This is a genomic window from Achromobacter sp. UBA4530, assembly GCF_002388205.1.
GTDB lineage: Bacteria > Pseudomonadota > Gammaproteobacteria > Burkholderiales > Burkholderiaceae_B > Achromobacter > Achromobacter animicus.
In genome coordinates, this window is sequence record NZ_DGMA01000048.1 from 1 (window position 1) to 54,649 (window position 54,649).

At 67.4% G+C, this 54,649-nt stretch carries 54 protein-coding genes (1 of these 54 cut by a window edge); 29 read left to right on the forward strand and 25 right to left on the reverse strand.

Annotated elements, in window-relative coordinates:
• Positions 1-66: 66 nt before the first annotated feature.
• The gene (locus B2W22_RS27320; RefSeq protein ID WP_175124062.1) at positions 67-525 is read right to left on the reverse strand and encodes a GatB/YqeY domain-containing protein; all 459 of its coding nucleotides are present in this window, start codon (positions 523-525) and stop codon (positions 67-69) included.
• A 148-nt stretch (positions 526-673) separates the two neighbouring features.
• On the opposite strand from B2W22_RS27320, the gene hmpA reads away from it, so the two are divergent.
• The 6 genes from hmpA (at position 674) to B2W22_RS27350 (ending at position 6,721) form a co-directional block, all read left to right on the forward strand.
• Positions 674-1,891 carry an NO-inducible flavohemoprotein gene (gene hmpA / locus B2W22_RS27325; RefSeq protein WP_218343390.1) on the forward strand — a complete coding sequence of 406 codons (1,218 nt, stop codon included), beginning with the start codon at positions 674-676 and terminating at the stop codon, positions 1,889-1,891.
• 59 nt (positions 1,892-1,950) lie between these two features.
• A complete protein-coding gene (locus B2W22_RS27330) occupies positions 1,951-2,388 on the forward strand; it encodes an Rrf2 family transcriptional regulator (protein WP_175185039.1) in 438 nt (145 codons plus the stop codon).
• Positions 2,389-2,495: 107 nt separating this feature from the next.
• Positions 2,496-3,743 carry a D-amino acid dehydrogenase gene (locus B2W22_RS27335; protein ID WP_286940312.1) on the forward strand — a complete coding sequence of 416 codons (1,248 nt, stop codon included), beginning with the start codon at positions 2,496-2,498 and terminating at the stop codon, positions 3,741-3,743.
• A 147-nt stretch (positions 3,744-3,890) separates the two neighbouring features.
• Entirely contained in the window at positions 3,891-4,799 is a 909-nt protein-coding gene (locus tag B2W22_RS27340) for a DMT family transporter (RefSeq protein ID WP_286940314.1), read from the forward strand.
• 120 nt (positions 4,800-4,919) lie between these two features.
• Positions 4,920-5,879, forward strand: coding sequence for a proline dehydrogenase family protein (locus tag B2W22_RS27345; RefSeq protein ID WP_286940316.1), 960 nt, complete (start codon positions 4,920-4,922; stop codon positions 5,877-5,879).
• 20 nt (positions 5,880-5,899) lie between these two features.
• Positions 5,900-6,721, forward strand: a complete 822-nt coding sequence (locus B2W22_RS27350; RefSeq protein WP_175138506.1) for a helix-turn-helix transcriptional regulator — start codon at positions 5,900-5,902, stop codon at positions 6,719-6,721.
• On the opposite strand, the gene B2W22_RS27355 is transcribed toward B2W22_RS27350, so the two are convergent.
• The gene (locus B2W22_RS27355) at positions 6,661-7,335 is read right to left on the reverse strand and encodes a flavodoxin family protein (RefSeq protein WP_175138505.1); all 675 of its coding nucleotides are present in this window, start codon (positions 7,333-7,335) and stop codon (positions 6,661-6,663) included. The two genes, B2W22_RS27350 and B2W22_RS27355, sit on opposite strands and share 61 nt — an antisense overlap.
• A 116-nt stretch (positions 7,336-7,451) precedes the next feature.
• On the opposite strand from B2W22_RS27355, the gene B2W22_RS27360 reads away from it, so the two are divergent.
• A complete protein-coding gene (locus B2W22_RS27360; protein ID WP_286940317.1) occupies positions 7,452-8,336 on the forward strand; it encodes a LysR substrate-binding domain-containing protein in 885 nt (294 codons plus the stop codon).
• Here B2W22_RS27360 and B2W22_RS27365 read toward each other — a convergent pair.
• Positions 8,293-9,633: an MFS transporter gene (locus B2W22_RS27365; protein WP_286940318.1), complete on the reverse strand. Its 1,341-nt coding sequence runs from the start codon at positions 9,631-9,633 to the stop codon at positions 8,293-8,295. The two genes, B2W22_RS27360 and B2W22_RS27365, sit on opposite strands and share 44 nt — an antisense overlap.
• A 104-nt stretch (positions 9,634-9,737) precedes the next feature.
• Between B2W22_RS27365 and B2W22_RS27370 the strand changes: the two genes are divergently transcribed.
• From B2W22_RS27370 to B2W22_RS27385, 4 genes are all read left to right on the forward strand, one after another.
• On the forward strand, positions 9,738-10,655 hold the full coding sequence (locus tag B2W22_RS27370) for a LysR substrate-binding domain-containing protein (RefSeq protein ID WP_286940319.1): 918 nt from the start codon (positions 9,738-9,740) through the stop codon (positions 10,653-10,655).
• The gene (locus tag B2W22_RS27375) at positions 10,652-11,557 is read left to right on the forward strand and encodes a LysR family transcriptional regulator (RefSeq protein WP_286940320.1); all 906 of its coding nucleotides are present in this window, start codon (positions 10,652-10,654) and stop codon (positions 11,555-11,557) included. Before B2W22_RS27370 ends, B2W22_RS27375 begins: the two co-directional genes overlap by 4 nt.
• A gap of 105 nt (positions 11,558-11,662) precedes the next feature.
• Positions 11,663-12,316 (forward strand): glutathione S-transferase family protein, encoded by a 654-nt coding sequence (locus B2W22_RS27380; protein WP_175138501.1) that lies wholly within the window; start codon positions 11,663-11,665, stop codon positions 12,314-12,316.
• Positions 12,317-12,345: 29 nt separating this feature from the next.
• On the forward strand, positions 12,346-13,296 hold the full coding sequence (locus B2W22_RS27385) for a pyridoxamine 5'-phosphate oxidase family protein (RefSeq protein ID WP_286940322.1): 951 nt from the start codon (positions 12,346-12,348) through the stop codon (positions 13,294-13,296).
• Between the two features lie 2 nt (positions 13,297-13,298).
• Here B2W22_RS27385 and B2W22_RS27390 read toward each other — a convergent pair whose 3' ends face one another.
• Positions 13,299-13,754 (reverse strand): winged helix-turn-helix transcriptional regulator, encoded by a 456-nt coding sequence (locus tag B2W22_RS27390; protein ID WP_175124074.1) that lies wholly within the window; start codon positions 13,752-13,754, stop codon positions 13,299-13,301.
• Between the two features lie 92 nt (positions 13,755-13,846).
• Here B2W22_RS27390 and B2W22_RS27395 point away from each other — a divergent pair, with 92 nt between their 5' ends.
• On the forward strand, positions 13,847-15,094 hold the full coding sequence (locus B2W22_RS27395) for an MFS transporter (RefSeq protein WP_286940325.1): 1,248 nt from the start codon (positions 13,847-13,849) through the stop codon (positions 15,092-15,094).
• A gap of 24 nt (positions 15,095-15,118) precedes the next feature.
• Here B2W22_RS27395 and B2W22_RS27400 read toward each other — a convergent pair whose 3' ends face one another.
• The 6 genes from B2W22_RS27400 to B2W22_RS27425 all read right to left on the reverse strand — a co-directional run bounded on the left by B2W22_RS27400 (position 15,119) and on the right by B2W22_RS27425 (position 20,670).
• Positions 15,119-16,129: a transketolase family protein gene (locus B2W22_RS27400; RefSeq protein ID WP_175124075.1), complete on the reverse strand. Its 1,011-nt coding sequence runs from the start codon at positions 16,127-16,129 to the stop codon at positions 15,119-15,121.
• The gene (locus tag B2W22_RS27405; protein WP_175185046.1) at positions 16,126-16,989 is read right to left on the reverse strand and encodes a transketolase; all 864 of its coding nucleotides are present in this window, start codon (positions 16,987-16,989) and stop codon (positions 16,126-16,128) included. Before B2W22_RS27405 ends, B2W22_RS27400 begins: the two co-directional genes overlap by 4 nt.
• Before the next feature lie 28 nt (positions 16,990-17,017).
• Complete coding sequence (locus tag B2W22_RS27410) at positions 17,018-18,277, reverse strand: TRAP transporter large permease (RefSeq protein WP_218343401.1); 1,260 nt, start codon at positions 18,275-18,277, stop codon at positions 17,018-17,020.
• A gap of 13 nt (positions 18,278-18,290) precedes the next feature.
• Positions 18,291-18,821: a TRAP transporter small permease gene (locus B2W22_RS27415; protein WP_175124078.1), complete on the reverse strand. Its 531-nt coding sequence runs from the start codon at positions 18,819-18,821 to the stop codon at positions 18,291-18,293.
• A gap of 75 nt (positions 18,822-18,896) precedes the next feature.
• Positions 18,897-19,886, reverse strand: coding sequence for a TRAP transporter substrate-binding protein (locus B2W22_RS27420; protein WP_175185047.1), 990 nt, complete (start codon positions 19,884-19,886; stop codon positions 18,897-18,899).
• A 34-nt stretch (positions 19,887-19,920) separates the two neighbouring features.
• Positions 19,921-20,670, reverse strand: coding sequence for an SDR family NAD(P)-dependent oxidoreductase (locus B2W22_RS27425; protein ID WP_175185048.1), 750 nt, complete (start codon positions 20,668-20,670; stop codon positions 19,921-19,923).
• A gap of 125 nt (positions 20,671-20,795) precedes the next feature.
• Between B2W22_RS27425 and B2W22_RS27430 the strand changes: the two genes are divergently transcribed.
• Positions 20,796-21,692 (forward strand): LysR substrate-binding domain-containing protein, encoded by an 897-nt coding sequence (locus B2W22_RS27430; protein ID WP_175138495.1) that lies wholly within the window; start codon positions 20,796-20,798, stop codon positions 21,690-21,692.
• A 33-nt stretch (positions 21,693-21,725) separates the two neighbouring features.
• Here B2W22_RS27430 and B2W22_RS27435 read toward each other — a convergent pair whose 3' ends face one another.
• Positions 21,726-23,495, reverse strand: coding sequence for an acyl-CoA dehydrogenase (locus B2W22_RS27435; protein ID WP_286940329.1), 1,770 nt, complete (start codon positions 23,493-23,495; stop codon positions 21,726-21,728).
• 35 nt (positions 23,496-23,530) lie between these two features.
• On the reverse strand, positions 23,531-25,186 hold the full coding sequence (locus B2W22_RS27440; RefSeq protein WP_286940330.1) for an acyl-CoA synthetase: 1,656 nt from the start codon (positions 25,184-25,186) through the stop codon (positions 23,531-23,533).
• 160 nt (positions 25,187-25,346) lie between these two features.
• Between B2W22_RS27440 and B2W22_RS27445 the strand changes: the two genes are divergently transcribed.
• Positions 25,347-26,057 (forward strand): Crp/Fnr family transcriptional regulator, encoded by a 711-nt coding sequence (locus tag B2W22_RS27445; protein WP_286940332.1) that lies wholly within the window; start codon positions 25,347-25,349, stop codon positions 26,055-26,057.
• A 34-nt stretch (positions 26,058-26,091) separates the two neighbouring features.
• Here the strand turns inward: B2W22_RS27445 and B2W22_RS27450 are convergent, their stop codons facing one another.
• Positions 26,092-26,799, reverse strand: coding sequence for an aspartate/glutamate racemase family protein (locus tag B2W22_RS27450; RefSeq protein WP_286940334.1), 708 nt, complete (start codon positions 26,797-26,799; stop codon positions 26,092-26,094).
• A gap of 256 nt (positions 26,800-27,055) precedes the next feature.
• Here B2W22_RS27450 and B2W22_RS27455 point away from each other — a divergent pair, with 256 nt between their 5' ends.
• Positions 27,056-29,341 (forward strand): nitric-oxide reductase large subunit, encoded by a 2,286-nt coding sequence (locus tag B2W22_RS27455; RefSeq protein ID WP_175124194.1) that lies wholly within the window; start codon positions 27,056-27,058, stop codon positions 29,339-29,341.
• Positions 29,342-29,452: 111 nt separating this feature from the next.
• Complete coding sequence (locus B2W22_RS27460) at positions 29,453-30,292, forward strand: SUMF1/EgtB/PvdO family nonheme iron enzyme (protein ID WP_286940336.1); 840 nt, start codon at positions 29,453-29,455, stop codon at positions 30,290-30,292.
• Positions 30,293-30,379: 87 nt separating this feature from the next.
• Here B2W22_RS27460 and B2W22_RS27465 read toward each other — a convergent pair whose 3' ends face one another.
• Positions 30,380-31,240, reverse strand: a complete 861-nt coding sequence (locus tag B2W22_RS27465) for a Crp/Fnr family transcriptional regulator (RefSeq protein ID WP_254594240.1) — start codon at positions 31,238-31,240, stop codon at positions 30,380-30,382.
• 191 nt (positions 31,241-31,431) lie between these two features.
• Here B2W22_RS27465 and nirK point away from each other — a divergent pair, with 191 nt between their 5' ends.
• Together nirK and B2W22_RS27475 are read left to right on the forward strand one after the other, a co-directional pair.
• A complete protein-coding gene (gene nirK / locus B2W22_RS27470; RefSeq protein ID WP_175124087.1) occupies positions 31,432-32,514 on the forward strand; it encodes a copper-containing nitrite reductase in 1,083 nt (360 codons plus the stop codon).
• 71 nt (positions 32,515-32,585) lie between these two features.
• Positions 32,586-32,912 carry a c-type cytochrome gene (locus B2W22_RS27475; protein ID WP_175124088.1) on the forward strand — a complete coding sequence of 109 codons (327 nt, stop codon included), beginning with the start codon at positions 32,586-32,588 and terminating at the stop codon, positions 32,910-32,912.
• A gap of 73 nt (positions 32,913-32,985) precedes the next feature.
• Here the strand turns inward: B2W22_RS27475 and B2W22_RS27480 are convergent, their stop codons facing one another.
• Complete coding sequence (locus B2W22_RS27480) at positions 32,986-33,609, reverse strand: LysE family translocator (RefSeq protein WP_175124089.1); 624 nt, start codon at positions 33,607-33,609, stop codon at positions 32,986-32,988.
• A gap of 126 nt (positions 33,610-33,735) precedes the next feature.
• On the opposite strand from B2W22_RS27480, the gene gorA reads away from it, so the two are divergent.
• Positions 33,736-35,094 carry a glutathione-disulfide reductase gene (gene gorA, locus B2W22_RS27485; protein ID WP_286940339.1) on the forward strand — a complete coding sequence of 453 codons (1,359 nt, stop codon included), beginning with the start codon at positions 33,736-33,738 and terminating at the stop codon, positions 35,092-35,094.
• A 57-nt stretch (positions 35,095-35,151) separates the two neighbouring features.
• On the opposite strand, the gene B2W22_RS27490 is transcribed toward gorA, so the two are convergent.
• Entirely contained in the window at positions 35,152-35,973 is an 822-nt protein-coding gene (locus tag B2W22_RS27490) for a DUF72 domain-containing protein (RefSeq protein WP_286940341.1), read from the reverse strand.
• Between the two features lie 152 nt (positions 35,974-36,125).
• Between B2W22_RS27490 and B2W22_RS27495 the strand changes: the two genes are divergently transcribed.
• Both B2W22_RS27495 and B2W22_RS27500 read left to right on the forward strand, forming a co-directional pair.
• Entirely contained in the window at positions 36,126-36,758 is a 633-nt protein-coding gene (locus tag B2W22_RS27495; RefSeq protein WP_175124092.1) for a LysE family translocator, read from the forward strand.
• Positions 36,758-37,054, forward strand: a complete 297-nt coding sequence (locus B2W22_RS27500; protein ID WP_175124093.1) for a hypothetical protein — start codon at positions 36,758-36,760, stop codon at positions 37,052-37,054. Before B2W22_RS27495 ends, B2W22_RS27500 begins: the two co-directional genes overlap by 1 nt.
• Before the next feature lie 6 nt (positions 37,055-37,060).
• On the opposite strand, the gene B2W22_RS27505 is transcribed toward B2W22_RS27500, so the two are convergent.
• Positions 37,061-38,554 carry a PLP-dependent aminotransferase family protein gene (locus B2W22_RS27505; protein ID WP_286940344.1) on the reverse strand — a complete coding sequence of 498 codons (1,494 nt, stop codon included), beginning with the start codon at positions 38,552-38,554 and terminating at the stop codon, positions 37,061-37,063.
• A gap of 126 nt (positions 38,555-38,680) precedes the next feature.
• Between B2W22_RS27505 and B2W22_RS27510 the strand changes: the two genes are divergently transcribed.
• Entirely contained in the window at positions 38,681-39,433 is a 753-nt protein-coding gene (locus tag B2W22_RS27510; protein ID WP_286940345.1) for a GNAT family N-acetyltransferase, read from the forward strand.
• Positions 39,424-40,308, forward strand: coding sequence for a DMT family transporter (locus B2W22_RS27515; protein WP_175138484.1), 885 nt, complete (start codon positions 39,424-39,426; stop codon positions 40,306-40,308). The genes B2W22_RS27510 and B2W22_RS27515 overlap by 10 nt, the downstream gene beginning before the upstream one ends.
• 68 nt (positions 40,309-40,376) lie before the next feature.
• Here the strand turns inward: B2W22_RS27515 and B2W22_RS27520 are convergent, their stop codons facing one another.
• The 5 genes from B2W22_RS27520 to B2W22_RS27540 all read right to left on the reverse strand — a co-directional run bounded on the left by B2W22_RS27520 (position 40,377) and on the right by B2W22_RS27540 (position 45,277).
• On the reverse strand, positions 40,377-41,729 hold the full coding sequence (locus B2W22_RS27520; RefSeq protein WP_286940346.1) for a carotenoid oxygenase family protein: 1,353 nt from the start codon (positions 41,727-41,729) through the stop codon (positions 40,377-40,379).
• A gap of 102 nt (positions 41,730-41,831) precedes the next feature.
• On the reverse strand, positions 41,832-42,797 hold the full coding sequence (locus tag B2W22_RS27525) for a DMT family transporter (RefSeq protein WP_286940393.1): 966 nt from the start codon (positions 42,795-42,797) through the stop codon (positions 41,832-41,834).
• Positions 42,798-42,799: 2 nt separating this feature from the next.
• Entirely contained in the window at positions 42,800-43,135 is a 336-nt protein-coding gene (locus B2W22_RS27530) for a thioredoxin family protein (protein ID WP_175124098.1), read from the reverse strand.
• 8 nt (positions 43,136-43,143) lie between these two features.
• Positions 43,144-44,421 carry a Zn-dependent hydrolase gene (locus B2W22_RS27535; RefSeq protein ID WP_175138482.1) on the reverse strand — a complete coding sequence of 426 codons (1,278 nt, stop codon included), beginning with the start codon at positions 44,419-44,421 and terminating at the stop codon, positions 43,144-43,146.
• Positions 44,422-44,482: 61 nt separating this feature from the next.
• Positions 44,483-45,277 carry an enoyl-CoA hydratase/isomerase family protein gene (locus B2W22_RS27540; RefSeq protein ID WP_286940348.1) on the reverse strand — a complete coding sequence of 265 codons (795 nt, stop codon included), beginning with the start codon at positions 45,275-45,277 and terminating at the stop codon, positions 44,483-44,485.
• Between the two features lie 140 nt (positions 45,278-45,417).
• Here B2W22_RS27540 and B2W22_RS27545 point away from each other — a divergent pair, with 140 nt between their 5' ends.
• Entirely contained in the window at positions 45,418-46,329 is a 912-nt protein-coding gene (locus tag B2W22_RS27545; RefSeq protein WP_175138480.1) for an SDR family oxidoreductase, read from the forward strand.
• On the opposite strand, the gene B2W22_RS27550 is transcribed toward B2W22_RS27545, so the two are convergent.
• Positions 46,293-47,024 (reverse strand): TetR/AcrR family transcriptional regulator, encoded by a 732-nt coding sequence (locus tag B2W22_RS27550; protein WP_175124102.1) that lies wholly within the window; start codon positions 47,022-47,024, stop codon positions 46,293-46,295. The two genes, B2W22_RS27545 and B2W22_RS27550, sit on opposite strands and share 37 nt — an antisense overlap.
• Before the next feature lie 154 nt (positions 47,025-47,178).
• Here B2W22_RS27550 and B2W22_RS27555 point away from each other — a divergent pair, with 154 nt between their 5' ends.
• Together B2W22_RS27555 and B2W22_RS27560 are read left to right on the forward strand one after the other, a co-directional pair.
• The gene (locus B2W22_RS27555) at positions 47,179-48,816 is read left to right on the forward strand and encodes an acyl-CoA synthetase (RefSeq protein ID WP_175124103.1); all 1,638 of its coding nucleotides are present in this window, start codon (positions 47,179-47,181) and stop codon (positions 48,814-48,816) included.
• Between the two features lie 141 nt (positions 48,817-48,957).
• Positions 48,958-50,814: a phosphoenolpyruvate carboxykinase (GTP) gene (locus B2W22_RS27560; protein ID WP_286940351.1), complete on the forward strand. Its 1,857-nt coding sequence runs from the start codon at positions 48,958-48,960 to the stop codon at positions 50,812-50,814.
• 116 nt (positions 50,815-50,930) lie between these two features.
• Here the strand turns inward: B2W22_RS27560 and B2W22_RS27565 are convergent, their stop codons facing one another.
• On the reverse strand, positions 50,931-51,809 hold the full coding sequence (locus B2W22_RS27565) for an aldo/keto reductase family oxidoreductase (RefSeq protein WP_286940353.1): 879 nt from the start codon (positions 51,807-51,809) through the stop codon (positions 50,931-50,933).
• Between the two features lie 109 nt (positions 51,810-51,918).
• Between B2W22_RS27565 and B2W22_RS27570 the strand changes: the two genes are divergently transcribed.
• Positions 51,919-52,824 carry a LysR family transcriptional regulator gene (locus B2W22_RS27570; protein ID WP_286940356.1) on the forward strand — a complete coding sequence of 302 codons (906 nt, stop codon included), beginning with the start codon at positions 51,919-51,921 and terminating at the stop codon, positions 52,822-52,824.
• Positions 52,825-52,874: 50 nt separating this feature from the next.
• On the forward strand, positions 52,875-53,504 hold the full coding sequence (locus B2W22_RS27575) for a class I SAM-dependent DNA methyltransferase (protein ID WP_286940394.1): 630 nt from the start codon (positions 52,875-52,877) through the stop codon (positions 53,502-53,504).
• A 90-nt stretch (positions 53,505-53,594) separates the two neighbouring features.
• Here the strand turns inward: B2W22_RS27575 and B2W22_RS27580 are convergent, their stop codons facing one another.
• Positions 53,595-54,113 carry an O-acetyl-ADP-ribose deacetylase gene (locus B2W22_RS27580; protein ID WP_286940359.1) on the reverse strand — a complete coding sequence of 173 codons (519 nt, stop codon included), beginning with the start codon at positions 54,111-54,113 and terminating at the stop codon, positions 53,595-53,597.
• Between the two features lie 424 nt (positions 54,114-54,537).
• On the opposite strand from B2W22_RS27580, the gene B2W22_RS27585 reads away from it, so the two are divergent.
• Positions 54,538-54,649: the start of a GGDEF domain-containing protein gene (locus tag B2W22_RS27585; RefSeq protein WP_349679478.1), read on the forward strand. 977 nt of this gene lie beyond the right edge of the window; 112 of the gene's 1,089 nt are visible here — the first part of the coding sequence; it begins with the start codon at positions 54,538-54,540; the stop codon falls past the right edge of the window.

Here is a 54,649-nt window from a genome sequence, read left to right on the forward strand (position 1 = left end):
CGAGACAGCCCCCTCGGGGGGGCAGCTAGCGCGCGAAGCGTGCGCGGCGTGGGGGCGTCAACCTTTTTACAGGCGGGCCTTCACTTGCTGCGACAGCGCCGTCATGTCGGCGCGGCCGGCCAGCTTCTGCTTCAGGATAGCCATCACCTTGCCCATCGCGGGCGCGCCCGTCACGCCTTGCGCGGCGACTTCAGCCAGCGCGGCGTCGATGGCGGCGGCCACTTCCTCGGGGGTGGCTGCCTGGGGCAGGAATTCCTGCAGCACGGCCAGTTCGCCCTTTTCCTGCTCGGCGGTTTCCGTGCGGCCGGCCTGCTCGAACGCGGCGATCGACTCGCGGCGCTGCTTGACCTGCTTTTCGATGATGGCGGTGATTTCGGCGTCGGTCAGGTCGCGGCGTTCGTCGACTTCCTTCTGCTTGACGGCGGCCAGCAGGAAACGCAGCGTGGTCAGTCGCTCGCTGGCCTTGGCGCGCATCGCGTCCTTGACGGCGTCGGACAGGCGGGTCTTGAGCGTAGCAGTGCTCATCGGTAAACCTTTGTGGTGTTGCGGTAATCGGGAAGTGTAAACCGGGCCGGGGCACGACGTCGCCAAGCCGATTTCGCCGTTCGGATTTAAAGATGTATTATAAATATATGTTTAAAGGCGAGCCCGTTCGCCATTCAAGGAGCAGTTGATGTTGAGCCCCCAAATCCGCGAGCTGGTCAAGGCCACGGCCCCTGTCCTGAAGGTTCATGGCGTCGCCCTGACCAAGCATTTCTACGCGCGCATGTTCCAGCACAATCCGGAACTCAAGCACGTGTTCAACCAGGCCCACCAGGCGGGCGGCGCGCAGCAGCATGCGCTGGCCGGCGCGGTGACCGCGTATGCCGAGCACATCGACGATCCCTCGGTGCTGATGCCGGTGGTGACGCGCATCGTGCACAAGCACGTCAGCCTGGGCATCCGGCCCGAACACTACGCCATCGTGGGCAAGCATCTGCTGGCTTCCATCCGTGAAGTGCTGGGCGATGCCGCCACCGACGAACTCGTCGATGCCTGGGGCGCGGCCTATGGGCAGCTGGCGGACCTGCTGATCGCCGAAGAGGCGCGCCTGTATGCGGAATCGGCCAACAAGCCGGGCGGCTGGACGGGCTGGCGCGCGTTCCGTGTCGTGGGCAAGCAGCCCGAAAGCGCCGAAATCACTTCTTTCTACCTGGCCCCTGCAGACGGCGGCACCGTGCCGGCGTACCGGCCAGGTCAATACGTGTCCGTGCGCGTATTTGTACCGGAACTGGGCTTGATGCAACCGCGCCAATACAGCCTTTCGGACGCGCCGGGCCACGATCGCCTGCGCATCTCGGTCAAGCGCGAGCCGGCCGGCGATCAGACGCCGGCGGGCCGCGTGTCCAACGCGCTGCACGACCGACTGGAAGAGGGCGGCGTGCTGGACGTGGCGCCGCCGCAAGGTGATTTCCACCTGCGCGAAGACGGCGATGCCCCCGTCGTGCTGCTGAGCGGTGGCGTGGGCCTGACGCCCATGGTGTCGATCCTGAATCACCTGGTGCGCGCCAACGACGAACGCCAGATCCGCTTCGTGCACGGCTGCCGCAACCGCTCGGTCCACGCCATGCGCGAGCACGTGAACGACATTACGGCGTCCCGCGCCAACGTGCGCAAGGCGGTGTTCTACGAAGAGGTGGGCCACGGCGACCAGGCCGGCCGCGACTACGACCACACGGGGCGCGTCGACCTGCACGCCATTCGCGATGAAGCCATCGTCCCCGGCGCCGATTACTACCTGTGTGGACCGGCGGCGTTCATGCGTGCCCAGCGTGAAGCGTTGCTGGGGCTGGGCGTGGCCGAAGACCGCATCCACGCCGAGGCGTTCGGCACCGGCGGCCCTGGCGCCTGAGCGGTGTATCCTGGCGGCCTGATGTTTCCGGGCCGCCCGGTCCACGCTCCCCACCCACCATGCAACTGAACCGATTCACCGACTTCGGCCTGCGCGTCCTGATGTATCTGACGCAATGCCGCGACCGGCCCGTCGCCGTCACGATTCCCGAGATCGCGGATCGCTTCGGCCTGTCCCGCAATCATCTGGTGAAGGTGGTGCACTTCATGTCGCAGCGCGGCTGGGTCAGCACCACGCGCGGCAAGGGCGGCGGACTCAGCCTCGCCCGTCCCGCCACGGAGTACCGGGTGGGCGATTTGGTGCGGGAACTTGAACAGCAGGGCCCCCTGATCGATTGCCGCGAACCGCCCTGTGCCCTGGACGGCGTGTGCCGGCTGTCCGGCGTGCTGGCAAAGACGCTGCAGGCGTTCTACGACACGCTCAATGGCTACACGCTGGCCGATCTGGTCCGCGAACCCACCGCCGCCGCCATCATCAAGCTGCATCGGGTGGCCTGAAGCCCCGGGCATGATGTTTGGTTATGGCTCCTGCGGCGTTTGGCATTTGCCGGCGCGGGGCCGGCCGTTACAGAATGGGCCCGTTCGCGGTCTTCTTGGATAACGGTATGCGCGTTTGTGTGATCGGCGCCGGCGTGGTCGGTGTGACGTCGGCCTATTTCCTGGCGCGCCAGGGTCATGACGTGGTGCTGGTCGACAGCCAGCCCCGCCCGGCGGAAGTCTCCAGCTATGCCAACGGCGGCCAGCTCAGCTACAGCTACGTGGCGCCGCTTGCCGGACCCGGCGTGCTGCCCAGCGTGCCGGGATGGCTGCTGCGCCACGACTCGCCGCTGCGATTCCGGCCCCGGCTGGACCCGCATCAATGGCGCTGGTGCCTGCAGTTTGCGCTGGCCTGCCGCGCATCGGTGGCCAAGGCGTCCACCGCGCAGATGCTGACGCTGTCCTACCTCAGCCGCGATGTCATGCACTCGCTGCTGGAACAGGAAGACCTGGCGTTCGGCCACCTGAAGAACGGCAAGCTCATTGCGTACCGCAGCCCCGATCTGCTGGAAAAGGCGCGCGCGCTGGTGGCCTACCAGGCGGCGCACGGCGCAGACCAGCAGGTGCTGGACGCCGCCCAGGCCGTGGCGCGCGAGCCCGCGCTGGCCGGCATGGGCACCAGCCTGGCGGGCGCCATCTACACCCCCAGCGAAGAAGCCGGCGATTGCCGGCAGTTCACCGAAGCGCTGTTCGACCGCCTGCAAACGATGGGTAACGTGCAGTGCGCCATGTCCAACCCCGTGTCCGGCCTGCAGCGCGAAGGCCGCCGCATCGTGGCGGTCAACACGCGCGACGGCGACATCGGCGCGGATGCCGTGGTGCTGGCCACCGGCATCGGCACGCGGGCGTTGCTCGGTCCGCTGGGCCACGACGTGCCCCTCTATCCCTTGAAGGGCTACAGCCTGACCGTGCCGCTGGCGCCGGACGACACCGTGGCGCCCCGCATCAGCGTCACCGATTACGAACGGCGCATCGTCTACGCCCGCGTGGGCGGCGTGCTGCGGATCGCGGCCATGGTGGACATCGGCAGCAACAACGCTGACATCGACCCCGCGCGCATCAGTCTGCTCAAACAGCAGGTGCTCGAAGCCTTTCCGCAGCTTGACCTGCGGCAGGCGATTCCGTGGGCGGGTCTGCGCCCGGCCACGCCTACCGGCAAGCCGCTGATCGGCCGCAGCCCCGCGGCGGACAATCTTTGGTTGAACGTGGGTCAGGGGGCGTTGGGCTTCACCTTGTCCTGCGGCAGCGCGGCGTTGCTGACCGCGCAGATGGGGGGGATGGAGTTGCCGCTGGATCCGGCGCCGTTCAGGCCCTGACCGCTGAGCAATGTCCATTTCGCAATAGCCGATGCCATTTCATCGGCAGACGGGCTGATGCCGGCTCAATAGGATAGCGATCATCCTTTGCTCGCCGCCGCAATCGGCGGCAGCGAAGGAGCCGATCCATCCTTCGAGTTCATCGCCATGTCCTTTCTCTTTCCGTTGTTCGCCATCCTGTTCTGGGCGGGCAACGTCATCGTCTCCAAGATGGCCGCCAGCGCCATCTCGCCCACCGCCATCACCTTCTACCGCCTGCTGCTGGCGCTGTTCCTGATGGGGCTGTTCACCGCCCGTCCGGCGTGGCGCAACCGCCGGGTCATCCTGCGGCACTGGCCCAAGCTGGCGCTGTACGGCGCGCTGTCGGCGGCCGTGTTCCAGGCGCTGTCCTACCGGGCGGCAGAGACCACCACCGCCACCAACATGGCCATCCTGACCGCGCTGATCCCGCTGCTCAGCATGCTGCTCAGCGTGGTGATCCTGCGCGATCCGCTGACGCTCGGCATGGCCGCGGGCGGCGCGCTGTCGTTCCTGGGCCTCCTGTACCTGGTGGGGCAGGGCGACATGCTCAGCGTGTTCCAGCACGGTGTGCACGTGGGAGACGGCCTGATGCTGCTGGCCGCCTTGTCGTACGCGCTGTATGGCGTGCTGCTGCGCTACTGGAAAGTGCCGGTGCCCGCCTGGCAGTCCACCTTCGTGCAGTCCATCTTCGCGCTGATCTACATGTTCCCGCTCTACCTGCGCGTGCCGCCAGCGCAAGCGGCGCTGGACGTCAATACGGTGCCGCTCATTCTGTATGCGGGCATCTTCTCTTCGGTGTTGCTGTCGTATCTGTGGATCGAAGGCGTGCAGCGCTTGGGGCCCAACCGCTGCAGCATTTTCATCAACCTGCTTCCGCTCTTTACGGCGCTGGCCGCCTTCGTGATGCTGCGCGAACGCCTGCACAGCTATCACCTGCTGGGTGGCGCGGTCACCCTGGCGGGCGTGCTGCTGGCGCAGACCGTGCAGCGGCCGCTGTTCGGCGCCGGACGCGCGCTGGCGGCAGGCAAGGCCTAGCCGGCAATCACGGTCGTTCGAGCTTGTCGCACTTGTGACTGCAAACTCACCGCGCATTCACGGGCGTTCAAGACAGGCGCCCGCAGCCGCCGCATAGTGGCCGCTTTGCGCGGTGAGGCAATGAGCATTTTCCAGAAAACCACGATTGCGCTGGCCCGCAGCCCGGCGGTCGGCCACATGATGCGGGCGATGGCCGCCCGGACGTCGCTGGCGCGCCGTTTCGTCGGCGGCGCCGATGTGGACGAGGCCGTGCGGACCGCCGAGAAGCTGCGCGAGGCGCACGGCATCCGCGCCTCGCTCTTCTATCTGGGCGAATACGTGGCGGACCGCGCTGCAATCGACCATAACGTCAATCAGGCCGTCGACGCATGCCGGGCGCTGGCCGCGGCCGGCCTGGACGTGCACGTCTCCGTCGATCCGACTGCCATCGGCTACATGCGCGATGACACGCTGGGCGAGGAAAACGCGCGGCGCATCGGCACGGCGGTGCAGCGCTTTGGCGGCCAAGGCTGCGACTGGCTGGTGCTGGACATGGAAGATTCCAGCATCCGCGACCGCACCTGCACGCTGCATCGCACGCTGTTGGAGGCGAGCATCCCTGCCGGCCTCACGCTGCAGGCGCGGCGCCGCCGCACGCCGGAGGACCTGGCGTGGGCGATCCGGCAGCGCACCTCGCTGCGGCTGGTAAAGGGTGCGTTCCCCGAGCGTGAGCTTGACCACGCCGGGCGCGCGCGCATCGACCAGGCCTATCTGGACGCGGCGTCCATCATGCTGTCGCGCGAGGCGCGGGAATCGGGCTTTTACCCGGTTTTCGGCACGCACGACGACCGGCTGGCCGGCGCCATCATCGACCTGGCGCGGGAGCGCGGCTGGCCTGCCGGCAGTTTCGAATTTGAGATGCTTTACGGCGTGCGGCCGGACTGGCAGATCGCGCTGCGCCGGTTGGGCTATAACGTCAGGGTCTATCTCCCGTTTGGCGCGGACTGGTGGCCGTATGCCATCCGCCGGGTGGGGGAAAATCCTCGCAACGCGTGGCTCCTGGCCCGTTCGCTGAAAGCGGACGGGCATTACTTCGGGTAGCCGCGAATGGCTGGCAATTCATGGCGGTTTCTCAACATATCTGGCATTGCGGCGCGGGACTGCCCGGCGACGTACTGATCGCGGATCTGCGCGCGTATCGCTACGCGCCGCATTTCCACGACGCCTGGTCCATCGGCGCCATTGAACACGGCCGCTGCGACTTCACCGTGCAGGGCGTGGCCCATGCCGCCAGCGCGGGCGAGCTGGTGGTCATCGCGCCCGGGCAGGTGCATACCGGCGGCACAGCGGCGGGGGCGCTCGCCTATCGGATGGTCTACATCGATCCCGCGTGGTTCCGGGATCATGAACGGACGTTGCACGCGCACGGTGCGCGGCTGGCGGGGCCGGTGATCGCGGATGCCGCGCTTTGCGCGCAATGGCTGGACGCGCTGGCGCCCGGCGAGATCGCGCCGGCTGAGCGCAGCGCACGCATTTCGGCGGCCCTGTTCGGGACGCTGGCCGCGCATGGAGAGGCGGTGGAGGGCGGTGCTGCGCCGGCCGCCGGCCTCGCCGATGTATGCGCCTTGCTGCGCGAGCGCATGGCGGCGGATCCCGCCTGCGCACCCGACCTGGACGCCTTGGCGCAAGCGCAAAACCGCCATCGCACGACGCTGGTCAAGCAGTTTGCCCGGCGCTATGGATTGCCGCCCCAGGCGTGGCTTCGCAACTGGCGGGTGGCGCGCGCACGGGTGCTGTTGCGCGGCGGCCTCCCGTTGGCCGATGCGGCGCAGGCCGTCGGGTTTGCCGACCAGGCGCATCTGACGCGGGTGTTCAAGCAGGTCTACGGCAGCCCGCCGGGCGTGCTGCTCAAGGCCGGCGCGGCCGGTTCCCACACGTTGTGACTGCGGGGCGTCTCAAGCCGGTAGTCTGAGTATTTACGCGTGAAGAATTCCGCGCCCAGCGCCTGCGCCGCGGCAAGCGGCCGTCGGGGATCGAGCGCCACCTCGCCGCGCCGGTTGCCGGCGCCATGCACGTAGCCCACGAAATCCGAATGCGTATACCGCGCATATTCCTGCACCTGATGCACGATGCCCAGCGCCGCGCCGGGATAGGTTTCTTCCGAGGCCACCGCCAACCCCAGCCGCTTGCCGGCCATGCCGGCCTTGACGCGTTCCGGCTCTGGCCCGGATCCCGCGTAATGGCTGAATGACCGGTCGAAGAACGCCTTGGTCTGCGCGGACATGCCATACCAGTAGATGGGCGTGCAGAACAGCACGCCATCGGCGGGCAGGAAGTGTTCAAGGAACAGTTCGGCGTAACGGTCGGCGGGCGGCTTGGCGTGGCGCAAGTCCGGCAGCAGGCCCTGGATGTAGTCGTCCAGGAAATGCACCGACGCCAACGTGCCGGCCGTTTCCGCGCCCTGGCGGGCGGATGCGGCCAGGGCGGCGCTATTGCCATCGCGGCGCGGACTGCCGACCAAGATCAACAAGCGTTTGACTCGATGAGTTGAATTCATGCTTGGCTCCTATCCAAGACAACGATCTGAAGCCGCATGGTCGCGCCGGCAGGCTTGAGGCGACAACTGATCATTCCTTAACTAAGATGAATGCAATTCATCCCAAGGTTCCCGCCATGTTTGCCACGCTTCCCGTCACTGCGCTGCGCACGTTCGAGGCCGCAGCCCGGCTGCGCAGTTTCAAGCTGGCCGCAGCCGAGCTGTCGGTCACGCCCACCGCGGTGTCGCATCAGGTCAAGGCACTGGAGCGGCATGTGGGCTGCGCGCTGTTCGAGCGTGTGCCGCGCGGCGTGCGGCTGACCGACAAGGGGGCGCGTCTGTTTGCCGGCGTGCATGGCGCGTTGCTGGACGTGGCGCAGACGCTGGACGCCTTGCGGCCCGCGCCCGAGTCCGGCGCGCTGACCGTGTCCACGACGCATTCCTTTGCCGCTTTGTGGCTGGTGCCGCGGCTGGGGCGCTTTCACGAGGTCTATCCGCAGTACCAGTTGCGCCTGGACACGTCGCCCGACCCCGTGGACCTGTTGCAGGACGCCAGCGTGGATGTCGCCATCCGCTACAGCCGCCGGCGCTATCCCGGCTTGCACGCGGCCTGCACGCTGCCCGAGTGGTTCGGGGTGTATGGGGCGCCCGCGCAGATCGCGCACGCCGGCCGCCGTGCGCCCGCGCTGGTGACGGTGCGCTGGCGCGATTCGGAACTGTATGACGAAGGCTGGCAGGCATGGTGCGCGGCCGCCGGCCTGCCAGCCTGGCGGCGGCCTGCGGCCGAACTTGCCTACACCGAGGAACACTACGCGCTGCAGGCCGCCATCGCGGGCCAAGGCCTGGTGCTGGCCAGTTCGGTCATGGTGTCGGACAGCGTCGCCGCGGGAACGCTGGTTCCCTACCGGCCGGAGATACGCGTCGCGGGGTCGGCCTACACGGCGCTGTGCGCGCCGGGGCGCGAACGCCACCCGCCGGTCAAGGCTTTCCTGTCGTGGCTGCGCAAGGAATTCCGCGCGTAGTGGCATCCGTGGCCGGACGCGCGGCGGCGCGCGGCAGCAGCGGAAGCGCGGCCAGCATGCAGGATCCCGCGATCAGCCAGGCGACGGGCCACGAGCTCGCGGCGACGATATGCGCGATAGCCAGCGGCGTGGCAAACAGCACCAGATAGACGCAGCTATTGGCCATGCCGAGCGCCGTGCCCGCGCGCGAGGCGCCCGCCAGCGTGGCAAGTTCGGTGTAGGCGACGCCATGCCAGGCCGACGCGCAAATGCCGGCGGCGGCCAGCAGCACGGCCAGGGCGAATACGTGCCATCCGGTGGGACTGGCGCCCGCCGCCCATGCCGCGCCTGCCAGCGCCGCGTACAGCGCAAAGCTCAGCAGCGCGCAGCCCCGCAGGTACGCGCGGCGGTTGCCGCGGCGATCGGTCCATCGTCCGCTCGCGATGCGCGCGGCCATGGCGCCCAGTTGAACGGCCACCATCACCGCGGTGAGCACGCCGATACCCGCATGCAGGGCATCGTGCAGAAAGACGGCGGCAAAGGTCAGCACCGCGAATTGCGGGCCGCACATGATGCCGATGGCGAACGCCGCGCGCCAGACGCGGGTGTCCGTCATGGGGCTGCCGCGGGCTGGGCGAGCCGGGGCGGGTGCATATGAAACTTTCATAGGCTGCACAGCCGGCACACCGGCCACACTCGCCCCACCGCGCTCGCCCGGCTCCCGCAACCAGCACGCCGCAAGCAACGCGGCCGTGCCGCACATCACCGCCAGCACGCCAAACACCGCCCCGAACCCGGCATTAGCTGCCAGCCAAGGCAACAGCAGTGCGCCCAGGCCACCGCCCAGCGGCACGGCGGTCTGGCGGATGCTCATTGCCAGTCCGCGCTCGCCGTCGTCGAACCACGCCATCACGGCGCGGCCGCTGGCGCCATTGACGCTGCCGCCCAGCATGCCGACCAGCACCAGCCCCACGGCCAGCAGCCAGAGGCTGGGCACGAAGCCGCCCACCGGCGCCACCCAGCCGCTCATCCAGGCCAGCGCTGCCGCGGTCGAACCCAAACCGCCGAGCAGCACGGGACGGTCGCCCCACCGATCGGTCAGTAATCCCCAAGGCAGCTCGAAGAGCGCCACGCCCAACCCCAACAAGCCCAGCGCCAGCGCCAATTGATCGATGTCGAGCCGGTAGCCAGCCCGCATGAAGACAGCGGTGGTAGGCAGGCCGGCCGCGACGGCGGAAAACGCGGTGTTGGCGGAGACGCCCACGGCCAGCACCTTCCAGCGGTGAGGTGGGCGGACAAGGGTAGGGCGATCGGACATGGCAGGCGCCTGCAGAAACATTGACGGCGCCAGTGTGCGCGCCTAGCATGCTTCTGAAAATCAGGAAGTTTTGTACCAATGCTTTTGAAAATCGGGATTATCGAATGAGACCGAGCACGTTCGACCTGGAGGTGCTGCGCAGCTTCGTCGCGGGCGTCGACCTGGGCAGCTTCGGGCGCGCGGCTGACCGGCTGGGCCGGTCGACGTCGGCCGTCAGCGCGCAGCTGAAAAAGCTGGAAGAGCAGGCCGGCGTGCCGCTGCTGCGCAAGGACGGGCGGGGCTTGGCGCTGACCGATGCCGGCGAGACCATGCTGGCCTACGCCCGCCGGCTGCTCGACCTGAACGACCAGGCCGCGCGCGCCGTGCGCGGCACGCAATTGCACGGCCGCGTGCGTCTCGGCCTGCAAGAGGACTTTGCCGAGATGCTGCTGCCGCGCGTGCTCGGCCGCTTTGCGCGCGCCCATCCCAAGGTCCGGATCGAGGCGCGCGTCGCCCGCAACACGGAACTTCTGGAACGCGTCGCGCTGGGCCAGCTTGATTTGGCGCTGGCCTGGGACCACGACGCCCGCCAGCCGCAGGCACAGCGGCTGGCCGAGCTGCCGATGTGCTGGATCGGGCCCGCGCACCCTGCGCCGGTGCCGGATGCGGACGGCGCGCTGCCGCTGGCGGCCTTCGAGTCGCCCTGCCTGTTCCGCGGCTGCGCCACCGACGCGCTGGACCGCGCCGGCATTGCCTGGCTGGCTGCCTTCACCAGCCCGAGTCTTTCGGGCCTGTGGGCGGCAGTTTCCGCGGGGCTGGGAGTGGCCGTGCGCACGCCCCTTGGCCTGCCGTCCACCGTTCGCGTGATGAAGCCGGGCGAACACGGGTTGCCCGACTTGCCGGTCATCGCATTGTCGCTGTACCGCGCGCAGGCGCAGCCCGATCCGGTCTGCGCCGCGCTGGACGAAATCCTGGTGCAATGCGTCAATGACAGCGTCGCCGCGTTGGCGGCCACGCGTTTTCAGGAGCGGGCCTCGCTGTGAACCAATTCCATGAAATGACCGTATTCCTGGCCGTGGCGGACGCGGGCAGTTTTTCCGGCGGGGCCCGGCGCCTGGAAATGTCCGCGCCCACCGTCACGCGCAGCGTGGCCGCGCTGGAACGTCGTCTGGGCGCCTTGCTGCTGGTGCGCACCACGCGCAGTCTGCGCCTGACCGAAGCCGGCCACCGCTATGCCGCCGATTGCCGGCGCATCCTGGAAGACGTCGAACGCGCCGACGACGCCGCCGCCGGTGCAATGGCGGTGCCGCGTGGCGCGCTGGCAATCACCGCGCCCGCGCTGTTTGGCGAGCTGCATGTGATGCCGGCGGTGCTGGGATATTTGCGCGCGCATCGCCAGGTGTCGGTGCGGGCGCTGCTGGTGGATCGCGTCGTCAATCTGGTGGACGAGGACATCGATGTCGCCGTGCGGATCGGCGCGCTGCCCGATTCCTCGTTGACGGCGGTGCCCGTGGGACACGTCCGCCGCGTGGTGTGCGCCGCGCCCGGCTTTCTGCGCGATCATGGCGAGCCGGCCGACCCCGAGTCGCTGCATCGCTTCTGCACCATCACGGCTGCCATGGAAGGACGCGCGCCGCAGTGGCGTTTTGCCCAGGCCGGCCAGACCGTCCGCCTTAACCTGCAATCGCAGTTGACCGTGACGTCGTTCCAGGCGGCGGTGGCGGCCGCGCGCGAAGGCTGGGGCCTGACGCAGGTGATGTCCTATCAGGTGGCGCCGCACCTGGCCAGCGGCGCCTTGCAGGTGGTGCTGCGCGGCTTCGAGATGCCGCCCGTGCCCGTGCATCTGGTGTATCCGGAAGGGCGCAAAAGCTCGGCCAAGGTGCGCAGCTTTGTGGATTTCTGCGTGGATGCGCTACGCGCGGACCTGGCGGCGCTGCCCACCTGACGGGTTTATTTCATTTACCGCAAGAGAGTCTTGCCGGCGCCGGCCGTTCCGGATTTGCGTCGCGGGTCCCAACATGGAGTCTCGAATCCACCAGGGAGATCCCCGATGCAAACCAACCCCGCCCCGGCGCAGGCTGCCGCTCCGATGAAGTTCTACAGTTTCCCGCTGTCCGGCCACGCGCATCGGGTCGCGCTGATGCTGTCACTGCTGGATGTCGCGCACGAACGCATCGACGTCGACCTGCGCCAGCGCGAACAAAAGCGGCCTGATTTCCTGGCGCTCAATGCCTTCGGCCAGGTGCCAGTCATTGACGACAACGGCGTCGTAGTGGCCGACTCGACCGCCATCCTGGTGTACCTGGCCAAGCAATACGGCGGCCGCGCCTGGCTGCCGGACGATCCGGTTGGCGCGGCCGCCGTGCAGCGCTGGCTGTCGGTGGCATCGGGGCCGCTGGCCGGCGGGCCCGCGTCGGCGCGGCTGGTGACGCTGTTCGGCGCGCCGCTCGATGTGGACGCCACGTTGGCGCGGGCCCATGCGCTGCTTGGGGTGATGGAGGGAGAACTCACGCACCGCGAGTTCCTGGCCGGCAGTGCGCCGACCATCGCCGACGTCGCCTGCTACGCCTATGTGGCACATGCGCCCGAAGGCAACGTGTCGCTGGCCGATTATCCGCGCATCCGTGCGTGGCTCACGCGCATCGAAAACCTGCCGCGGTTCGTTCCCATGGCGTCGTCGCCCGTGGGCCTGCTGGCCGCCTGAAGACCCGCGCACACTGCAAGGACACCGTCATGAATCTGCCCGAACACACCGCACCGTCTCCCTGGCATGCGGGCGAACTGCACTTGCAGGAGCACGCCGGCGTGGCCGCGCGCATGGACATGGTGGGCCGCAAGGTCATCCGCGACTACATGCCGGATCAGCATCGCGAATTCTTCGCGCAGTTGCCGTTCGTGGTGGCCGGCGCCGTGGACCCGCAGGGCGATCCGTGGGCCGGCATTCTGGAAGGGCAGCCGGGCTTTGCTGTGTCGCCGGACCCGCATACCCTGCGCATCGCGGCCATGCCTGACGAGGACGACCCGCTGCGCGCCGGGTTGGGATTGGGCCAGCCCGTCGGCTTGCTGGGCATCGAGCTGCACACGCGCCGGCGCAACCGCATGAACGGCCGCATCGCCGCCTGGGATGGCAAGCGCTTCGACGTGGCGGTGGCGCAATCATTCGGCAATTGTCCGCAGTACATCCAGTCGCGCGACTTCTTCTTCTCGCGCTCGCCGTCGATGCGCTTTGCCGCCGCATTGCCGGATCGCGCCGGACTGGATGACGCGGCGCGCGCGCTGATCTCGGCGTCCGACACCTTCTTTGTCGCCAGTTATGCCGGGCACGCCGTCGATGTGTCGCACCGGGGCGGCAAGCCCGGCTTCGTGCGGGTGGACGGCGACGTGCTGACCATTCCGGACTTTTCCGGCAACCGCTTTTTCAACACCCTGGGCAACCTGGCCGCGAATCCTGTTGCCGGTCTGCTGTTCATCGACTTTGAACGCGGCGACCTGCTGCAACTGACGGGGCGCGCCGAGGTGATTCTGGACAGCCCCGAAATCGCCGTGTTCGAGGGCGCCGAACGCCTGTGGCGCGTGCACGTGCGCCGCGTGGTCCGCCGGCCGGGTGCACTGGCCCTGCGCTGGCGCTTCGATGCGTGGTCGCCCACTGCACTGGCGACCGGGCGGTGGCCGGCAGCCGCATAGTCTCAGGCGTCCGCCGCCACCTTGCGCACGACAGTGTCGTCGGGGTGCAGCAGCCGGCCGTCCTGCGCGCGGATCTCCATCCTTTGCACCGGTTGCCCGCGCTGGCGGTCGATCAGGGTGGAATGCGCCTCATCGGGACCGTAGTAGTGGTCCTCGCCCCACTGGCGCAGTCCGACGATCACCGGAAACAGCGCCTTGCCTTTATCCGTAAGCACGTATTCCTGGTAGGCGCTGCCGTCGGATGCCGGCGCGACGGCAAGAATGCCGTGCGCGACCAGCGTGCGCAGCCGGTCGCTCAGGATGTTCTTGGCCATGCCCAGGCTTTTCTGGAATTCGCCAAACCGGCGCAGGCCGTCAAAGGCATCCCGCACGATGAGCAGTGACCACCAGTCGCCGATGGCGTCGAGCGAGCGCGCGACCGGGCAGGCGGCGCCTTCAAGGCTGGTGCGTTTGACCATGCGGGCTCCTTGCGGTTTTTCAGAACAAAGTTGGTTGCATTATAAAACCTGTAGGTCTAGCATTCTGGTTTTGTAATAAAACCAGATTAATCATGAACCCGACCGCCCGATCCGACCCGCCCGAAGGCGATGCGACCCCCTCGATGCCGCCCGCGCTGGTTTTCCTGCTGGCAGCGGCGTGCGCGCTCAGCGTCGCCAACGTGTATTACGCGCAGCCGTTGCTCGACGCCATCGGCCGCGAATTCCGCCTGGACCAGGCGGCTGTGGGCATCGTTATCACCGCCACCCAACTGGGCTGCGCGCTGGCGCTGTTCTTCGTGGTGCCGCTGGGCGACCTGCTGGATCGGCGGCGGCTGATGCTGGGGCAGTTGGGACTTCTGGTGCTGGCCTTGGCCGCGGTGGCGGCGTCTGCGAACGCACCGTGGCTGCTGGCCGGCATGGTGGCGTTGGGATTGCTGGGCACGGCGATGACGCAGGGCCTGCTTGCGCTGTCCGCGGCGCTGGCGGCGCCGGCTGAGCGCGGACGCGTCGTGGGGGCGGCGCAGGGCGGGGTGGTGATCGGCCTGTTGCTGGCGCGCACCTTGGCCGGCGCGCTGGCCGACTTGTGGGGCTGGCGCGCAGTGTATGTGGCGTCGGCCATTCTGTCGGCGGTGCTGGCGCTGGTGCTGGTCCGCTGGCTGCCGCAGCGGCAGCTGCCGGTGGCCGGGCTGGGCTACGGCGCGCTGCTGCGTTCCGTCTTCACGTTACTGGTCACGGAACGCGTGCTGCGCGTGCGCGGCATGATCGCGTTGTTGATGTTCGCCGCGTTCAGCGCGTTCTGGACCGCGCTGGTGCTGCCGCTGAGCGCGCCGCCGCATTCGCTGTCGCACACGGCGGTGGGGGCGTTCGGACTGGTCGGGGTGGTGGGCGTGCTGATGGCGGCGCGCGCCGGCCGTCAGGCCGACGCCGGGCATGGCCAACGCACCACCGCGATCGGCCTGGCGCTGCTGTGCATGGCGTGGGCGCCGATCGCCTTGCTGGACCACAGCCTGTGGCTGCTGGCGCTGGGCGTGCTGGCGCTGGACCTGGCGCTGCAGGCGCTGCACGTGACCAATCAGGCGATGATCTTCAGCATCAGCGCGCAGGCGCACAGCCGGCTGGTGGCCGGCTACATGATGTTCTACGCGGTGGGCAGCGGCCTGGGGTCGATTGCCGCGACCGCCGTGTACGCCCGCGCGGGCTGGCTGGGCGTGTGTGTGCTGGGCGCGGGCATCAGCGTGGCGGCGTTGGGGTTCTGGGCGGCGACGGTGCCGCGCGGGGCGCGCGCGGTGTGTCCCGCTGACGGACGGGCGCGCATCTAGCCGCGCGCGCCCGCCGTTTTCCGATCACGCCAGCCAGCGCTTGATGCGGCCGGCCAGCGCTTCGCGGCTGATGCCGTAGCGGTCATGCAGGGTGGGCAGGGCGCCGGCATCCAGGAACGCGTCCGGCAGCCCGGCCAGCTGGAACCCGGCCGGCTGTACACGGTGCCGCAGCAATGCGCTGGCCACCGCTTCGCCCAGTCCGCCGATCACCGAATGGTTCTCGGCCACGACCACCAGCCGGTGCTTGTAGCGCACCGCCTCGACCAGGCTGGCTTCGTCCAGCGGCTTGATGGTCGGGCTGTGCATCACCGCCACGCCGATGTTGTCGCGCGCCAGGTCCTCGGCGGCTTCCAGCGCGCGCATCGTCATGATGCCGCTGGCAATGATGAGCACGTCGCTGCCTTCGCGCAGCATCTTTGCCTTGCCCAGCTCGAACCGGTAGCCCTCGATCTCGTCCAGCACCAGCGGCACCTGGCCGCGGAGTAGGCGCATGTACACCGGGCCCTGGTGCTCGGCGATCTGCGGCACGGCCTGTTCGATGTCCAGCGCGTCGCACGGATCGACGATGGTCAGGCCGGGAATGCCGCGCATCATCGCCAGGTCCTCGGTGGCCTGGTGGCTGGGGCCGTAGCCGGTCGTCAGCCCGGGCAGCGCGCAGCAGATCTTGACGTTGAGGTTCTCCTCGGCGATGACCTGATGGATGAAATCGTAGGCGCGCCGCGTGCCGAACACCGCATAAGTCGTGGCGAACGGCACCAGGCCTTCCTTGGCCATGCCGCCCGCCGCGCCCATCAGCAGCTGTTCGGCCATGCCCATCTGGTAGAAGCGCTCGGGATACGCCTGCGCGAACAGGTGCAGGTCGGTGTATTTGGCCAGGTCGGCCGTCAGGCCCACGACGTCCGGACGCGATTCCGCGTACGCGACCAGCGCCTTGCCGAAGGGCGCCGCGCGGACGCGCTGCCCCTCCGAGGCAATCGACGCGATCATCGCGGACGTGGTGAGGCGGGGCTTTTGCTGGGTGCTGGCGCTGCTCATGACCAGGCTCCTTCGGTCGTGGGGGTGGGGCGGTTCTGGTCCAGGATGTCGAGCGCCTGTTGCCATTCCGGCGGGTCGACGCGGATGAAGTGGTTTTTCTCGCGTTGCTCAAGAAACGGGATGCCCTTGCCCATCCGGGTATCAAACAGGATGACGCGCGGCTTGGCGTCGGGCAGCGCGCGCGCGGTATCGAACGCCTGGACCACGGCGGGCAGGTCGTTGCCGTCCACGCGCTGCACGTGCCAGCCAAAGGCCGCCCACTTGTCAGCCAGCGGCTCAAATCCCATCACCTTGCCCGACGGGCCGTCCGCTTGCTGGTTGTTGATGTCGACCAGGCAGATGAGGTTGTCCAGTTCGTGATGCGCGGCGCCCATCGCCGCTTCCCAGGTCGAGCCTTCGTCCAGCTCGCCGTCCGACATGGAGTTGTAGACGAAGGCCGGATTGCGCTTGTGCTTGAGCCCCAGCGCGATGCCGACGCCGATGGACAGACCCTGGCCCAGCGATCCGCCCGAAATCTCCATGCCCGGCGTGTAGGTCGCCATGCCGGACATGGGCAGGCGGCTGTCGTCGCTGCCATAGGTGTCGAGTTCGCTCTCCGGGATGACGCCTGCCTCGATCAGCGCCGCGTAGTGGGCAATGGCGTAGTGGCCATGCGACAGGAGAAAGCGGTCGCGGCCTTCCCATTGCGCGTCGCCCGGCTGCACGTTCATGGCGTGGCGGTAGGCGACGGCCAGCACGTCGGCCCAGCCGAGCGCTTGGCCGATGTAGCCCTGGCCCTGGACTTCGCCCATGCGGACCGCGTAGCGGCGGATGCGCCAGGCGGCGGACGCCAGGTCGCTCAAAGATTTGGACTGCTCCATTCGAAGCTCCCTATTCATGGTGTGGGGTTCATTTCAGGATGCTGGCGGGCACGTAGGACACCAGTCCCAGCACCGCAAAGGCGACCAGATAGAAGGGCGCCAGCTCGCGCACGGTCTGGCCGACCTTCACTTTGGCCAGTGCACTGGTGATGAAAAGCGTGGTGCCGACGGGTGGCGTGTACAGGCCGATGGCCAGGTTCACGACCATCATCACGCCCAGCTGCGTCATGTCCATGCCGATGCTCTGCGCCAGCGGCACGAACACCGGGGCCAGCAGCAGCACGGCGGCGGGCAGGTCGATGAACATGCCCAGAAACAGCATCATCAGGTTCATCAGCAGGATGACCAGCCATTTGGCGTGGACGTTTTCCTGGACCCAATGCGCGATGCCCTGCGGCGTCTGGTCGAAGGTCAGCAGCCAGCCGATGGCCGATGACGCCATGATCACCAGCAGGACCACGCCGGTCGCCAGCCCCGCGTGGACGATGGCGGCATTGAGCCGCGACCACGACAGATCGCGGTACATCACGGCCGACACCAGGCCCGCGTAGAACGTGGATAGGACCGCGACCTCGGTCGGCGTGGCAATGCCGAACCGCAGGAACACGATGATCAGCAGCGGCAGGACGACGGCGGGCAAGGCATACAGCAGGTGCCGGCGGAACGCCGCGCCGTTGAAGGGCGACGTGTCGCGGGGAAAGTTGCGGCGGCGGCCCACCCACCAGCAGGCCAGCATGAAGCCGCCGCACAGCAGCAGGCCGGGCAGAATCCCCGCGACGAACAGCGACGCGATCGACGCATTGGCGGCAAGGGCAAACAGGATCAGCGGGATCGACGGCGGAATCAGGATGTCGATGGTGGCGGCGGCGGCCAGCGTGGCGGCCGAGAAGGCGGCCGGGTAGCCCAGCCGCTTATGCCACGGAATCATCAGCGAGCCGATGGCCGACGCATCCGCCACCGCCGAGCCCGACACGCCGCCGAACAGCGTGGACGACAGCACGCCGACCTGCGCGGGTCCGCCGTGATAGCGGCCGATCAGCGCGGACAGCACGCCCACCAGCGCTTCGCCGAGCTTGCCGCCCATCATCAGCGACCCGGTCAGCATGAAGAACGGAATGGCGATCAGGGGAAAACTCTGCACCTGCGAGACCATCTGCTGGACCACCACGTCCAGCGGCACGCGGTCCGTGCTGGCGACGGCCGCCATGGCGGCGACGAGCAAGGCGTGGGCGATGGGCATGGCCGCGACGGCGGCGCCCATGAAGACGATCAGAATCAATGCACTCATGGCTGTTCTCCCGTCACCAGTGCACGGCGGGCGCCTGCGGCTCGCCGTCGGGCTGCGCCGCAGCGTCGCGGCAATGCCAGCTCTGCCACGCCGACTGCCCCGCCAGCACGGCGAGCAGCAGCATGCCGCCCATCACGCACCCGTAGGTGAGCGAGCCGGGCATTTGCAGGATGGGGGATTTTTCGTCGTGGACGATCTCGATCATGTTGAACGTCGCCCAGGACAGGGTGGCGTACAGGACGGCGACCACGCTCCAGGCCACGGCCGCGACCACGCGGCGGGCATGAGCCGGCAAGGCGTCCATCAGGAACGTGGTGGCGATATGCGCGTTGTGCAGCGCGGCCAGCACGACCCCTGACATGACGAGCCAGGGAAAAAGCAGTTCGGGGATCTCGTTGGCCCATTCCAGGCTTGAACCGGTTGCGTATCGCAGTGCGGTGTTGACGACGAGGATCACGAAGATCACCGTGGTGGACAGCCACAGGATCACGCGGCATATGCCGTCGATGACCCTGCCGACCAGTCCGTGTCGATCGGTATTCATGTTGTCTCCTGCCTTGTGGCCGGTCCGCCGCCGTGCCGTCGCGAGGGACGGGACGGCGGCGGCCGAAAGGACATATCAGTTGCCGCGCGCCGCGGCCAGAACCTTCTTCACGTACGGGCCGATGGGACCAGCCAGCCATTTTTCGTCGACCGGCGCGGTGGCCTTGGCGAAGGCGGCGGTGTCCGGCGTCGTGACCTGCACGCCCTTGGCTTTCAGATCGGCCAGCAGCCGCGTGTCGGCGTCCCGGCTCAGCTTGCGCTGAAAGGCCGACGCTTCGTCGGCGGCTTCACGCACGGCCTTGCGGTCGGCGTCGCTCAGCCGGTCCCAGGTGCGCTTGCTCATCAGGAAGGGCGTCATCTGGAACTGGTGATTGGTCATCGCCAGGTGCTTCTGCACTTCGTACAGCTTGCTGGCCTCGAAGTTCACCAGCGGATTCTCCTGGCCGTCCACCACGCCCTGCTGCAACGCCACATACAGTTCCGCGAACTTGATCTGCTGCGCCTGCGCGCCCAGGGCGTTCATGATGTCGACCAGCGTCGCGTCGGGCGGCACCCGCATCTTCAGGCCCTTCATGTCCTCGACCTTGTTGATGGGATGCTTGCTGTTGGTCATCTGGCGGATGCCGTTGTCCCAGGTGCCCAGCAGGATCAGGTTTTTGGCGGCCGATTTTTCGGCCAGCTCCTTGCCCAGCGGCCCGTCCAGCAGCTTGAATGCCGCGCTGGCGTCCGGGAACAGGAACGGCATGCCGAAGGCGGCGTACTCCGGCACGGCGGCGGCGACGGCGCCCTGGGAGTTGGCGCTCATGTCCAGGGCGCCCGTGCGCAGCGCAGTGACCATGGCGGCGTCGTCGCCCAACTGCGCGGACGGCGCGACCTGGACTTCGATGCGCCCGCCTGTCTTTGCCTTCAGCACCTCGGCAAACTTCACCGAGGCGTCGTGGCGGGGATTGCCGACGGCTGCGCCGTGGCCCAGCGTCAGCTTGAGGTTTTGCGCCTGCGCCGCCAGCGGCAGCAGGGTGGCGGCGGCCAGGACCAGGCTCGCCTGAAGCATTTTTCTGCTTTTCATGATGTCTCCTCCAATTTTTGTGGGGTACTGCGGATCAGTGAATCAACATGCCTCCGTTGACGTCCAGCGTGATGCCCGTGCAGTACGCCGACAGGTCGCTCGCCAGGAACACGCACGCGCCCGCCACGTCGTCCGCCCGGCCCAGGCGTGCCAGCGGGATGGTGCCTTCGATGTCGGCCTTGCGCTCGGCGGACAGCTTGCCTTGCGTGATGTCGGTTTCGATCAGCCCGGGTGTGATGCAGTTGATCCGGATGCCGTCGCCGCCGAACTCGCGCGCCATGGCCCGCGCCAGGCCCAGCACGCCTGCCTTCGCGGCGGAGTAGTGCGGTCCGCCAAAGATGCCGCCGCCACGTTGGGCCGATACCGACGAGATGCAGACGATGGACCCCGAACGTTGCGCCTGCATGGCGGGCAGGACGGCCTGCGACAGGTAGAGCGTGCCGCGCAGGCTCACGTCCAGGATGCGGTCGTAGTCGGCGCCTGTGATTTCCAGCGTCTTGACCGGCTGCGTAATGCCGGCGTTGTTCACCAGGATGTCGATCCTGCCGAACGTCTTGACGGCCTGTTCGATGGCTGCGATGCAGGCCGTCTTGTCGGTCACGTCCGCCACCAGCCCCAGATGGCCGTCGCCCAGCCGGGCGGCGGCGCTGGCGGGCGCGGCGCGTTCCAGGTCCAGGATCACCACGCGCGCGCCGTGCGCAGCCATCTGGCGGGCGGTGGCAAATCCCAGTCCGTTGATTCCTGCGCCGCCGGAAATCACGGCCACCTTGTCCTTGAGCAACATCTGTCTTCCTCCTGTCCTTGTTATGGAATCGATGCGGACCATTCTGGAGGCCGTCTAGCATTAAGACAAACGATGTGTCATCAGTCTAAGATGACGAATCGTCATCTGAAGTCAGGGACAACCCCATGCCTGCGCTGCCGCCCATCGTCAACCTGCTGGCGTTCGAAGCCGTGGCGCGCCGCCGCAGCTTTGCTATCGCCGCTACCGAATTGCACCTGACTGCGTCGGCGGTCAGCCACCAGATTTCGCGGCTGGAATCAGACCTGGGCGTGCGCCTGTTCGAGCGCAGCGCGCACGGGGTGCGGCTGAGCAGCGCGGGCGAACAATATCTGGTGCGTATCGGCGGGGCGCTTGCGGCGATCTCATCGGCCACCGAAGACCTGCGCCAGGGCGTCAGCAACAGCCTGTATGTGCACTCCGCGCCCAGCATCGCCAGCTTGTGGCTGATGCCGCGGCTGCGGCGGTTTGCCGAGGCGCATCCGCACGTGGCGCTGAACCTGTCGGCCGCGCATTCGCACAGTGATTTCGCGCTGGGGCAGTCGGATATCGACATCCGCTACGGCGTGCCGCATTGGGATGATGTGGTGGTGGAGCCGCTGTTCGAAGAACGGATACTGCCGCTGGCCAGCGCGGCGTTCATTCGCGAACACGGCATCAAGCGCATCGACCAGTTGCTGGACGTGCCGCTGATCCAGAGCAACGTCAGCGTCATTCAGTGGTCCGACTGGTTCGGGCGCTATTCGGAACGGCGTGCGCCGGATCACTTCACGATCCGCTTCGACCGTGCGCAGATGTCGCTGGACGCGGCGGCGCAGGGATTGGGCGTGGCGCTGGAAAGCGCCACCATTGCCGGCATGCATCTGGCGCAGGGCAGCCTGCAGCCGGTATTTGGAATGGCCAAGGCCATTGCGGTGAAGGCGCACTTTGCCGTCTACCCGGCGCGGCACGCCAAGCGTCCTTCCGTGGAGGCTTTTCTTGCCTGGATCCACGCCGAGGCGGCCGCGACGGCGATCACACGCTGAGCCCGGCCCGCCCAAGCAGGCCGGGACAATGCGTCAGGGCTGCACGTCGTACTCGGCTGTGCCCAGCACGACCGCCGCCAGGCCCGGCGCCTGCGTCAGCTTGTGCAGCGCAAAGGCTTGCGCGGTGGCGATCTTGGCGTTGTGGAAGTCCGGGTCTTCAGCCTGCAGGTCCAGGCTGGCAAGCAGGGCGCGCGCCATCTGCCAGCCGGCGAACGTCGTGCCCGCCAGCAGCAGGTAAGGCACCGCGGCGCCAAAGACCGCATTGGGATTGCCGGCCGCGTTGGCAAGAATGAACTCGACCGCGCTGGCCAGCGCTTCGCGGGCCTCGCGCAGCGGCTTGAGCATGCGGCCGGCGGCCGGCTCGGTGCGGGCCTGAAGGTCGGCTTCGGTCTGGCGTACCGCGTCCAGCAGCGCGCGCGCCACGGCGCCGCCGTCGCGCAGCGTCTTGCGGCCGACCAGGTCGTTGGCCTGGATGGCGGTCGTGCCTTCGTAGATGGTCAGGATGCGGGCGTCGCGGTAGAACTGCGCGGCGCCGGTCTCTTCAATGAAGCCCATGCCGCCATGAACCTGCACGCCCAGGCTCGCGACATCGATCGACATCTCGGTGCACCAGCCCTTGACGATCGGCACCAGGTATTCCTGGATCGCCAGGTGGCGCTTGCGCGTGTCGGCGTCGGGACTGGCGTGGGCCAGGTCGGCATGGCCGGCGGTCACGTAGGCCAGCGCGCGGCCCGCTTCGGTCAGGGCGCGCATCGTGCCCAGCATACGGCGCACGTCCGGGTGCTGGATGATGGGTACGGCGTCGCGCGACGAGCCGTCCACCGGGCGGCTCTGCACGCGCTCGGCGGCATAGGCCAACGCGTGCTGGTAGGCGCGGTCGGCGATGGCGATGCCCTGAACGCCCACCGCGTAGCGGGCGGCGTTCATCATGATGAACATGGCGTCCAGGCCACGGTTTTCCTGGCCGACCAGGTAACCCAGCGCGCCGCCGGCGTCGCCGAACTGCAGCGTGCAGGTGGGGCTGGCCTTGATGCCCAGCTTGTGCTCGATGGACACGCAGGTCACATCGTTGCGCGCGCCCAGCGAGCCGTCTTCATTGACCAGGAACTTGGGCACCAAAAAGAGCGAAATGCCCTTCACGCCCTCGGGCGCATCGGGCAGGCGGGCCAGCACCAGATGCAGGATGTTCTCGGCAAGGTCGTGCTCGCCATAGGTGATGAAGATCTTGGTGCCGGACAGGCGGTAGGTGCCGTCGCCCACCGGTTGGGCGCGCGTGCGGACCATGGCAAGGTCCGAGCCGGCCTGCGGCTCGGTCAGGTTCATGGTGCCGGTCCATTGGCCGGAGATCATGGGGCCGATGAAGCGCTCGCGCAGCTCGGGCGAGCCAGCCGTCATCAGGGCCTCGATGGCGCCGTTGGTCAGCAGCGGGCACAGCGCGAACGACAGGTTCGCAGCGTTCAGCATTTCAGAGCACGGCGAGCCGATCAGCCCGGGCAGCCCCTGGCCGCCGTATTCGGCAGGGTGGGACAGGCCCTGCCAACCGGCGTCTGCATATTGGCGGAAGGCCTGCTTGAAGCCGGGGGCGGTGGTTACCGCGCCATCCTGCCAGGTGCTGGGCGCCTTGTCCGCCGGGTGGTTCAACGGCGCCAGGACTTCGGCGGCGAAGTGGGCGGATTCTTCCAGCACGGCTTGCGCGGTGTCGGGCGTGGCCTCCTCGAAACCGGGCAGGGCGGCCACCTGCTGCAGACCGGCCAGATGGTTCAACACGAACAGCATGTCTTTCACGGGGGCTTGGTACGTCATGGCGTAGGCGCTCCTGGTTTTATGGGTTAAGCGGATCAGGCCGGCTTGCCGGGGTCGGCCACGTCGATCGCGGACGTGGCGCCGACCGCGGCGCGCAGCTCGAATTTCTGGATCTTGCCGGTGGAGGTCTTGGGCAGGTCACCGAAGCGTACCGCGCGCGGCACCTTGAAGCCGGACAACAGCAGCTTGCAGTGCGCGATGATCTCTTCGGCGGTGGCGGTGCAGCCGGGCTTGAGCTCGACGAAAGCGCAGGGCGTCTCGCCCCATTTGGGATCGGGCATGGCCACCACGGCTACCGCCGCCACGGCGGGATGCCGGTACAGCGCGTCCTCGACTTCGATGCTGGAGATGTTCTCGCCGCCCGAGATGATGATGTCCTTGCTGCGGTCCTTGATGCGGACATAGCCGTCGGCCGTCATCACGCCCAGGTCGCCGGTGTGGAACCAGCCCCCGGCAAAGGCGTCCTCGGTCGCGCGCGCGTTCTTCAAGTATCCCTTCATGCAGATGTTGCCGCGGAACATGACCTCGCCGATAGTTTCCTCATCGCGCGGCACTTCGGCCATCGTTTCCGGGTTGCGCACCGACACGCCGGCCTGCAGGTGATAGCGCACGCCCTGGCGCGCGGTCAGCAGCGCGCGGCGCTCGGGGTCCAGCGCGTCCCAGGCGTCCTGGTGCGCGCAGACGGCGGCCGGTCCGTAGACTTCGGTCAGGCCATACACGTGGGTCAGCTCAAAGCCGATCTCCCGCATCTTGTCGATGACGGCTGGCGCGGGCGCGGCGCCCGCCACCATGGTGCGCACTGTGTGCGTGATGCCCGCGCGCAGCTCGGCCGGCGCGTTGGCCAGCGCGCTCTGCACGATGGGCGCGCCGCAGTAGTGGGTGACGCCTTCGTCGCGGATCAGGTCGAACACCGTCTTGGGATCGAACTTGCGCAGGCACACGTTCACGCCCGCACGCGCCGCGATGGTCCAGGCGAAGCACCAGCCGTTGCAATGAAAGAGCGGCAGCGTCCACAGGTAGACGGGATGCTTGGGCATGTCCCATTCGAGGATGTTGCTGACCGCGTTCAGGTAGGCGCCGCGGTAGTGATAGACCACGCCCTTCGGGTCGCCCGTGGTGCCGGACGTGTAGTTCAGCGCGATGGCGTCCCATTCGTCCGCGGGCGGCTTCCAGTCGTAGGTGGCGGGCGCGGCGGCCAGGAAATCTTCGTAGTCGGCGGCGCCCGGCAACGTGGCGGCGGCGCCTTCCAGGTCGTGCACCGAGATGATTTTCAGGTGTGGGAACTCGGCGCGGACGCGCTGCGCGACGTCGGCGTATTCGGTGTCGATGATGAGCGCGCGGGCCTCGCCGTGGCCCAGCATGAACAGCACGCTGGGCGCGTCCAGCCGCGTGTTCAACGTGTTCAGCACGGCGCCCAGCATGGGCACGCCGAAGTGCGCTTCCACCATGGCGGGGATGTTGGGCAGCATGACGGCAACCGTATCGCCGCGCTGGATGCCGGCCTGCGCCAGCGCGCCGGCCAGGCGCTGGGCGCGTTCATACGTTTGCGCCCAGGTGCGGCGGATCTTGCCGTGAACGACGGCCAGCTTCTGGCCATAGACCTGCGCCGCGCGGGCGATGAAATCCACCGGGGTCAGGGCTTCGTGATTGGCTTCGCGGCGCGCGAGGCCGTGATCGAACATGCCGGTCATGCTTGTCTCCAATGGGGCAGGGTGGCCCCTTATCCAGGTCTGCGGGGTTTGATCCCCGTCGCTTGCCCTAGCTTATGGCCGGCCGGAAAATGGCGTCTGTCGCCTGCATGACAGACCCCCGGCCGGCGGCGTAATCCCCAAGTTTTACACGGTTCTTCCCATGTCCGATGTTTCAAACACAGTTTCCCCCGACGAACTGCCGGCGCTGTTCCGGGCCTCTCCGTGGTTCGGTGCGCTGGAGGCACGGCACCAGGACCTGGTGCTGGCGACCTCGCGCGCGGAACTCGTCGGCAGCGGGGCGTGGATCGCGCGGCGTAATGCGCCGTCGGACTACTGGCTGGGGGTGAGCCGCGGGCTGCTAAAGCTGGCGATCTACAACGAGTCCGGCCGCAGTTGCACGTTCTCCGGTGTGCCGCCGGGCGGCTGGTTCGGAGAGGGCAGCGTCATCAAGCGCGAGCTGCGCAAGTACGACGTGGTCGCCATCCAGCCGTCGCTGGTGATGCTGGTGCCCGCTGCAACCTTCCATGCGCTGCTGTCGGCGAGCCTGCCGTTTTCGCACTTTGTCATCGGCCAGTTGAATGACCGCATGGGCGAGTTCATCGCGTCCATCCAGAACCACCGTTTGCTCGATGCCGACGCGCGCGTGGCGCAGTCGCTGGCTCAGTTGTTCAATCCGCAGCTGTATCCGTCCACCGACCTGACCTTGGCCATATCGCAGGAAGAATTGGGATATCTGACCGGCCTGTCGCGCCAGCGGGTCAACCAGGCGCTGCAGACGCTGGCCGACCAGGGGATGCTGGCGCTGGCGTACAACCAGATCAAGGTGCTGGACCTGGGCCGGTTGCGGCAGTACGGGCTGGATCAGCTCTGACGGGAATCAGGGCGCCGTGCCGCCCCGCGCAACGTCAAAGACGGGGGGCCAGCGCACGGTCCAGCGCGGCGCGCGCCAGCAGGCGGGTCGAGTCGAGCGTGGGCAAGGCGCAATTGCCGTCGTTCAGCACCAGCGGCAGTTCGGTGCAGCCCAGCACGACCGCGTCGCAGCCGTCGTCTTTCAGGCGTTCGACGATGCCTTGCAACTGCGCCACCGACGCGGGCTTGATCACACCGTAGACCAGCTCGTCCATGATGATGCGGCCCAGCAGCAGGCGGTCGTCCTGCGGCGGCCGCGCGTAGTCCAGGCCACGTGCCGCCAGGGCCGCGGGGTAGACGTCGCTGTCCACCAGCCAGTGCGTGCCCAGGATGCCGATCCGCCGGTAATCGCGCGCCGCCGCCACGGCGGCGACCTCCTGCGCGATGTGCAGCCACGGCCGCGGCGAGTCCGCCACGACGCGGTCCATCGCCTGGTGGATGGTGTTGTCCGGGCAGATCAGGAAATCCGCGCCGGCGCGGGCCAGCTTGTCCGCCGACGACAACATCAGGGCGGCAACGCCCTCCAGGTCGCGGGCGTCCAGGCAGGCGACGTAATCCGCCAGCGAATGGGTGTGTAGCGAAATCTCGGGATGGGCGTGCGGGCCCATGCGCTGAGCGCCTTCGGCGCACAAGGTGCGGTAGCAGAGCGCGGCGCCCTCGGCGGAACAGGCGACGATGCCGATGTGCAGCGGCGTGGCATTCATCCAGTCGATTCCTTCTTCAGGGTCCGGGTAGCCGGACGGCGGGGAACAGGTCGGGCGTGATCGATTGTAGGGGTGGCGGCCGTTAGGGTATTGCAGGGTCAAATTCACCCCGTGGCGGTGATTTATACCCGTCCGGCCAACAGTAAAAAACACCACGCCGAATCCAAGCTGTTGATTCGGCGTGGTTTTTTTCTGGCACGGATTTCGCAAGAGGACACGTACCCAACCAACCGCAACACAGGAGGGCGTTCCCATCATGGGTCCGTATCGGAAATTATGGTTCACGTTGATCGCCGTGGTGGCGATCACATTTGCGCTGCTAGGCTTCTACGGCGGCGAGGTCTACCGCCAGGCGCCGCCCATTCCCGGGCAGGTCGTGACGTCCGATGGCCGCGCGCTGTTCGGCCGCGAAGACATCCTGGACGGGCAGACCGCCTGGCAATCCGTCGGCGGCATGCAGCTTGGCTCGATCTGGGGCCACGGCGCGTACCAGGCGCCTGACTGGACGGCCGACTGGCTGCATCGCGAACTGACCGCCTGGCTGGACCTGGCCGCGCGCGACGAGCACGGTCAGGCCTACGCCCAACTTCCCGCGCCGCAGCAGGCCGCGCTGCGCGAAGCGCTCAAGGCCGAGTACCGCGCCAATCGCAGCGACGCAGCCACCGACACGCTGACCATCACGCCGCGCCGCGCGAAGGCCATCGAACAGACGGCGGCTTACTACGAGCAGTTGTTCTCCGATGCGCCCGCCCTGCAAGGCAGCCGCGAGAGCTTCGCCATGAAGGAAAACACGCTGCCCGACGCCAAGCGCCGCACGCAGCTGACGCATTTCTTCTTCTGGACGGCCTGGGCGGCCGCCACCGAACGCGAAGGCATGTCGGTCACCTACACCAACAACTGGCCGCACGAACCGCTGATCGGCAACCAGCCCAGCGCTGAAAACGTCATGTGGTCCATCATCAGCGTGGTTGTGCTGCTGGCGGGCATCGGCTTCCTGGTCTGGGCCTGGGCCTTCATGCGTGGCCAGGAAGAAGAAGAGCCGCAAGCGCCCGCGCGCGATCCGCTCACCGCCTTTGCCCTGACGCCCTCGCAGCGCGCCCTGGGCAAGTATTTGTTCCTGGTCGTGGCGCTGTTCGGCTTTCAGGTGCTGCTGGGCGGTTTCACCGCGCACTACACCGTTGAAGGGCAGAAGTTCTATGGCATCGACGTCTCGCAGTGGTTCCCGTATTCGCTGGTGCGCACCTGGCACATCCAGAGCGCCCTGTTCTGGATCGCAACGGGCTTTCTGGCCGCCGGCCTGTTCCTGGCCCCGCTGATCAACGGCGGACGCGACCCCAAGTTCCAGAAGGTCGGCGTCGACATCCTGTTCTGGGCGCTGGTGCTGGTCGTGGTCGGCTCGTTCGCTGGCAACTACCTGGCCATTGCGCAGATCATGCCGCCCGAGCTGAATTTCTGGCTGGGTCACCAAGGCTATGAATACGTCGACCTGGGCCGTCTGTGGCAGATCGGCAAGTTTGCCGGCATCTGCTTCTGGCTGGTGCTGATGCTGCGCGGCATCGTGCCCGCGCTGCGCACGCCGGGCGGCGACAAGAACCTGCTGGCGCTGCTGACGGCCTCCGTCGGCGCCATTGGTCTCTTCTACGGCGCCGGCTTCTTCTACGGCGAACGCACCCACCTGACCATCATGGAGTACTGGCGCTGGTGGATCGTCCACCTGTGGGTCGAAGGCTTCTTTGAAGTGTTCGCCACCACGGCGCTGGCCTTCATTTTCTCGACCCTGGGTCTGGTGTCGCGCCGCATGGCAACGACCGCCAGCCTGGCCTCGGCCTCGCTCTTCATGCTGGGCGGCATTCCCGGCACGTTCCACCACCTGTATTTCGCGGGCACGACCACGCCCGTGATGGCCGTCGGCGCCAGCTTCTCAGCGCTGGAAGTCGTGCCGCTGATCGTGCTGGGCTACGAAGCCTGGGAAAACTGGCGCCTGAAGACCCGCGCCGCCTGGATGGACAACCTGAAGTGGCCGCTGATGTGCTTTGTGGCTGTGGCCTTCTGGAACATGCTGGGCGCAGGTGTGTTCGGCTTCATGATCAACCCGCCGATCTCGCTGTATTACATCCAGGGTCTGAATACCACGCCGGTGCACGCGCACGCCGCGCTGTTCGGGGTGTACGGCTTCCTGGCGCTGGGCTTCACGCTGCTGGTGCTGCGCTACATCCGTCCGCAGTATGCGTTGAACCCGGGCCTCATGAAGCTGGCGTTCTGGGGCATGAACATCGGTCTTGTGCTGATGATCTTCACCAGCCTGTTGCCGGTGGGCCTGATCCAGTTCCATGCCAGCGTCAGCGAAGGCATGTGGTACGCCCGCAGCGAAGCCTTCATGCAGCAGGACCTGCTCAAGACCCTGCGCTGGGGCCGCACGTTCGGCGACGTGGTGTTCCTGCTGGGCGCGCTGGCGATGGTCATGCAGGTGATCCTGGGCCTGCTCAGCAGCAAGCCCGCGCTGGTCGAACCGCGGCTCACCCCCAAGGCCGCGCGCGGCTGATCCCGGCGCCTTCGCGACTTTGCGCCAGCGCAACGTTGCGAAGGCGGCCTCCCGGTCCAATGGAAGCCAAGCCTGCGCCGGTTCGGCGCGGGCGCTTCGGAGAAACTCCGCATGCGCTTCCTTCCGATCGCCGCCGCCCTTTCAATGTTGTTGACCGCTTGCGGGCCCGCAGACCGGGCCCGCTTTGCATTGCCGGAACTGACGCGGCTGCCGCCCGGTGAAGTCACCCATCAGCCGCCCGGTGATGCCCTGCGTAACGGTTATCCCGTCACGCCCGCGCCGGTCACCACGCGGCATCCACGCGGCGTCGCCATCATGACGCGTCAGGTCAGCCAAGCGGAATACGCGGCGTGCGTGGCCGCCGGCGCCTGCAAACCGCTGGACGCGGAACACCGCAAGGACAATTCTCCGGATCTGCCCGCCACCGGCATCAGCTGGTCGGACGCCTCGGCCTACGCGGCGTGGTTGTCCGGGTCGACGGGTCAGCGCTATCGCTTGCCGCGCTACGCGGAATGGATCTATGCGGCGGGCGAGGCGTATCGCGAAGAAACACCGCCCGCGGCCTTGCAGGACAACAACCAGGATCCCACCGACCCCGCGCAGCGCTGGCTGGCCGAATACGAACAGGAAAGCCGCCGCAGCGGGCAGGGCGCCGAAACCGCGGTGCGGCCGTTCGGCCAGTACGGCGCCAACGCGGCGGGCGTCAAGGACATGGCGGGCAGCGTGTGGGATTGGACTTCGGACTGTCACTCACGCCGCGTGCTGGACGCGGGAACGGGGGCGGAGTCGCCGGAAGACGCCGACCTGAGCCGCAACTGCGGCATCCGCGTCGCGGCGGGGCGGCACATCGCGTATCTGCCGGATTTCATCCGCGACCCCAAGAGCGGCGCCTGTTCAGTCGGCGTGCCGCCCGCGAACCTGGGATTGCGGCTGGTGCTGGAAGAGGGGTAGGCCGCACAGGCGGCACTGTACACGCGGCACTGCAGTCGCTGCACTGCAGTCGCGGCGGATGCGGGCAGTGAGCCCGCGCTCGCCAAGCTAGTGCGCAGCCAGTTCAGCAGCAGTGCGATCGCCGGCGGTATGACCGGCAGCCGCACGATCGGCGGCCGTACGAGCGGCGCCTTTGATTTTCATGGCGGCGTCGGCATCCGTTGCCGGCGAGCCACTGCGGCACGACAGGCACGACGCGCAGTCCATGGCGGGCTGCGCGTTTTCGGACAGCCGGGTCAGCGCCGCGGGCGACCGCAGCACGATGCGCTTGCGGCCGCTGCTGACGATGCCGCGCTGCTTCCAGTCGCTGAGCAGGCGGCTGACCGTATGCAGCGTGGTGCCGGTCATCTCGGCCACGTCCTGGCGCGTGATGGGAAAGCTGATGCCGATGCCGTCGTGCGTGGGCTGCCCGGATTGCTGGACCAGCCGCAGGATGGCGCGCGCGACGCGTTGCTCGACTTCGTCGGTGGACAATTCCTGGATGCGGATGTGCGCGTCCTGCAGGCGTTGCCCCATGGTCTGCAGCGCGATCGCACCCAATTGCGGGTGGCTGGCCATGAAGCTTTCCCAGGCTTCTGCCGGCCATGCCAGGCAGACGCTTTCCTGCACGGCCAGCACGCTGGCCGGATAACAGGACTGCCGCATGGCGCAAGCCAGGCCAAACATATCGCCCGGATTGACATATCTCACGACAACTTGGTCGCCTTCCGATGTAATTTGTGTGACCTTGAGGCAGCCGTGCAGCAGCACGAAGAAATGGGCGCCTTCCGCACCCTGGCGGTAGGCGGCTTCGCCGGCTTCAAGACGGCATGGAACGGCGTCTTTCAGTGCGGCATCAAGCTGCGTATCGGACAACGGCCTGAACAGGTCGAGGTTGCGCAGCAAGGCATGGCATAAGGGCGATGGCATGGCGGTCCGCTTATGGGCGTGGTGAAATTTTCCACGCGTCGATGGTGACACCTGGGGGTCACCCTGACAACGTGTGGGCGCTCGCAGGGTTATCCCGAATTTGCGCTACAGCAAAGAACGCGATCGCTCGCGGTTCTTCAATGGAGGTGCCGACAGACTCGGCTTTGAAGAAACCGAAAGAGGAGTAGCACATGAACGCGTTGCGCCCCACCTTGCTTGCCGCCGCCCTGATGTTCTCGATGGCAGGCGGTCTGGCTTCCGCCCAGAATGCGGACACGCTGCCGCGCGCCAAGGTCACGCTGGTTGCCCCGCCGATGGTCCATCCGCATGAGCAGGTGGCCAAGTCGGGACCCAAGGTTGTCGAATTCACCATGACCATCGAAGAAAAGAAGATGGTCATCGACGGTAAGGGCACCACGCTGCAGGCCATGACTTTCAACGGATCCATGCCCGGCCCCACGATGGTCGTGCACGAGGGCGACTACGTGGAGCTGACCCTGGTCAATCCCAAGACCAACGCCATGCCGCACAACGTCGACTTCCACGCCGCGACGGGCGCGCTGGGCGGCGCCAAGCTCACCAACGTGAACCCCGGCGAACAGGCCACGCTGCGCTTCAAGGCCGACCGCGCCGGCACCTTCGTCTATCACTGTGCCCCTGAAGGCATGGTGCCGTGGCACGTCGTGGCCGGCATGAGCGGCACGATCATGGTGCTGCCGCGCGATGGCCTGAAGGATCCGCAGGGCAAGTCGCTGAAGTACGACCGCGTCTACACGATCGGCGAGTTCGACCTCTACATCCCCAAGGACGCCAACGGCAAGTACAAGGACTACGCAACCCTCGCCGAAAGCTACGGCGACACGGTGGAAGTCATGCGCAAGCTGACCCCGTCGCACATCGTCTTCAACGGCAAGGTCGGCGCACTGACGGGCGACAACGCCCTCACCGCCAAGGTCGGCGAAACCGTGCTGCTGATCCATTCGCAAGCCAACCGCGACACGCGCCCGCACCTGATCGGCGGCCATGGCGACTGGGTCTGGGAAACCGGCAAGTTCAACAACCCGCCGGAAAAGGACCTGGAAACCTGGTTCATTCGCGGCGGTTCCGCCGGGGCGGCGCTGTACACGTTCAAGCAGCCCGGCGTGTACGCCTACCTGAACCACAACCTGATCGAAGCCTTTGAACTGGGCGCGGCCGGGCACATCAAGGTCGAGGGCAAGTGGAACGACGACCTGATGAAGCAGATCAAGGCGCCGGGTCCCATCCCGCAGTAATGGCCGGCCGGCAAGGCGCGCGCGGCGCGTCTTGCCGGGTTGTTCCCCTTCTAGAGCCTGGAATCTCCGCCATGCCCAAATTTGCTCGACTCTTTTTTGCCCTTGCGCTGACGGGCCTGCCCGTCCAGCATGCCGCGGCTGACACCGTTGCCGCCGTCAATCCCGCCGGCGAAAAACTCTACAAGTCCGCCTGTGTCGTCTGCCATGCCAGCGGCGTGGCCAATGCCCCCAAGCTGGGCGACAAGCAGGCCTGGACGCCTTTCCTGGCGCAGGGCACGGACGCGCTGATGCTTACCGTGCTCAAAGGCAAGGGCGCCATGCCGCCGCGCGGCGGCTCGGCCGCCGACGACGCCACGCTGCGTGCCGCGGTGGAATACATGATGGCCGCGGCAAAGTAACGCGCAACCTGGCGCGGCGCGGATTGAAACGCGCGGGATGCCGGCCGCGCGTTTCGCCGTGCTTTTCGTCACGCTACGCGCGGCGGGCCAGCAAGGCCCACACCCCGGCGGCCGACAGCAGCGCGCCGCCACCCAGGTTGAAGCCGCGCTGCGCGCGCGGCGACGCCAGCATGCGCCGGGCCGATCCCGCAAAGATCGCATAGGCCGCGGCATTGATGCCGGCGCAGGCGACAAACGTCGCTGACAACACCCACAACTGCTGCGTCACGTCTCGTGCCGGATCGATGAACTGCGGCAGGAAGGCCACGAAGAAGATCATGCCCTTCGGATTCAGCGCGGTCACCAGGTAAGTGTTGGCGAACAGCTTCCAGCGCGAACCCGCCGCCGTCGCAACGGGCAGCGTGGCGGGCGACACGCCGGCGCGCAGCAGCCGGTAGCCGAGATACAGCAGGTACAGGCCGCCAATGGTCTTGACCACCGTGAACCAGAACGCGGATGCGGCAAGCAGTGCGCCCAGGCCCAGCAGCGACAGCACTAGGGCGGTGGAATCGCCCAGCGCCACGGCCAGCACCAGCGGCAGGCGGGCGCGCTTGCCGTGCGTAAGCGAATAGCTGATGACAGTAAGAATGGTGGGGCCGGGCAGCATGACGAGCAGGGCGGAAGCGCCCAGGAAGGCCAGCCAGGTTTCGAGCGACATGGAAGGAACTCCGTATGAAGGGCCAGCGCGCGTGGCCGGCTGCGGCCAATGTATTCCAACCGTGGTGTTAAATACAGCTTTCCCGGACAGTGAACGCCGGCCGGCAGGCCGCGCGAAGGAAACCCCATGGCATTTGACTTTGACCTGTTTGTGATCGGCGCGGGCTCGGGCGGCGTACGCGCGGCCCGCTTTTCCGCCAGTTTCGGTGCGCGCGTGGCGGTGGCGGAAAGCCGCTACCTGGGAGGCACGTGTGTAAACGTGGGCTGCGTGCCCAAGAAACTGCTGGTCTACGGCGCGCACTACAGCGAAGACTTCGAACAGGCGCACGGTTTTGGCTGGAGCGCGGAGGCGCCCAAATTCGACTGGCCCACGTTGATCGCCAACAAGAACCGCGAGATCGAGCGCCTGAACGGCATCTACCGCAACCTGCTGGTCAACGGCGGCGTGACGCTGCTGGAAGGCCACGCGCGCATCGTCGATCCGCACAAGGTCGAAATCAACGGCAAGACCTATAGCGCCGAACACATTCTGGTGGCAACGGGCGGCTGGCCGCAGGTGCCCGACATTCCCGGCAAGGAACTCGCCATCACCTCCAACGAGGCCTTCTTCCTGAAGGACCTGCCGCGCCGCGTGCTGGTCGTGGGCGGCGGCTACATCGCCGTGGAGTTCGCGTCCATCTTCAACGGCATGGGCGCACAAACCGTCCAGTCGTATCGCGGCCCGCTCTTCCTGCGCGGATTTGACCTGGGCGTGCGCGAGCACCTGCGCGACGAACTGGTCAAGAAGGGCATCGACCTGCGCATGAACACCGAGGTCGCGCGCATCGACAAGCGCGCCGACGGTTCGCTGGCCGCCACCTGCAAGGATGGTTCCGTCATCGAGACCGATTGCGTGTTCTACGCCACGGGCCGCCGTCCGATGCTGGACAACCTGGGGCTGGAAAACACCGGCGTGAAGCTGCGCGAAGATGGCTTCATCGAGGTCGATGACGAGTACCGCACCGCGGAGCCGTCCATCCTGGCCATCGGCGACGTGATCGGCCGCGTGCCGCTGACGCCCGTGGCGCTGGCCGAAGGCATGGCGGTGGCGCGGCGCCTGTTCCGCCCGCACGAATACCGCAAGGTCGACTACAAGCTGATCCCCACTGCGGTATTCAGCCTGCCCAACATCGGCACGGTGGGCCTGACCACCGAAGAGGCGCGCGAAGCCGGCTACGAGGTCCGGCTGTTCGAAAGCCGCTTCCGCCCCATGAAGCTGACGCTGACCGAATCGCAGGAACGCACGCTGATGAAGGTGATCGTCGACGCGCAGACCGATCGCGTGCTGGGCGTGCACATGGTGGGTCCGGAGTCAGGCGAGATCGTGCAGGGACTGGCCGTGGCGCTGAAGGCGGGGGCGACCAAGGCGGTGTTCGACGACACCATCGGCATCCATCCCACGGCAGCCGAAGAGTTCGTGACGATGCGCACGCCCGTCACGGAATAACGCCTGTGAACCGGCGGGGCCGCAAGCGCCAGATGGCGCGTGCGGCGTGCGCCGGCGCTACAGGCGTTGAATCATCGCGCGCGCCGCTGCCGGCGCGCGTTCTTTTGCGCCATTGATGAAATACGCGAAGACGTCCTGCGATTTTTTCCCGGAGGCCGCTTTGCCGATAAGGGGCAGGTCGTCCGGGTCCGCGCCGCGTGACCAGATGCGGAATCGCTCCGCCCAGGTGTCCAGCGCCTTCGGCGCGTAACCGGCCTTGTAGGCCGTGCTGGCGCGCATCAGCCGCGCGTAGACAAAGTCCGCCGTCCGATCGGCGATAGCGGGAAACTCGTCGCTATCGGTGTACACGGTCGCCGCGTGATGGCGGCGCGCAAGGGCCACGTATTCCTCGCAGGCAAAGCTGGGATGGCGCACGTCCAGCGCGTGCCGCAACGGCAAACCGTCCACCTTGTCCGGCAGCAATTCCAGGAAGGCGCCAAAATCCTCCGGGTCGAACTGTTTGGTCGGCGCGAACTGCCACACGATGGGCCCCAGCTTCGGTCCCAGTTCGGCGATGCCGCTGTTCACGAACTTGGCAATCGAGTCCTTGGCGCCCGCCAGTTCGCGCCGGTTGGTCGAATACCGCGATGCCTTCAGCGAAAAGACGAAGTCGTCGGGCGTTTCATCGCGCCACTTGGCGAAGGTGGCGGGCTTCTGGGTGCCGTAGTAGGTGCCGTTGATCTCGATGGCCGTGACCTGCCGGCTGGCGTATTCCAGTTCGCGCGCATGGGGCAGGTCGTCGGGATAGAAGACGCCGCGCCACGGTTCGAAGGTCCAGCCGCCGATGCCGACTCGGATCGCGGCGGGGCTGTCTGCCGGGGACGGATGACGTTTCGGCATGGGCTGCGCTCCACAGGAAAGGTCGAGCGGTCCACTGTATCGCCGGCGCGACGAGCCGCCAACCCCGCCCGAAAATTCCGCTGTTCCGATACAGTTTTCGGCTAAGGTGTGCAGTCACGACCCGACTTCTGACCGGCACGCGCCGGCACTCCATGCCTGACCTGACACATCTGCTGACTTTCGCCCTGGTAGCGCTGGGCATGGTGCTCACGCCTGGGCCCAACATGATCTACCTGGTGTCGCGCTCGATCTCGCAAGGGCCGCAGGCCGGCCTGATTTCGCTGGGCGGGGTGGCGGTGGGGTTCATCTTCTACGTGGCCTGTGCGGCGTTCGGCATCACTGCCTTGCTGATGGCTGTGCCCTATGCCTACGACGCGCTGCGCATCGGCGGGGCGCTTTACCTGCTCTACATGGCGTGGCAGGCGATCCGTCCGGGCGGCCGCTCGCCGTTCCAGGTGCATGACCTGCCCAAGAGCAGCCCGCGGCAATTGTTCACGATGGGTCTGCTCACCAATCTGCTCAATCCCAAGATCGCCGTCATGTACGTGTCGCTGCTGCCGCAATTCATCCAGCCCGACCACGGCAGCGTCTTCACCCAGTCGCTGGCGCTGGGCATGACGCAGGTCGTGATCAGCTTGTCGGTGAACGCCATGATCGCCATCATGGCCGGCTCCATTGCCGGGTTCCTGGCGGGCCGTCCGCTGTGGATGGTGGTGCAGCGCTGGCTGATGGGCACCGTGCTGGCCGGCCTGGCCGTGCGCATGCTTGTGGATACGCGCCGCTGATGCCCGCCGACGACGGATTTTTCGCGACGCTGGGCGGCATGCTTGGCGAGGGCCTGCGCGCCATCGTTGCAGGGATCAAATGGCTGCTCGGCGGGCTGGGCGGCGCGCTGGCCGATTTCTATGGCGGGCTGGCCGGCGCGATGGGCATGAGCCCGTCGATCTTCAATCTGGTGTTGTTGGCGCTGGGCCTCATGTTCCTGTGGGGCGCGATCAAGGCGCTGCTGCGGCGATCCATCCTGGGTTTTCTGTTCTGGGCGTTCATGACGCTGCTGGTGCTGGGCGGGCTGGTCGACTAGCGCGTCCTAAGCCGCTTTCGCCACCGCCAGCGCCACGTCCCGCAGCCGGCGCACCAGCGCCGGAAACCGCTCCGCACCCGTGTTGCCGTAGCCGATCACCAGGCCGTTGTCTTCAATGCGCGGCGTCAGCGCAAACGACGACAGCGCGCCCGGATTCATGCCCAGCTTGCGCGCCTCGGCCACGATCGCCGTGTCGGCATAAGCCGGCGGCAGCCGCACGGTCAGGTGCAGGCCGCAGTGCCCGCCCAAGACCTCGTGCTCGATCCTCAGATGCAAGGCCAGCGCCTCGCGCAGCGCCGCCTGGCGTTCGCGGTACAGGCGCCGCATGCGGCCCAAATGGCGCGAGAACTGGCCGTTTTCAATGAATGCGGCCATGGCCAGCTGTTCCAGCCGGTGGCCGCCGCGCTGCATTTCGATGATGGATGGCATGGCTTCGCGCGCCAGGGCTTCGGGCAGCACCAGAAAGCCCAGGCGCAGGGCCGGGAACATCGTCTTGCTGAACGTGCCGACATACAGCACCGGCGCGTCCGGCAGCAGCCCCTGCATGGCGGCGATCGGTTCGCCCTGGTGGCGGAATTCGCTGTCGTAGTCGTCTTCGATGATCCACGCGCCGGCGCGTCGCGCGCGTTCCAGCAGATCGAGCCGGCGGGTCAGCGACAGCACCGCACCGGTCGGGTACTGGTGCGACGGCGTCGTCTGGATCAACCTGGGTGGCTGGCGGGTCCAGGCGCTTTCCGGGATGACAATGCCGTCGGCATCGACGCGCACGGCCACCACATTGAGGTCGCCGGCATGGAAGGCGGACTTGGCGCCGCGGTAGCCGGGGTCTTCCAGCCAGGCGGTATCCCCAGGGTTGGTTAGCAGTTGCACACACAGCGCCAGCCCGCCCTGTGCGCCTTCGGTGATGACGATGCGCGAGGCGTCGCAATGCACGCCGCGCGACACGCGCAGGTATTGAGCGATGGCTTCGCGCAGCGCGGGCTCGCCCGCCGGATGACCGTAGCCCAGCGCGGCGGCCGGCGCCGCCTGCAGGGCGCGGTCCTGCGCGCGGCGCCACGCGTTCACGGGGAATTGCGTCAGCGCGGGCGTGCCGGGCGTCATCGGCAGCGTACCGTCGTGGGTATAGCGCGTGGAGACGATGCGGGAGAGGCGCTGCGCCGTGGCTGGCGGCTGCGCGGAGAGAGGGACCGCCTCGCGCGCGGCGCTGCGGGCGGCGGCGGACAGCGGCGCCACGCGGGTGCCCTGGCGGTCGGCAATCACGTAGCCTTCGGCCGTCAATTGCTCGTAGGCGATCAGCACCGTATTGCGCGAGATGTCCAATTCTTCGGACAGCGCGCGGGACGACGGCAGCTTGCCGCCCGCGGGAAGCTGGCCGGCAAGGATGGCCTGCTTGAGGCGCTGGATAAGCTGGCGCTGGCGCGGCAGCGAACCCGGGCCGCGTGCCAGCGGACTGGACAGCAGCGGGGCAATGGCGGTATCGCCCAATGAAGTTTCGATCATGGCCCTATTAAATTCCAGTTTCGTGGCACTTTTTATGATGCCACGGTTCCGATATCGTGAGGCCCTGGATGTTGCGCCCGCCACCGTCGGCGGCGCGCCCTGAACCGATTCCCGAGGCACCGCCGCATGCAACCCCGCACCAACGATTTCCAGCAACCCATTGGGCCGGCGCTGCCCGGCTGGACCACGCGACCGCGTCCGCCCCTCGACCCTGCGCTGGGCCGCTATTGCCGACTGGAGCCGCTGTCGGCCGAGCGCCACGCGGCAGATCTGTACCAGGCGTTCAGCCAGGCGCCCGACGACAGCGACTGGACGTACATGGGCGTCGGGCCGTTTGCCGACGAGGCCGCCTACCGGACGTTCGCCGAGGCTGCGCAGGCCAGCCCGGACCCGATGCACCACGCCATCATCGACCTTGCGACGGGCCGCGCCGTCGGCACGCTGGCGCTGATGCGCATCGACGCGCCCAACGGCGTCATCGAGGTCGGCTTCGTGTCCTATTCGCGTCAGCTCAAGCGCACGCGCATCGCCACGGAAGCGCAGTACCTGCTGATGCGCCGTGCTTTCGACGAACTGGGCTACCGCCGGTACGAATGGAAGTGCGACAGCCTGAACGCGCCGTCGCGCGCCGCGGCGCTGCGCCTGGGCTTCAGCTTTGAGGGCATCTTCCGGCAGGCCACGGTCTACAAGGGCCGCAGCCGCGACACGGCGTGGTTCTCGATCATCGACAGCGAATGGCCCGCGCTGCGCGCCGCGTACGAGCGCTGGCTCAGCCCGGACAACTTCGATGCCGAAGGCAACCAGCGCCAGGGATTGGCATCGCTGATCACCACTGAGCGGGGCAGCAACGCTGGGGGAGACCACGCGGCGTGCGTCTGATCCCGGTGGCATTGGCCCTGTTCTGGGGCCTGAACTGGCCGGCGGTGAAGATCATTCTGTCGATCTTCCCGCCGTTCACCTTGCGCGTGCTGGGACTGGGCAGCGGCGCGCTGCTGCTGTTGCTGCTGGCGGGCGCCAAGCGGCTGCCGCTTCTGCCGCCGCGCAGCGCGTGGCCCGGCATCGCGGTGGGCGGCGTCTTGGCGGTGGCCGTATTCAATCTGGCCGTGGCCTGGGCGCAGCTCAGCACCAGCACGTCGCGCGCGGCAGTGTTGACCTTCACCATGCCGATGATGTCCGCGCTGTTGGCGTGGCTGGTGCTGGGCGAACGCCTGGACCGCCGCCGCGGCCTGGCGCTGCTGCTGGGTGCGTGCGGCGTCGCCGTGCTGGCCTGGCCGGTGCTGCAGGCGGTGTTCGGGGGCAACGACGTGGCCGCCGCCAAGGGGCTGGTGTTTCCCCTGGTGGCGGCGTTCGGGTGGGCAGCCGGCACGGTGTATCTGAAGCGCTGGCCCGTCGCGGGCGACCGCATCGTCATCACGGCGTGGCAGCTTGTCGTCGGCGCCGGTTGCGCCCTGGCCGGCGCGCTGATCGCCGGCGAATCCTTTCCCACGCACGGCTGGACCGCCAGCGTCGCGGGGGCGCTCTCGTTTCACATCATCCTGGGCACTGCGGTCGCGTACTGGCTGTGGTTCGTGCTGAGCGAGCGTGTCAGCGCCACTGTCGCCGCGCTGACCACGCTGATGGTGCCGGTCGTGGGCGTGCTGGGCGCGATGGCGCTGGTGGGCGACCGGCCGGCCCCGGCGGACTGGTGGGGGTTTGCGTTCGTGATGGCCGGGGCGGGGCTGATCGTGTTGAATCTAGGTCAGCGGCGCGCCTGACCTGGGTCAAAGGTGCACCTGACCTGGATCAGCGGCGCATCTGACCCAAGTCAGCGACGCGCCCGAGGCTAAGCGGCTGCGGGCGAGGGCATCCAGGATCCGTGCAGCCCGGCGGGCACGCGGCGCGGCAGGCGCACCTGCGCGACCGGCCCGGCAGCCAGGTCGCGCGCGTCCAGCACGATGAACCGGCCGCCCGCGTCGTCTTCCGTGTGCACGAAGCTCAAAAGGTAGCCGTCCGCTTCACCCGCGCCGGCCGGATCGGCGGCAAACACCGGTTCGCACGCGGTCTGCCCTGCGGGCAGACAGTACACGGTCTTCGCACCCGTCTCGACGTCATAGCGTGCAAAGGCCTCGAAGGCGCCCGGCTGCGGCGTTTCGCCCGGCCGCGGGGCCCGCAGCCCGGCATAGCAGAACCGCGTGCGCCGGCCCAGCCACGCGTCGTTGACCCGGCCGAACTCGCAGGGCTGGTCGTCCAGCGTCTGGTCCTCCACGCGTCCGCTTGCCATGTCGATGCGCAGCCGGTGCATCTCAAGCCGCTTGCGCGACGCGGGACCGTAGCCATCGTGCCAGGGCAGCACCGCCTCGATCACGTTGCCGTCCACGCAGGCATTGGCAACGTGCCAATTGAAGAAGGGGTCGGCTTCGATCCACCGGATCTGCGCCGCGTCGGTGCAGTCGCGCGGCACCAGCAGCACCTGCGTGCCGCGCTGCGGCTCCCACCCGGGCGCCGCCGGTCCGCGGCTGAAGTCGAACACCAGCGGGCAGACGAACGCCACCACGTGGGTGGCGGTCAGGCCGATGTCATGAACCAGCGCCGGCCAGGGCGATGCAAACGCCACCTGGCGGTCCACCCGACCCGAGGCGTCCAGCCGCATGTATTCAAGCGTGCCCGCCATGAGGTCGTAATTGATCGCCAGCATCTCCCCGGTCAGCGGGTCGACCTTGGGATGCGCGGAGAACGCGCCGGTGAGCCTGCCCTGGAATGTGTTGGCACCCACCGTGCCCAGCGCGTCGTCCAGGTCGTACGGGCAGCCGCCTTCGTACAGCGCGTGGATGCGGCCGGCGTGCCGCAGCACGTTGGTATTGGCCAGGTTCGCGTAGGGGGGCGGACCGAACGTCGGGTTGTAGATGCGATGGCCGGCGTCCCGTTCTTCCTGCAGTTCGGCGGTCAGCACCCAGCGGTTGCGATAGCGCGCGCGGCCGCCGTCCAGGTAGAGCGCGTGGATCATTCCGGTGCCGTCAAAGGGATAGGAATACCCCGGGCCGGGCTCGAATTGCGGATTGGGCCCGTTGCGCATGAAGACGCCGGACAGGCCGGGGGGCAGGGCGCCTTCAACGGGCAGATCCGCGTCGTCGCGTTCGTCGAAGACTGGCGCGAACGCGCGGGACAGGGCGGGGTTGTCGCTGTGCCAGGGTTGCATGTGACCTCCAGGCCGAGGCCGCGCACCGGGCTGGATGACACCGCGAGGCCGGTGGCGGCAAAAGTCCGTTATATCCGCCCGGGCCGCCGGGAAAAAGCCGAGTTAACCATGATGGGAATTGCGCCGCGCCTGACGCTTGCGCAGCCGTTCCCGCACCATTTCGGCCCCGCTGACCATCGTGATTCCCGCCAGCACCATCACCGCGCCGATCACGAAGCCCGCATCCAGCGGTTCATCCAGGATCAGCACGCCGAAGCTGACGCCGAACAGCGGCGTCATGAACGACAGGATCGACAGGCGGGACGCCAGATACCGACGCAGCAGCCAGAACCAGGCCAGATAGCTGGTCAGCGCGACGACGACCGACTGGAACACGACGCTGAGCACGGCGGCCGGGGTATAGCGGATGCCATGATGGCCGGTGGCGGCTGCAAAGGCCAACAGGCCTATCGAGGCCACGGCCATCTGATAGAAAAGCGTCTTGGCCGGGGCGGCTTCGGACAACGACGTCTTGCGGATCGCCACCGTCGTCGCGCCCCATAGCAGGCCGGCCAGCAATCCCATCGCGTCGCCCAGCAGCATGTTGCGCGCGCCGTCGTGCGCCAACGGCTGGCCGCCCTTGACCAGGAACGCGACCGCGATGCCGCAGAAGGCCAGCGCCACGCCTGCCCATTGCAGCGGCTTCAGGCGTTCTTCGGGCAACAGCCAGTGCAGGCCCAGCGCCGCGAAAATGGGCGCCGTGTACAGGAACACCGACATGTGCGAGGCCGTGGTGTAGACCAGCCCTTGTGCGACGAAGAGGAACTCGCCGGCAAACAGCAGGCCCACGATCAGGCCGGGCAGGAACGTGCCGTCGGTGAATGCCCGCAGCCCCTCGCTGCGCCACACGACCGCGGCCAGCACCAGCGCCGCGAAGGTAGAACGCAGCCCGATCTGCATGATGGGCGCGATGTCGTCCGCGACCAGCTTGATGGCGATCTGCTGGAAGCCCCAGCACACGCACAGCGCCAGCATGGCGCCGGTGGCCAGCGTGTCCAGCGGCAGGCGCAGCGGCTTGGCGGCGGTGATGCTCACGGCAGTTCGGCGGGATAGCTGTCCAGCGCCAGGCCGATCTGCTGGCGCAGGTCCCATTCGGCCAGCGAGGCTTGCACCGGGCCATAAAAGGCGCCGTCGCGGGCGACGAACATGGCGGGCAGGTGGAAGACCTCGTAGCGCTCGACCAGGCCGCGGTTGTCGCCGGCGTCGATCCAGCAGATGCGCTCGACCGGCAGTTCCACGCCCGGAAGCTGCTCCCGCGCCACGCGGCAGGTGCCGCAGGTGCGGCTGTGAAAGACGATGAGGGACAGGCCGCGCGCGTCCAGCAGAAAGCGGTCGGCAGTGCTGTCGTTGAGTTCTATCTGTTCCATCGTGTGTCTCAAGCGCCGCGCAGCACGCGGTCCAGTTCCAGTACCGACTGGTACAGCACGCGCGTGCCGTCCAGCAGTTGCGCGGGTTCGATCCATTCTTCGGGGCAGTGGCTGCGGCCGTTCAGGCAGGGGATGAAGATCATGCCGATGGGGCCGGTGGGCGCCATGTACACGGCGTCGTGGCCGGCGCCGCTGGGCAGCCGCATCGACGCGTAGCCAAGCTGGTCGGCGGCCGCCTTGACCGCGTCCATGACCAGCGGCGAACAGTCCGTGGGCTGCGCGCGGCTGAGCTGCGTGAAGCCGGCCGTCAGGCGCAGCGCCTTCAGGTCGTCGGCCACGCCAGCCATCAGGGTTTCGGGAAAGGCGTCCAGCACGGCGTTGCTGTCGCTGCGCATTTCCAGCGTCATCTCGACCCGGCCCGGCACCGCGTTGGCCGCATTGGGCGTCATGGTCAGCCGGCCGACGGTGGCGACGACGTAATGCGGATTGCCGCTGGCCGCGCTGGCCTGCCGGTTGGCGGCGTCGATGATGCGGGCCGCGCCCACCAGCGCGTCGCGCCGGATGTCCATGGGCGTGGTGCCCGCGTGGTCAGGTTGGCCCTCGACCACGATCTGCACGCGGCGGATGCCGACGATGTTGGTGACCACGCCGATCGGCAGCTGGCGGCTTTCCAGCACGGGGCCTTGTTCGATGTGCAGTTCGACAAAGGCGGCGGTTTCGCCTGCGCGGCGCAGCGGGGCGTTGAGTGCGGACGGGTCGCCGCCGATGCGGGCAATGCCCTGCGCCAGCGTCTCGCCCTGCGGATTGCGCGCGTCCAGCATGTCGGCGCTGAGCTGGCCGCACAGCGCGCGGCTGCCGACGCACGAAATGCCGTAGTCGCTGGGTTCTTCGGACAGGAAGTCGATGACTTCGAAGGGGTGGTCGAGCGTGATGCCGTGTTCCTGCATCGTGTGCGCGACTTCGATGCCGGCCAGCACGCCGATGATGCCGTCGAAGCGGCCGCCGGCCATGACGGTGTCGCAGTGCGAGCCGGTGGAAATCGGTTTGCGCGAGGCATCGCGCCCCTTTCGCGTGCCGACCAGATTGCCGCCCGCGTCCAGGCGCGTGGTCAGGCCCGCGGCTTCGAACTCGCTACGCAGCCAGGCGCGCGCGTCATCGAATAGCGGCGAAAAAGCGCGGCGCGTCCAGGGGACGTCGGGCAGGGTGAATTTGGACAGGGTGTCGACGCGCGACCAGAGGCGTTCGGCGTTCAGCGGGGGAAAAGCGGGCGGTGTGGCTTGCGGCATAAGACTTCCAGAAGATCCGCCCTGGATTATGGCATCAATGGCGCGGCGTCCCTGGGCGCTGCTAAGGCGTGCTGCGCCAGGCCGGCTCGCGTTTTTCCAGGAAAGCCGTCACGCCCTCGCGCGCTTCCTCGGTGCTGCGGATCGCCGCAATGCGTTCGACCGAGTCGGCAATCAGGGCGGCGTCCAGCGGCCGGCCGGCAAAGTCGCGCACGAGCCGCTTGCTGGCCTGCACGGCGCCCGGTCCGTTCGCGCACAGCGTGCGGCAGAGCGCTTCGGCGGCCTCAAGCGACTGGGCCGCCGGGACCACCTCATGCACCAGCCCCAGCCGCAGCGCGGTGGCGGCGTCGAAGCGTTCGGCGGTCAGGAAATAGCGGTTGGACGCGCGTTCGCCCAGGGCGCGGATGACGTAGGGGCTGATGGTGGCGGGCAGCAGGCCCAGGCGGGTTTCGGACAGGCAGAAGTGCGCGCTGTCCGCCGCGACCGCGATGTCGCACGCGGCCACCAGCCCCATCCCGCCCGCGTAAGCGTCGCCGTTGACGCAGGCGACGATGGGTTTCGGGCAGGTCCAGACCGCGTGCAGCATGTCCGCCAGCCGCGTGGCGTCCTTGCGGTTGTCCGCATCGGTCAGCGTGCCCATTTTGCGCATCCAGTTCAGGTCGCCGCCGGCGCAAAATGCCTTGCCCGCGCCCGTCAGCAGCAGGACCCGCACCTGGGGATCATCGACCGCAGTCTGAATCGCGGCCGTCAGCGCGGCGATCAGCGTCTCGTCGAACGCGTTGCGCATGTCCGGCCGGTTCAGCGTCAGGCGGGCGAGGGGGCCTTCTATGGTCAGGTCCAGCGGTGCGGTCAGCGTCATGCGCGGTCTCCGGTGTTGTTGATGATGGCTCAACAGGTGTTCCGATCAATTTGGTTGATTCTATGGGCAAAAGCGCGGCGTTGCGATGCTTGTTTTCAGTGGATTGAGTTATCCTCAACAAAAAATTTTCGGAGACAGACATGAATCAGCCTGCGGGGAGTGGCACCGCCGATCAGCGTTACGCATCGGTATTCCGGCCAGGATTGTTTGACGGCAAGTCGATCATGGTGACCGGCGGCGGCAGCGGCTTGGGCCGTTGCACCGCGCATGAGCTGGCGGCACTGGGTGCGGGCCTGGCGCTGGTGGGTCGCAACCCGGACAAACTGCGCACGGCGGCCGAGGAAATCGTCCGCGTCTATCCCGAGGCCGCCGATCGGATCAGTCAGCACCCCTGCGACATCCGGGACGAAGCCGGCGTACGCGGCGCCGTCACCGACGCGCTGACCGCGCACGGCAGTATCGACGGCGTCTTCAATTGCGCAGGCGGCCAGTTTCCCGCGCCGCTGGACCGCATCAGCCTCAATGGCTGGAACGCCGTCGTGCAGAACAACCTGCACGGCACCTTTCTTGTGTCGCGCGAGGTCTATACGCAGCACATGCGCCAGCACGGCGGCGCCATCGTCAACATGCTGGCCGACATCTGGGGCGGCATGCCGGGCATGGGACACTCGGGCGCGGCGCGCGCGGGGGTGTGGAACCTGACAGAGACCGCCGCCTGCGAATGGGCGTATGCCGGCGTGCGGGTGAACGCCGTGGCGCCGGGCTGGATTGCATCCAGCGGCATGGACAGCTACGACGAGCACTACCGCGGCGTGCTGCGCGAGCTGAAAACCAAGGTGCCGCTACAGCGCTTTGGCACCGAGGCCGAACTGGCCGCGGCCGTCGTCTTCCTGCTGTCTCCCGCGGCCGCGTTTATCAATGGCACCGTGATCCGGGTGGACGGCGGCGTGCCGAACGCGCGCCATTCGTGGAACCTGCAGCCGGCCGAGCGCGGCGAGACCTACAACGGCTTTCCTCAGTACGTGCCGCCGTCGCTGTTTTCGGAAGACTGAAGCCGATGCAGCGCGTTCTGGACTTCGCCCCGGAATTGCGCCAGCGCCAGGGCGTCCTGGCGCGGCGGCTGCAGGGCCTGCCACAGAAAACCGACCAGCTGGTCGGCCGTGGCGGCCACATCGACATTGACCTCCGCACCGCGCCGCATCGCGTCCCACAGCACGTGCTCCATCGGCCCGTACACCGCCGAACGCAGCAGCCGCAGCGGCATGTCCTGGCGGATGTCGCCGTCGGCCTGGCCTTGCGCCAGGATGCGCATCAGCGGCGCGGTGTAGCGGCGCTGCAGGTCGGCGTAGATGTCGCCGAAGTCGTCGTTGCGCGCGCGGCCTTCGGAAAGTATGAAGGCGCACAGGCCCGGACCTTCGGCCAACAGATGGCGCAGATGCGTGTGGACCAGGTAATGCAGTTGGGCACGCGCGCCGTGGATGTGCGGCAGGTGGTCCTCCACCCGCGCGATGATCTCGTCGTACCAGTCGCTGATGACGCGCACGCAGAGTTCGCGCTTGCCGCCAAAGTAGGTGAAGACGGTGGCTTCCGAGACGCCCAGCCGCTGCGCGATTTCGGTGGTGGTGGCCGCGTGAAAGCCCGCTTCGGAGAACACCTGGCGCGCGACCCGCAGGATGTCGCGGATGCGTTGTTCGGACTTGGCGCTGGCCGGCGGGCGGCGCATCGGGACGGCTGGGCTTTTTTCCATGCAGGCTACAGGCGAAAAAGGGGCGGGCGGCCTGTCTGGCCGTTCGCGCGAGGGCCTATTATTGAGCGTCGGTCAACTTCGTGGCAAGGCGGGGGTCAATCCGCCGCCGCGGCGGGCCTCTCATGGCAACAACCATAACGATCAAGAGACAACCATGCTGCACAGAGCAGATTCCTACGCGCAAGTCGTGTCCGCCTTCCAGTGGCAGGTGCCCGCGGCCTACAACATCGGCGTCGACGTGTGCGACAAATGGGCCGACGGCAGCGGCCGGCTGGCCCTGATCTATGAAAAGAGCGACGGGGCGCAAACGCGCTATACGTTCGATCAGATCAAGGCGCAGTCCAACCAGTTCGCCAACAGCCTGGCGCGCTACGGCATCCGGCGCGGCGACCGCATCGCCATCTACCTGCCGCAGGCGCCCGAAACCGCCATCGCCCACGTCGCCGCCTACAAGATGGGCGCGGTGGCGGTGCCGCTGTTCACGCTGTTTGGCGTGGACGCCATCCAGTTCCGGCTGGCCAACAGCGGGGCGTCGGCCCTCGTTACGGACGCGGAAGGCTGCCGCAAGCTGCTGGAAATCCGCGACAGCCTGCCTGATCTGAAAGTGATCTATTGCATCGATGGCGACGCCGGGGCTGCGGGGGGCACGGTAGGCGCGCTGCCGTTCCACCAAAGCCTGGCGCTCGAATCCGACGCCTTCGACCCGGTCGCGACCGCCGCCGACGACCCGGCCGTCATCATTTACACGTCCGGCACCACCGGCAAGCCCAAGGGCGCGCTGCATGCGCACCGCGTGCTGCTCGGCCATCTGCCGGGCGTGGAGATGTCGCACGAGTTCTTTCCCGAGAACGCCGTGCTGATGTGGACGCCCGCTGACTGGGCCTGGATCGGCGGGCTGCTGGACGTGCTGCTGCCGTCGTGGCACCACGGTGTGCCGGTGCTGGCGCGGCGGTTCGAAAAATTCGATGGCGCTTCGGCGCTGGAACTGATGGCGCGCCACGGCGTGACGCACACCTTCCTGCCGCCGACCGCGCTGAAGATGATGCGCGGCTGCGACTGGCCGGACCACGCCGGGCCGCGCGCGCTGCGCTCGGTGGCCAGCGGCGGCGAATCGCTTGGGGCCGAACTCATCGACTGGGGCCGCCGCGTGCTGGGCGTGACCATCAACGAGTTCTACGGCCAGACCGAATGCAACATGATCGTGTCCTCGTGCTCGTCGCTGTTCGACCCCTGCATCGGCGCCATCGGCCGCGCCGCGCCCGGGCATCGGGTCGCTATTGTGGATGACAGGGGAGCCGAAGTGGCCGATGGACAGGAGGGCAACATCGGCGTACTGCGCCCGGATCCCGTCATGTTCCTGGGGTACTGGAAAAACCCGGAGGCAACGGCGGAAAAATTTGCCGGCGATTACCTCCTGACCGGCGACATCGGCGTGCGCGATCCGGAAGGCTTCATCCGCTTCGTGGGCCGCAACGACGACGTCATCACCAGCGCCGGCTACCGGATCGGCCCGGGACCCATCGAAGACTGCCTCATCGGTCACCCCGCGGTGCGCATGGCGGCGGTGGTGGGCATGCCGGATGCTGAGCGTACGGAAATCGTGGTGGCGTTCGTGGTGCTGAACGAGGGTGTGGTGGGCGACGAAGCGCTGGTCAAGGCGCTGCAGGCGCATGTCCGCACCCGGCTGGCCGCGCACGAATATCCGCGCGCGATCCGCTTTGTAACCAGTTTGCCCACGACCGCGACCGGCAAGATCATCCGCAGGGAGTTGCGTGCCGGATACCCCGCATAAGCGGACTCACCCGGTGACAATCTCGCCCATGTGGATGGGTTGACTGGCTGCCCGGCGCTGCAAGTATGATTGCGCAAACTGGATACGGCCCCTCTCAATTGGGGCCGTATCACCTTTAGCCAAAGTATGGAGATAGCCCCAATGAATAAGCCTTTGGACGGGGGATTGGCAGCCTTGAACGTGCCCGCGTACGTCAAGCATCGCGGACTGATCGACTGGGTCGCCAGTTTCGTCGCGCTGGCCAAGCCTGATCGCGTGGTGTGGTGCGATGGCTCGCAGGAAGAGTACGATCGCCTGTGCGAGCAGATGGTCCAGGCCGGCACCATGCGCCGGCTCAACCCCGCCAAGCGCCCCAATTCCTATCTCGCGTGGTCCGATCCGTCCGACGTGGCCCGGGTTGAAGACCGCACCTTCATCTGTTCCGACCGCGCCGAAGACGCCGGCCCCACCAACAACTGGGCCGATCCCGCTGAAATGCGCGACACGCTCAACGGTCTGTTCGACGGCGCTATGCGCGGCCGCACGCTGTACGTGGTGCCGTTCTCGATGGGCCCGCTGGGTTCGGACATCGCCCACATCGGCGTCGAACTGTCCGACAGCCCGTACGTGGCCGTGAACATGCGCATCATGACGCGCATGGGCAAGCAGGTCTATGACGTGCTGGGCACCGACGGCGACTTCGTGCCGTGCCTGCACTCGGTCGGCAAGCCGCTGGCCGAAGGCGAAGCCGACGTGGCCTGGCCCTGCAACCCCACCAAGTACATCGTCCACTTCCCCAAGACCCGCGAAATCTGGAGCTACGGCTCGGGCTACGGCGGCAACGCGCTGCTGGGCAAGAAGTGCTTCGCGCTGCGCATCGCGTCCACCATGGGCCGCGACCAGGGCTGGCTGGCCGAACACATGCTGATCCTGGGCGTCACCTCGCCCAAGGGCCGCAAGTATCACGTCGCCGCCGCCTTCCCGTCGGCATGCGGTAAGACCAACTTTGCCATGCTGATCCCGCCGCAAGGCATGGACGGCTGGAAGGTCACCACCATCGGCGACGACATCGCCTGGATCAAACCCGGCCCCGACGGCCGCCTGCACGCCATCAACCCCGAAGCCGGCTATTTCGGCGTGGCCCCGGGCACCAGCGAGCAGACCAACTTCAACGCCATGGCCACGCTCAAGGCCAACGTCATCTTCACCAACGTCGCGCTGACCGACGACGGCGACGTCTGGTGGGAAGGCATGACCAGCACGCCGCCGGCGCATCTGGTGGACTGGCAGGGCAAGGACTGGACGCCTGAGATTGCGCGCGAAACCGGCCGCAAGGCCGCGCACCCGAACGCGCGCTTCACCGCGCCGGCCGCGCAGTGCCCGTCCATCGATCCCGAATGGGAAAATCCCAAGGGCGTGGTCATCGACGCCTTCATCTTCGGCGGCCGCCGCTCCACCACCGTGCCGCTCGTCACCGAAGCGCGCAACTGGGTCGAAGGCGTCTACATGGCCGCCACGATGGGCTCGGAAACCACCGCCGCGGCCGCTGGCCAGCAAGGCGTGGTGCGCCGCGACCCGTTCGCGATGCTGCCGTTCTGCGGCTACAACATGAGCGACTACTTCGGCCACTGGCTCAAGCTGGGCAAGCGGCTCGAAGCCGCCGGCGCGACCCTGCCGCGCATCTACTGCGTGAACTGGTTCCGCAAGGGTCCGGACGGCAAGTTTGTCTGGCCCGGCTTTGGCGACAACATGCGCGTGCTGCGCTGGATGCTGGGCCGCATCGACGGCCAGTCCAAGGGCGTGGATCAGGTGTTTGGCGTGTCCCCCAGCTACCAGGACATCGACTGGACCGGCCTGGAATTCAGCCCGGACAAGTTCGAGCAGGTCATGTCGGTCGACGAAAACGCCTGGCGCGAGGAACTGGCGCTGCACCATGAGCTCTTCGGTCAGCTGTCGCAAGGCCTGCCCGACGAACTGCGCACCACCAAGACCGAGATCGAGGGCCGTCTGGCGGCTTGATGCTGCTGGGGTCTACCGGTTGATCGAACCCGCCTGCATTGACGCAGGCGGGTTTTTTATCGCCGCCGGCTTGAGTGCGCAGGCGCGTCCGGCGTTCAGGTTGTTCAGGCCGGGGCTTACACCGTCTTGCTCGCCGCGATGCCGTCCAGCGCCTTGGCCACGTCGTCCGGCAACTGCAGCGACGCCGCGGCCAGGTTTTCCTTCAGATGTTTCTGCGAAGACGTGCCGGGTATCAACAGGATGTTCGGCGAGCGGCGCAGCAGCCAAGCCAGCGCGGTCTGCATCGGCGTCGCGCCGATCCGCGCAGCCGCGTCGTTCAGGATGGACGACTGCAACGGGCTGAACCCGCCCAGCGGAAAGAACGGTACGTAGGCGATCCCTTCGCGGGCCAGGTCGTCGATCAGGGCATCGTCGGCCCGGTGGGCGACGTTGTACTGGTTCTGCACGCAGACGATGTCGCAGATGCCGCGGCCCTCTTTCACCTGCGTGGCCGTCACGTTGCTCAACCCGATGTGGCGGATCAGCCCTTGCTGCTGCAGGCCGGCCAGCACGGACAGCGGCGCTTCGATGGACCCTTCCGCCGGGCCATGGACGTCGAACATGGCGCGCAGGTTGACCACGTCCAGCACGTCGCGGCCCAGGTTGCGCAGGTTGTCGTGCACCGCACGGGTCAACTGCTCGGCAGAGAACGCGGGATTCCACGAGGCATCGTCGCCGCGCACCGCGCCTACCTTCGTCACGATCACCAGATCATCGGAATAGGGGGCGAGCGCTTCCCGGATCAATTGGTTGGTGATGTGCGGACCATAGAAATCGCTGGTGTCGATGTGGTTCACGCCGGCGGCAACGGCGTCGCGAAGCACGGCAAGCGCGGCGTCGCGGTCCTTCGGCGGACCAAATACGCCCGGGCCGGCGAGCTGCATGGCGCCATAGCCAAGCCGATAGACCTGGCGTGCGCCGAGGGAGTAGGTGCCGCTGTCTGCGAGTCGGGTCATGTTGGGGTTCCTTGTTGCGGTGAAGGAGTGGGGATGGGCAAACGATAGAGCTTTCGCCACTGGCTGATAAGCCAATACAATCCGCACGGCTTGTACGGGAAAATGCACAATGGCGACTGACCTTGACCACCTCCATGCCTTCGTCGCCGTCGCGCGCGCCCGAGGATTCCGCGAAGCGGCCCGGACGGCAGGCACCAGCGCGTCACGCCTGAGCGACACCGTGCGCCGCCTGGAGGCGCAGCTTGGCGTGCGGCTTTTCAACCGAACGACGCGCTCCGTGGCGCTGACCCAGGCCGGCCAGGAACTGCTGGCCCGGCTGGCGCCCGCGCTGACCGAGGTCGAGGCGGCGCTGGACGCCGTCAACGGGTTCCGCGACAAGCCGGCGGGCACCTTGCGGCTTAACGTGCCGCTAAGCGCGGCCAAGCTGGTGCTGCCGTCCATCGTCCCCGACTTTCTGGTGGCCTATCCCGATATCCGACTGGAGGTCGTTGCCGAGGAAAGCTTTGTCGACGTGCTGGCTGCCGGCTGCGACGCAGGCATCCGCTACGACGACCGGCTGGAGCAGGACATGATCGCCGTGCCCATCGGCCCGCGCGTGCAGCGCTTTGCAGCCGGCGCCTCGCCCGACTACCTGAACCGGCGCGGGCGGCCCGCGCATCCCGAAGACCTGATGCGGCACGCCTGCCTGCGCGGCCGCTTTCCCAGCGGGGCGATGCCGGCATGGGATTTCGAGCGGGGCGGAGAGACCGTGCGTATCGATGCGTCCGGACCGTTGGTCGTGCAGATTGGCGGCGCGGTCGATCTCGCTGTAGACGTCGCTATCGCGGGGGCGGGCGTCATGTATCTGTTCGAAGACTGGCTGCGGCCGCACTTTGAAAGCGGGGCGCTGGAGCCCGTGCTGCAGCCGTGGTGGCCGCAGTTTTCGGGTCCGTTTCTGTATTATTCGGGACGCCGCCTGGTGCCGTCGCCGCTGAAGGCGCTGATCGACTTCATCAAGGCGCGGCCGTGTCCTTGAGCGGCGCGCACCGCCTCGCCGCCTCGCGCCGTTTGATGCACAATCGCCTGATGCACCTGGATCCCGAAGACCTCGCCAAGATCACGTCCCTGACGCTCGCCCATTACGAAGAGAACGCCGATTCCTTCCAGGCCGGCACGCGGGACCACGACGTCAGCCAGAACATCGCCGCCTTGCTGCGGCACATCGACGGTGAACCGCCGTTCGACATCCTCGATCTGGGTTGCGGGCCGGGGCGCGACCTGAAGACTTTCCTCGCGATGGGACACCGGCCCGTGGGCCTGGACGGCACGCCGCGTTTCGTGGAAATGGCGCGCGCGGCAAGCGGGTGCGAGGTCTGGGAGCAGGATTTCCTTCGGCTCCAACTGCCCGCGGCGCGCTTTGACGGCATCTTCGCCAACGCCGTGCTGTTTCACGTGCCGGGGCAGGAACTGCCGCGCGTGCTCAAGGAACTGTGGGCAACGCTGCGGCCGCGCGGCGTGTTGTTCAGTTCCAATCCCCGGGGCGGCAACCAGGAAGGCTGGAATCGCGGGCGCTACGGGGCGTACCACGATCTTGAAGGCTGGCGTGCGCTGATGGAAGGCGCCGGATTCGACGAGCTTGAGCACTACTACCGGCCCGAGGGACTGCCGCGCGAGCAGCAGCCGTGGCTGGCTAGTGTGTGGCGCCGGCGGGATTAGCGGGGCGGAACTGAGAGGCGTCGATGAGCGGCGATCCCGTGGCGAGGCAATCGGGGGCAGACGGCAGAGCGGCCGCCTCCTCGCGTCGCGTCATTCAGGTGGCCGGTTCAAAACTCGCTCGTAGTGACTCAGGTCAGCGTCCGAAAAGCAGCAGAAGATGACCTCTTGAATTGACGAATCCCTCGACAGGCTTACACGAACGGTATCGACCGCGACCTGCGCCGCCAAATCAATGGGATAGCCATAGATGCCGGTGCTGATGCTGGGAAACGCAATCGAAGCCACGCCTTTTTCCTCCGCCAGCGCAATGCAGCGTTGATAGCAGCTTGCCAAGAGTGCCGGCTCCCCGTTATTCCCACCGCGCCAAACCGGGCCCACCGTGTGAATGATGAAGCGCGCGGGCAGCCGATATCCGCCGGTCACCTTCGCATCGCCTGTCTTGCATCCGCCCAGCAGCCGGCACTCATGCACCAGATCAGGTCCCGCGGCACGATGAATCGCGCCATCCACGCCGCCACCGCCCAGCAATGAGGAGTTAGCGGCATTGACGATCGCGTCCACTTGAAGCTTGGTGATGTCCGAGCGGATGGTTCGCAGGGTGGTGGTCATCTGAATTCTCCTCGTGACGGGAATGCAGCGGCATTATCCCGGCGTTATTCAACTGGTCAACCGCCGGCACTTCTGCCGCACCGACGTGTCGGACGGCCACTTTATCGCCAATTCCGAGCGTGTCTGACGGCTGCTTTACTGCTAATTCCGAGTGCGTTTGATGGCTACTTTATCGCCATTTCCAGGCGCTCGGCCGAACTCCTGGGATTAATACCCGCCGACTACAATGAGCGCCGCCCACGCAGGTCGCTGGGTGTCCATCGCTGACCACCGCCCAGTGGCGCCGGCGCAGGAAATCCGCTTTCCCTCTCGACGTCCCTCTCATGGTTGCCTCCACCCTTGTTGGCATGCTGTGCGCACACCTGCTGTGCTTTTCCGGCATGTTCCTGCTTATCAGCCGTCGCCTGCCTGGAACAGGATGGGGATGGACGTCTTTGCCGTGGGCAACCTGCTGCTCGCGGCGGCCTACATCCTGCAACTGGTCGAAGGCGGCCCCGCATGGAGCGTGATGAGCGTCGTCAATCACTGCCCGACGC

Excerpts from the sequence above, each read along its gene's own strand:
- B2W22_RS27320 (WP_175124062.1), bottom strand. The coding sequence starts at position 525 with ATGAGCACTGCTACGCTCAAGACCCGCCTGTCCGACGCCGTCAAGGAC.
- hmpA (WP_218343390.1), top strand. The coding sequence starts at position 674 with ATGTTGAGCCCCCAAATCCGCGAGCTGGTCAAGGCCACGGCCCCTGTC.
- B2W22_RS27330 (WP_175185039.1), top strand. The coding sequence starts at position 1,951 with ATGCAACTGAACCGATTCACCGACTTCGGCCTGCGCGTCCTGATGTAT.
- B2W22_RS27335 (WP_286940312.1), top strand. The coding sequence starts at position 2,496 with ATGCGCGTTTGTGTGATCGGCGCCGGCGTGGTCGGTGTGACGTCGGCC.
- B2W22_RS27340 (WP_286940314.1), top strand. The coding sequence starts at position 3,891 with ATGTCCTTTCTCTTTCCGTTGTTCGCCATCCTGTTCTGGGCGGGCAAC.
- B2W22_RS27345 (WP_286940316.1), top strand. The coding sequence starts at position 4,920 with ATGAGCATTTTCCAGAAAACCACGATTGCGCTGGCCCGCAGCCCGGCG.
- B2W22_RS27350 (WP_175138506.1), top strand. The coding sequence starts at position 5,900 with ATGGCGGTTTCTCAACATATCTGGCATTGCGGCGCGGGACTGCCCGGC.
- B2W22_RS27355 (WP_175138505.1), bottom strand. The coding sequence starts at position 7,335 with ATGAATTCAACTCATCGAGTCAAACGCTTGTTGATCTTGGTCGGCAGT.
- B2W22_RS27360 (WP_286940317.1), top strand. The coding sequence starts at position 7,452 with ATGTTTGCCACGCTTCCCGTCACTGCGCTGCGCACGTTCGAGGCCGCA.
- B2W22_RS27365 (WP_286940318.1), bottom strand. The coding sequence starts at position 9,633 with ATGTCCGATCGCCCTACCCTTGTCCGCCCACCTCACCGCTGGAAGGTG.
- B2W22_RS27370 (WP_286940319.1), top strand. The coding sequence starts at position 9,738 with ATGAGACCGAGCACGTTCGACCTGGAGGTGCTGCGCAGCTTCGTCGCG.
- B2W22_RS27380 (WP_175138501.1), top strand. The coding sequence starts at position 11,663 with ATGCAAACCAACCCCGCCCCGGCGCAGGCTGCCGCTCCGATGAAGTTC.
- B2W22_RS27385 (WP_286940322.1), top strand. The coding sequence starts at position 12,346 with ATGAATCTGCCCGAACACACCGCACCGTCTCCCTGGCATGCGGGCGAA.
- B2W22_RS27390 (WP_175124074.1), bottom strand. The coding sequence starts at position 13,754 with ATGGTCAAACGCACCAGCCTTGAAGGCGCCGCCTGCCCGGTCGCGCGC.
- B2W22_RS27395 (WP_286940325.1), top strand. The coding sequence starts at position 13,847 with ATGAACCCGACCGCCCGATCCGACCCGCCCGAAGGCGATGCGACCCCC.
- B2W22_RS27400 (WP_175124075.1), bottom strand. The coding sequence starts at position 16,129 with ATGAGCAGCGCCAGCACCCAGCAAAAGCCCCGCCTCACCACGTCCGCG.
- B2W22_RS27405 (WP_175185046.1), bottom strand. The coding sequence starts at position 16,989 with ATGGAGCAGTCCAAATCTTTGAGCGACCTGGCGTCCGCCGCCTGGCGC.
- B2W22_RS27410 (WP_218343401.1), bottom strand. The coding sequence starts at position 18,277 with ATGAGTGCATTGATTCTGATCGTCTTCATGGGCGCCGCCGTCGCGGCC.
- B2W22_RS27415 (WP_175124078.1), bottom strand. The coding sequence starts at position 18,821 with ATGAATACCGATCGACACGGACTGGTCGGCAGGGTCATCGACGGCATA.
- B2W22_RS27420 (WP_175185047.1), bottom strand. The coding sequence starts at position 19,886 with ATGAAAAGCAGAAAAATGCTTCAGGCGAGCCTGGTCCTGGCCGCCGCC.
- B2W22_RS27425 (WP_175185048.1), bottom strand. The coding sequence starts at position 20,670 with ATGTTGCTCAAGGACAAGGTGGCCGTGATTTCCGGCGGCGCAGGAATC.
- B2W22_RS27430 (WP_175138495.1), top strand. The coding sequence starts at position 20,796 with ATGCCTGCGCTGCCGCCCATCGTCAACCTGCTGGCGTTCGAAGCCGTG.
- B2W22_RS27435 (WP_286940329.1), bottom strand. The coding sequence starts at position 23,495 with ATGACGTACCAAGCCCCCGTGAAAGACATGCTGTTCGTGTTGAACCAT.
- B2W22_RS27440 (WP_286940330.1), bottom strand. The coding sequence starts at position 25,186 with ATGACCGGCATGTTCGATCACGGCCTCGCGCGCCGCGAAGCCAATCAC.
- B2W22_RS27445 (WP_286940332.1), top strand. The coding sequence starts at position 25,347 with ATGTCCGATGTTTCAAACACAGTTTCCCCCGACGAACTGCCGGCGCTG.
- B2W22_RS27450 (WP_286940334.1), bottom strand. The coding sequence starts at position 26,799 with ATGAATGCCACGCCGCTGCACATCGGCATCGTCGCCTGTTCCGCCGAG.
- B2W22_RS27455 (WP_175124194.1), top strand. The coding sequence starts at position 27,056 with ATGGGTCCGTATCGGAAATTATGGTTCACGTTGATCGCCGTGGTGGCG.
- B2W22_RS27460 (WP_286940336.1), top strand. The coding sequence starts at position 29,453 with ATGCGCTTCCTTCCGATCGCCGCCGCCCTTTCAATGTTGTTGACCGCT.
- B2W22_RS27465 (WP_254594240.1), bottom strand. The coding sequence starts at position 31,240 with ATGCCATCGCCCTTATGCCATGCCTTGCTGCGCAACCTCGACCTGTTC.
- nirK (WP_175124087.1), top strand. The coding sequence starts at position 31,432 with ATGAACGCGTTGCGCCCCACCTTGCTTGCCGCCGCCCTGATGTTCTCG.
- B2W22_RS27475 (WP_175124088.1), top strand. The coding sequence starts at position 32,586 with ATGCCCAAATTTGCTCGACTCTTTTTTGCCCTTGCGCTGACGGGCCTG.
- B2W22_RS27480 (WP_175124089.1), bottom strand. The coding sequence starts at position 33,609 with ATGTCGCTCGAAACCTGGCTGGCCTTCCTGGGCGCTTCCGCCCTGCTC.
- gorA (WP_286940339.1), top strand. The coding sequence starts at position 33,736 with ATGGCATTTGACTTTGACCTGTTTGTGATCGGCGCGGGCTCGGGCGGC.
- B2W22_RS27490 (WP_286940341.1), bottom strand. The coding sequence starts at position 35,973 with ATGCCGAAACGTCATCCGTCCCCGGCAGACAGCCCCGCCGCGATCCGA.
- B2W22_RS27495 (WP_175124092.1), top strand. The coding sequence starts at position 36,126 with ATGCCTGACCTGACACATCTGCTGACTTTCGCCCTGGTAGCGCTGGGC.
- B2W22_RS27500 (WP_175124093.1), top strand. The coding sequence starts at position 36,758 with ATGCCCGCCGACGACGGATTTTTCGCGACGCTGGGCGGCATGCTTGGC.
- B2W22_RS27505 (WP_286940344.1), bottom strand. The coding sequence starts at position 38,554 with ATGATCGAAACTTCATTGGGCGATACCGCCATTGCCCCGCTGCTGTCC.
- B2W22_RS27510 (WP_286940345.1), top strand. The coding sequence starts at position 38,681 with ATGCAACCCCGCACCAACGATTTCCAGCAACCCATTGGGCCGGCGCTG.
- B2W22_RS27520 (WP_286940346.1), bottom strand. The coding sequence starts at position 41,729 with ATGCAACCCTGGCACAGCGACAACCCCGCCCTGTCCCGCGCGTTCGCG.
- B2W22_RS27530 (WP_175124098.1), bottom strand. The coding sequence starts at position 43,135 with ATGGAACAGATAGAACTCAACGACAGCACTGCCGACCGCTTTCTGCTG.
- B2W22_RS27535 (WP_175138482.1), bottom strand. The coding sequence starts at position 44,421 with ATGCCGCAAGCCACACCGCCCGCTTTTCCCCCGCTGAACGCCGAACGC.
- B2W22_RS27540 (WP_286940348.1), bottom strand. The coding sequence starts at position 45,277 with ATGACGCTGACCGCACCGCTGGACCTGACCATAGAAGGCCCCCTCGCC.
- B2W22_RS27545 (WP_175138480.1), top strand. The coding sequence starts at position 45,418 with ATGAATCAGCCTGCGGGGAGTGGCACCGCCGATCAGCGTTACGCATCG.
- B2W22_RS27550 (WP_175124102.1), bottom strand. The coding sequence starts at position 47,024 with ATGGAAAAAAGCCCAGCCGTCCCGATGCGCCGCCCGCCGGCCAGCGCC.
- B2W22_RS27555 (WP_175124103.1), top strand. The coding sequence starts at position 47,179 with ATGCTGCACAGAGCAGATTCCTACGCGCAAGTCGTGTCCGCCTTCCAG.
- B2W22_RS27560 (WP_286940351.1), top strand. The coding sequence starts at position 48,958 with ATGAATAAGCCTTTGGACGGGGGATTGGCAGCCTTGAACGTGCCCGCG.
- B2W22_RS27565 (WP_286940353.1), bottom strand. The coding sequence starts at position 51,809 with ATGACCCGACTCGCAGACAGCGGCACCTACTCCCTCGGCGCACGCCAG.
- B2W22_RS27570 (WP_286940356.1), top strand. The coding sequence starts at position 51,919 with ATGGCGACTGACCTTGACCACCTCCATGCCTTCGTCGCCGTCGCGCGC.
- B2W22_RS27575 (WP_286940394.1), top strand. The coding sequence starts at position 52,875 with ATGCACCTGGATCCCGAAGACCTCGCCAAGATCACGTCCCTGACGCTC.
- B2W22_RS27580 (WP_286940359.1), bottom strand. The coding sequence starts at position 54,113 with ATGACCACCACCCTGCGAACCATCCGCTCGGACATCACCAAGCTTCAA.